The sequence below is a fragment of the Dinoroseobacter sp. S124A genome (genome assembly GCF_049801015.1).
Taxonomy (GTDB): domain Bacteria; phylum Pseudomonadota; class Alphaproteobacteria; order Rhodobacterales; family Rhodobacteraceae; genus Dinoroseobacter.
The window spans coordinates 109545-167215 of sequence record NZ_JBNAGD010000004.1; the positions used below are offsets into that span (position 1 = coordinate 109545).

At 65.7% G+C, this 57671-nt stretch carries 52 protein-coding genes and 1 riboswitch (2 of these 53 cut by a window edge); of the genes, 41 read left to right on the plus strand and 11 right to left on the minus strand.

Translation table 11 applies throughout. The annotated features are described in order from the left end of the window. The 3 genes from ACP15I_RS11045 to murD form a co-directional block, all read left to right on the plus strand. On the plus strand, positions 1-420 hold the 3' end of the coding sequence (locus tag ACP15I_RS11045; RefSeq protein ID WP_424975125.1) for a UDP-N-acetylmuramoyl-tripeptide--D-alanyl-D-alanine ligase. Its footprint begins 1035 nt before the window's first position; only the last 420 of its 1455 coding nucleotides appear in the window; its start codon lies off the left edge, out of view; it ends in the stop codon at positions 418-420. Continuing rightward, entirely contained in the window at positions 421-1506 is a 1086-nt protein-coding gene (mraY, locus tag ACP15I_RS11050; protein ID WP_424965741.1) for a phospho-N-acetylmuramoyl-pentapeptide-transferase, read from the plus strand. A gap of 168 nt (positions 1507-1674) precedes the next feature. Beyond that, positions 1675-3069, plus strand: coding sequence for a UDP-N-acetylmuramoyl-L-alanine--D-glutamate ligase (gene murD / locus ACP15I_RS11055; RefSeq protein ID WP_424975126.1), 1395 nt, complete (start codon positions 1675-1677; stop codon positions 3067-3069). 3 nt (positions 3070-3072) lie between these two features. On the opposite strand, the gene ACP15I_RS11060 is transcribed toward murD, so the two are convergent. Further along, positions 3073-4548 (minus strand): mannitol dehydrogenase family protein, encoded by a 1476-nt coding sequence (locus ACP15I_RS11060; protein ID WP_424975127.1) that lies wholly within the window; start codon positions 4546-4548, stop codon positions 3073-3075. Further along, the gene (gene uxuA / locus ACP15I_RS11065; RefSeq protein WP_424975128.1) at positions 4541-5752 is read right to left on the minus strand and encodes a mannonate dehydratase; all 1212 of its coding nucleotides are present in this window, start codon (positions 5750-5752) and stop codon (positions 4541-4543) included. The genes ACP15I_RS11060 and uxuA overlap by 8 nt, the downstream gene beginning before the upstream one ends. Positions 5753-5865: 113 nt before the next feature. Here uxuA and ACP15I_RS11070 point away from each other — a divergent pair, with 113 nt between their 5' ends. The 21 genes from ACP15I_RS11070 to ACP15I_RS11170 all read left to right on the plus strand — a co-directional run bounded on the left by ACP15I_RS11070 (position 5866) and on the right by ACP15I_RS11170 (position 30927). Further along, entirely contained in the window at positions 5866-6579 is a 714-nt protein-coding gene (locus tag ACP15I_RS11070) for a GntR family transcriptional regulator (RefSeq protein ID WP_424965745.1), read from the plus strand. Between the two features lie 20 nt (positions 6580-6599). Beyond that, positions 6600-7577, plus strand: coding sequence for a TRAP transporter substrate-binding protein (locus ACP15I_RS11075; protein WP_424965746.1), 978 nt, complete (start codon positions 6600-6602; stop codon positions 7575-7577). A gap of 116 nt (positions 7578-7693) precedes the next feature. Further along, positions 7694-8191 (plus strand): TRAP transporter small permease, encoded by a 498-nt coding sequence (locus ACP15I_RS11080; protein WP_424965747.1) that lies wholly within the window; start codon positions 7694-7696, stop codon positions 8189-8191. 2 nt (positions 8192-8193) lie between these two features. Beyond that, on the plus strand, positions 8194-9471 hold the full coding sequence (locus tag ACP15I_RS11085) for a TRAP transporter large permease (protein WP_424975129.1): 1278 nt from the start codon (positions 8194-8196) through the stop codon (positions 9469-9471). Between the two features lie 10 nt (positions 9472-9481). Further along, entirely contained in the window at positions 9482-10534 is a 1053-nt protein-coding gene (locus ACP15I_RS11090; protein ID WP_424975130.1) for an L-idonate 5-dehydrogenase, read from the plus strand. Beyond that, positions 10534-11439: a sugar kinase gene (locus tag ACP15I_RS11095; protein WP_424975131.1), complete on the plus strand. Its 906-nt coding sequence runs from the start codon at positions 10534-10536 to the stop codon at positions 11437-11439. The genes ACP15I_RS11090 and ACP15I_RS11095 overlap by 1 nt, the downstream gene beginning before the upstream one ends. A gap of 92 nt (positions 11440-11531) precedes the next feature. Then, a complete protein-coding gene (gene goxA / locus ACP15I_RS11100) occupies positions 11532-13559 on the plus strand; it encodes a CTQ-dependent glycine oxidase GoxA (protein ID WP_424975132.1) in 2028 nt (675 codons plus the stop codon). After that, positions 13556-14638, plus strand: coding sequence for a glycine oxidase maturase GoxB (gene goxB, locus ACP15I_RS11105; RefSeq protein WP_424975133.1), 1083 nt, complete (start codon positions 13556-13558; stop codon positions 14636-14638). The genes goxA and goxB overlap by 4 nt, the downstream gene beginning before the upstream one ends. A 135-nt stretch (positions 14639-14773) precedes the next feature. Then, a complete protein-coding gene (locus tag ACP15I_RS11110; RefSeq protein ID WP_424975134.1) occupies positions 14774-15940 on the plus strand; it encodes a peptidoglycan glycosyltransferase FtsW in 1167 nt (388 codons plus the stop codon). A 3-nt stretch (positions 15941-15943) separates the two neighbouring features. Continuing rightward, positions 15944-17056 carry a UDP-N-acetylglucosamine--N-acetylmuramyl-(pentapeptide) pyrophosphoryl-undecaprenol N-acetylglucosamine transferase gene (locus ACP15I_RS11115; RefSeq protein WP_424975135.1) on the plus strand — a complete coding sequence of 371 codons (1113 nt, stop codon included), beginning with the start codon at positions 15944-15946 and terminating at the stop codon, positions 17054-17056. A 49-nt stretch (positions 17057-17105) separates the two neighbouring features. Continuing rightward, entirely contained in the window at positions 17106-18500 is a 1395-nt protein-coding gene (gene murC / locus ACP15I_RS11120; protein WP_424975424.1) for a UDP-N-acetylmuramate--L-alanine ligase, read from the plus strand. Between the two features lie 58 nt (positions 18501-18558). Beyond that, positions 18559-18825, plus strand: coding sequence for a DUF2484 family protein (locus ACP15I_RS11125; RefSeq protein ID WP_424975136.1), 267 nt, complete (start codon positions 18559-18561; stop codon positions 18823-18825). Then, complete coding sequence (murB, locus tag ACP15I_RS11130; protein WP_424975137.1) at positions 18822-19748, plus strand: UDP-N-acetylmuramate dehydrogenase; 927 nt, start codon at positions 18822-18824, stop codon at positions 19746-19748. Before ACP15I_RS11125 ends, murB begins: the two co-directional genes overlap by 4 nt. Positions 19749-19806: 58 nt before the next feature. Then, entirely contained in the window at positions 19807-20733 is a 927-nt protein-coding gene (locus ACP15I_RS11135; RefSeq protein ID WP_424975138.1) for a D-alanine--D-alanine ligase, read from the plus strand. Beyond that, positions 20721-21614, plus strand: coding sequence for a cell division protein FtsQ/DivIB (locus ACP15I_RS11140; protein ID WP_424975139.1), 894 nt, complete (start codon positions 20721-20723; stop codon positions 21612-21614). The genes ACP15I_RS11135 and ACP15I_RS11140 overlap by 13 nt, the downstream gene beginning before the upstream one ends. Beyond that, on the plus strand, positions 21611-22945 hold the full coding sequence (gene ftsA / locus ACP15I_RS11145; RefSeq protein ID WP_424965761.1) for a cell division protein FtsA: 1335 nt from the start codon (positions 21611-21613) through the stop codon (positions 22943-22945). Before ACP15I_RS11140 ends, ftsA begins: the two co-directional genes overlap by 4 nt. A 563-nt stretch (positions 22946-23508) precedes the next feature. Continuing rightward, on the plus strand, positions 23509-25119 hold the full coding sequence (gene ftsZ / locus ACP15I_RS11150; RefSeq protein WP_424975140.1) for a cell division protein FtsZ: 1611 nt from the start codon (positions 23509-23511) through the stop codon (positions 25117-25119). A gap of 217 nt (positions 25120-25336) precedes the next feature. Continuing rightward, a complete protein-coding gene (lpxC, locus tag ACP15I_RS11155) occupies positions 25337-26257 on the plus strand; it encodes a UDP-3-O-acyl-N-acetylglucosamine deacetylase (protein WP_424975141.1) in 921 nt (306 codons plus the stop codon). Positions 26258-26422: 165 nt separating this feature from the next. Further along, positions 26423-27262: an outer membrane protein assembly factor BamD gene (locus tag ACP15I_RS11160; protein ID WP_424975142.1), complete on the plus strand. Its 840-nt coding sequence runs from the start codon at positions 26423-26425 to the stop codon at positions 27260-27262. A gap of 100 nt (positions 27263-27362) precedes the next feature. Then, positions 27363-29024 (plus strand): DNA repair protein RecN, encoded by a 1662-nt coding sequence (gene recN / locus ACP15I_RS11165; RefSeq protein ID WP_424975143.1) that lies wholly within the window; start codon positions 27363-27365, stop codon positions 29022-29024. A gap of 214 nt (positions 29025-29238) precedes the next feature. Then, entirely contained in the window at positions 29239-30927 is a 1689-nt protein-coding gene (locus ACP15I_RS11170) for a chloride channel protein (RefSeq protein WP_424975144.1), read from the plus strand. Positions 30928-30981: 54 nt separating this feature from the next. Here ACP15I_RS11170 and folE2 read toward each other — a convergent pair whose 3' ends face one another. Further along, positions 30982-32085, minus strand: coding sequence for a GTP cyclohydrolase FolE2 (gene folE2 / locus ACP15I_RS11175; protein WP_424975145.1), 1104 nt, complete (start codon positions 32083-32085; stop codon positions 30982-30984). A 172-nt stretch (positions 32086-32257) separates the two neighbouring features. Further along, positions 32258-33436 carry an O-succinylhomoserine sulfhydrylase gene (metZ, locus tag ACP15I_RS11180; protein ID WP_424975146.1) on the minus strand — a complete coding sequence of 393 codons (1179 nt, stop codon included), beginning with the start codon at positions 33434-33436 and terminating at the stop codon, positions 32258-32260. Between the two features lie 68 nt (positions 33437-33504). After that, positions 33505-33581, minus strand: a riboswitch (SAM riboswitch). A 127-nt stretch (positions 33582-33708) separates the two neighbouring features. Between metZ and ACP15I_RS11185 the strand changes: the two genes are divergently transcribed. Genes ACP15I_RS11185 through ACP15I_RS11195 form a run of 3 tightly spaced genes read left to right on the plus strand, consistent with a single transcriptional unit; the run spans position 33709 to position 36841 of the window. Then, entirely contained in the window at positions 33709-34608 is a 900-nt protein-coding gene (locus ACP15I_RS11185; RefSeq protein WP_424975147.1) for an alpha/beta hydrolase, read from the plus strand. Between the two features lie 30 nt (positions 34609-34638). Continuing rightward, positions 34639-35346 (plus strand): glutathione S-transferase N-terminal domain-containing protein, encoded by a 708-nt coding sequence (locus ACP15I_RS11190; RefSeq protein ID WP_424975148.1) that lies wholly within the window; start codon positions 34639-34641, stop codon positions 35344-35346. A 46-nt stretch (positions 35347-35392) separates the two neighbouring features. Further along, positions 35393-36841 (plus strand): TrkH family potassium uptake protein, encoded by a 1449-nt coding sequence (locus tag ACP15I_RS11195; protein WP_424975149.1) that lies wholly within the window; start codon positions 35393-35395, stop codon positions 36839-36841. Positions 36842-36847: 6 nt separating this feature from the next. On the opposite strand, the gene ACP15I_RS11200 is transcribed toward ACP15I_RS11195, so the two are convergent. After that, positions 36848-38623 carry a serine protease gene (locus ACP15I_RS11200; RefSeq protein WP_424975150.1) on the minus strand — a complete coding sequence of 592 codons (1776 nt, stop codon included), beginning with the start codon at positions 38621-38623 and terminating at the stop codon, positions 36848-36850. 156 nt (positions 38624-38779) lie between these two features. Between ACP15I_RS11200 and ACP15I_RS11205 the strand changes: the two genes are divergently transcribed. From ACP15I_RS11205 to ACP15I_RS11245, 9 genes are all read left to right on the plus strand, one after another. Beyond that, positions 38780-39712: a glycine--tRNA ligase subunit alpha gene (locus ACP15I_RS11205; RefSeq protein WP_424965773.1), complete on the plus strand. Its 933-nt coding sequence runs from the start codon at positions 38780-38782 to the stop codon at positions 39710-39712. After that, complete coding sequence (locus tag ACP15I_RS11210; RefSeq protein WP_424965774.1) at positions 39709-40230, plus strand: DUF6446 family protein; 522 nt, start codon at positions 39709-39711, stop codon at positions 40228-40230. Before ACP15I_RS11205 ends, ACP15I_RS11210 begins: the two co-directional genes overlap by 4 nt. Before the next feature lie 84 nt (positions 40231-40314). Next, positions 40315-42534 carry a glycine--tRNA ligase subunit beta gene (gene glyS / locus ACP15I_RS11215; protein ID WP_424975151.1) on the plus strand — a complete coding sequence of 740 codons (2220 nt, stop codon included), beginning with the start codon at positions 40315-40317 and terminating at the stop codon, positions 42532-42534. 178 nt (positions 42535-42712) lie between these two features. Then, complete coding sequence (locus ACP15I_RS11220) at positions 42713-45301, plus strand: putative PEP-binding protein (RefSeq protein WP_424975152.1); 2589 nt, start codon at positions 42713-42715, stop codon at positions 45299-45301. Positions 45302-45521: 220 nt separating this feature from the next. Next, positions 45522-46214, plus strand: a complete 693-nt coding sequence (locus ACP15I_RS11225) for a cell wall hydrolase (RefSeq protein WP_424965777.1) — start codon at positions 45522-45524, stop codon at positions 46212-46214. Between the two features lie 89 nt (positions 46215-46303). After that, complete coding sequence (locus ACP15I_RS11230; protein ID WP_424975154.1) at positions 46304-47158, plus strand: dihydroneopterin aldolase; 855 nt, start codon at positions 46304-46306, stop codon at positions 47156-47158. Then, on the plus strand, positions 47155-48168 hold the full coding sequence (gene folP, locus ACP15I_RS11235; protein WP_424975155.1) for a dihydropteroate synthase: 1014 nt from the start codon (positions 47155-47157) through the stop codon (positions 48166-48168). The genes ACP15I_RS11230 and folP overlap by 4 nt, the downstream gene beginning before the upstream one ends. A 16-nt stretch (positions 48169-48184) precedes the next feature. After that, on the plus strand, positions 48185-49528 hold the full coding sequence (gene glmM, locus ACP15I_RS11240) for a phosphoglucosamine mutase (protein WP_424975156.1): 1344 nt from the start codon (positions 48185-48187) through the stop codon (positions 49526-49528). A 165-nt stretch (positions 49529-49693) separates the two neighbouring features. Further along, on the plus strand, positions 49694-49846 hold the full coding sequence (locus tag ACP15I_RS11245) for a hypothetical protein (RefSeq protein WP_424965781.1): 153 nt from the start codon (positions 49694-49696) through the stop codon (positions 49844-49846). Between the two features lie 67 nt (positions 49847-49913). Here ACP15I_RS11245 and ACP15I_RS11250 read toward each other — a convergent pair whose 3' ends face one another. After that, the gene (locus tag ACP15I_RS11250) at positions 49914-50507 is read right to left on the minus strand and encodes a hypothetical protein (protein WP_424975157.1); all 594 of its coding nucleotides are present in this window, start codon (positions 50505-50507) and stop codon (positions 49914-49916) included. Between the two features lie 101 nt (positions 50508-50608). After that, positions 50609-51631 (minus strand): ketol-acid reductoisomerase, encoded by a 1023-nt coding sequence (ilvC, locus tag ACP15I_RS11255; protein WP_424965783.1) that lies wholly within the window; start codon positions 51629-51631, stop codon positions 50609-50611. Positions 51632-51767: 136 nt separating this feature from the next. Between ilvC and ACP15I_RS11260 the strand changes: the two genes are divergently transcribed. The 4 genes from ACP15I_RS11260 (at position 51768) to ACP15I_RS11275 (ending at position 54403) form a co-directional block, all read left to right on the plus strand. Next, positions 51768-52226, plus strand: a complete 459-nt coding sequence (locus tag ACP15I_RS11260) for an Lrp/AsnC family transcriptional regulator (protein WP_424975158.1) — start codon at positions 51768-51770, stop codon at positions 52224-52226. Next, on the plus strand, positions 52223-52681 hold the full coding sequence (locus ACP15I_RS11265) for an Lrp/AsnC family transcriptional regulator (protein ID WP_424965785.1): 459 nt from the start codon (positions 52223-52225) through the stop codon (positions 52679-52681). Before ACP15I_RS11260 ends, ACP15I_RS11265 begins: the two co-directional genes overlap by 4 nt. A gap of 15 nt (positions 52682-52696) precedes the next feature. After that, entirely contained in the window at positions 52697-53071 is a 375-nt protein-coding gene (locus ACP15I_RS11270; protein WP_424975159.1) for a cupin, read from the plus strand. Between the two features lie 186 nt (positions 53072-53257). Continuing rightward, positions 53258-54403: an aminotransferase class V-fold PLP-dependent enzyme gene (locus ACP15I_RS11275; protein ID WP_424975160.1), complete on the plus strand. Its 1146-nt coding sequence runs from the start codon at positions 53258-53260 to the stop codon at positions 54401-54403. On the opposite strand, the gene ACP15I_RS11280 is transcribed toward ACP15I_RS11275, so the two are convergent. The 3 genes from ACP15I_RS11280 to ACP15I_RS11290 all read right to left on the minus strand — a co-directional run bounded on the left by ACP15I_RS11280 (position 54389) and on the right by ACP15I_RS11290 (position 56698). Further along, positions 54389-55588 carry a UbiH/UbiF family hydroxylase gene (locus ACP15I_RS11280; RefSeq protein WP_424975161.1) on the minus strand — a complete coding sequence of 400 codons (1200 nt, stop codon included), beginning with the start codon at positions 55586-55588 and terminating at the stop codon, positions 54389-54391. The genes ACP15I_RS11275 and ACP15I_RS11280 overlap by 15 nt on opposite strands. Positions 55589-55667: 79 nt before the next feature. After that, a complete protein-coding gene (locus ACP15I_RS11285; RefSeq protein ID WP_424965789.1) occupies positions 55668-55913 on the minus strand; it encodes a hypothetical protein in 246 nt (81 codons plus the stop codon). Positions 55914-56050: 137 nt separating this feature from the next. Further along, entirely contained in the window at positions 56051-56698 is a 648-nt protein-coding gene (locus ACP15I_RS11290) for a pyrimidine 5'-nucleotidase (RefSeq protein WP_424965791.1), read from the minus strand. A 93-nt stretch (positions 56699-56791) separates the two neighbouring features. On the opposite strand from ACP15I_RS11290, the gene ACP15I_RS11295 reads away from it, so the two are divergent. Next, a complete protein-coding gene (locus tag ACP15I_RS11295; protein ID WP_424965792.1) occupies positions 56792-57433 on the plus strand; it encodes a GntR family transcriptional regulator in 642 nt (213 codons plus the stop codon). Here ACP15I_RS11295 and ACP15I_RS11300 read toward each other — a convergent pair. Next, positions 57430-57671: the 3' end of a glycosyltransferase family 2 protein gene (locus tag ACP15I_RS11300; protein ID WP_424975162.1), read on the minus strand. It continues 1672 nt past the right edge of the window; 242 of the gene's 1914 nt are visible here — the last part of the coding sequence; its start codon lies beyond the right edge, outside the window; its stop codon occupies positions 57430-57432. The genes ACP15I_RS11295 and ACP15I_RS11300 overlap by 4 nt on opposite strands.

Sequence of the window (57671 nt, forward strand, 5' to 3'; positions counted from 1 at the left end):
GCCAATCCGACCTCCATGGGCGCAGCGCTCACCATGCTGGCCGCCAGCCAGCCCGCCCATGATATCGGACGCATCGCCAAGGGGCGTCGGATCGCGATCCTCGGCGACATGCTTGAGCTGGGCCCCGAGGAGCGCGCCGAACATGCGGCCCTGGCCGATCATGAGGCCATGGAGCGCGTGGACCTCGTCCATTGCGTCGGCCCCCGCATGCGCGCGCTCTATGACGTCCTCCCGGCCAGCCGTCAGGGCAACTGGGTCGAGACCGCTCCCGAGCTTGCCGCGCGCGCCCATACCCTGATCGATGCGGGGGACGTGGTGCTGGTCAAAGGCTCCAAGGGCAGCCGCGTCAGCCTTGTTGTTGACGCCCTGCGCAAACTTGGGCATCCCACATCGCGGCATGAGAACGAAGGATCCCCATAGATGTTGTATTGGCTGACCTCGATTTCCGATGGCGGGGACGCCTTCAACCTCTTTCGCTACATCACCTTTCGGGCGGGGGGCGCGTTTTTCACGGCGCTGATCTTCGGCTTCATCTTCGGGCGCCCGCTGATCAACCTGCTCCGCAAACGGCAGCGATTCGGCCAGCCGATCCGCGAGGACGGGCCGCAAAGCCATCTCGAGACCAAGCAGGGCACCCCGACCATGGGCGGTCTGCTGATCCTTTCGGCGCTGACCCTTGCGACCCTGCTCTGGGCGCGCTGGGACAATGGCTATGTCTGGCTGGTCCTGTTCGTCACCGTAAGCTTTGGGCTGATCGGCTTCATGGACGACTTCCAGAAGGTGACCAAGAACACCCATGCCGGGGTCTCGGGGCGGGTGCGACTGGCCATCGGCTTCGGCATCGCCGGGGTGGCCGGGGTCGCGGCCCTGTTCCTGCATCCGGATGAGCTTTCGGGGCAGCTGGCGCTTCCTGTGTTCAAGGATACGCTGATCAACCTGTCCTTGCTGTTCATTCCGTTCTGCATGCTGGTCATCGCGGGCTCGGCCAACGCGGTGAACCTCACGGACGGGCTCGACGGGCTGGCGATCATGCCGGTGATGATCGCGGCAGGCACGCTGGGGGTTATCGCCTACGCCGTGGGGCGCGTCGACTTCACCTCCTATCTGGATGTGCATTACGTCCCGGGCACGGGCGAGATCTTCGTCTTCACCTCGGCTCTGATCGGCGGCGGGCTCGGCTTTTTGTGGTACAACGCCCCGCCCGCAGCGGTGTTCATGGGCGATACCGGCTCTCTCGCGCTGGGCGGTGCCCTGGGCGCCATCGCAGTGGCCACCAAGCACGAGATCGTGCTCGTAGTGGTCGGTGGCCTCTTCGTGGTCGAGGCGCTCTCGGTCATCATCCAGGTCGCCTATTTCAAGAAAACCGGCAAGCGCGTCTTTCTCATGGCCCCGATTCACCACCATTTTGAAAAGAAGGGCTGGCAGGAAAGCCAGATCGTGATCCGATTCTGGATCATCTCCCTGATCCTCGCCCTGATCGGCCTGGCCACGCTCAAGGTGCGCTGACGCCGGAACCCGGGCGCGCCGCGTCTGACTTAAGTCTCCAAATATCCCCGCCGGAGGCTCCCGCCGCAGCCAGAAACACGCCAGCGGATCTCGGGGGGCGGGCGGGCGCATCTTGCCGCCGCGGCGCACCCGGTGCATCTTGCCGCCGAACCTGCGAAAGGAGCCGCCATGATCCCTGTCCGAGGCTATTCCGGCCAGTCCGTCGCCGTGCTCGGGCTGGGCCGCTCCGGGCTTGCAACGGCCCGTGCGCTCAAGGCCGGGGGGGCGATCCCGCTCTGCTGGGATGACAATGCCGAGGCGCGCGCGCGCGCCGAGGCCGAAGGGTTCGAGACCACGCCCCTCAAACGCCCGGACGCCTGGGACGGGATCACGGCGCTCATCACCTCTCCGGGCATCCCGCATCTCTACCCCGCGCCCAACCCGGTAATTGCCCAGGCCCTCGCCCGCGGCATTCCGGTGGACAATGATATTGGGCTTTTCTTTCGCTCCTTCGCGACGCCGGACTGGGATCATTTCGACCAGCCCCCGCGCGTCATCGCGGTCACCGGATCGAACGGGAAATCCACCACCTCCGCGCTGATCCACCACGTGCTGAGCGAAGCCGGGCGGTCGGTGCAGCTGGCGGGCAATATCGGGCGCGGCGTGCTGGATATCGATCCTGGTGAGGAGGGCAGCGTCGTGGTGCTGGAGCTGTCGAGCTACCAGACCGAGCTTGCCCGCGCGCTGACCCCGGACATCGCCGTCTTCACCAATCTCAGCCCGGATCATCTGGACCGCCATGGAGGGATGGGGGGGTATTTCGCGGCCAAGCGGCGGCTTTTCACCATCGGGGGGCCGGATCGCGCGATTATCGGCGTGGACGAGGCCGAGGGCCAGTTCCTCGCCAATCAGCTCACCGTGGCGCCCAGCGATGACCGGGTGATCCGTATCACCTCGGGCAAACCCTCGGGACCCGGTTGGCTGGTGAGCACGCGCAAGGGCTTTCTCGCCGAGCATCGCAAGGGGCGGCAGGCCGGGTCGATCGACCTGCGCGCGATCCCGGGTCTTCCGGGCGCGCATAACCACCAGAACGCGGCTTGCGCCTATGCGGCCTGCCGCAGTCTGGGCCTCGCGCCGCGGATCATCGAGGATGCGTTTCAGACCTTTGCGGGTCTGCCCCATCGCAGCCAGATCGTCGGCACCCGCAACGGCGTCACCTTCGTCAATGACAGCAAGGCCACCAATGTGGACAGCGCGGCCAAGGCGCTGCAGGCCTTTGGGGCCATCCGTTGGATTGCCGGCGGGCTTGAGAAAGAGGGCGGTCTTGGGGCGCTGACGGATCATCTCGGATCCGTCCGCAAGGCCTATCTGATCGGGCGTTCGGCGCGGGAGTTCGCGCTGGGCATCACCGAAACCCCCCATGCGATCTGCGAGACGATGGCCGTGGCCGTGGCGCAGGCGGTGGAGGAGGCGGAGCCGGGCGATACGGTGCTCCTCGCGCCAGCGGCGGCAAGCTTTGATCAATACGACAATTTCGAACAGCGCGGCGAGGATTTCATGGCCGAGGTGGCCAGATATCTCTGAGCCTCAGGGCCGGGTCAGCCGCTCTGCGGTGCGGATCACACCGTCGCTCAGGATCGACCTCAGCAGGCCAGTCACCGCGTCACGCCAATCCGGCGCGGCAAAGAGCTCGGGCGGGAGCAGACCCGGCAGGTTTGCGAGCGCGCTTAGGATGTCTTCGGCGCGCCGCGTACCGGAGAGCGCGCGCGCAATCTCCGCCTCTTTCGGGTCTCGCAGGGGATAGCCCGTCCCGGACTCGGTCTCGCCTAGCAGATAGCGCAGCCAGCAGGCCGTGGCGAAGGCGTAGGTCTGAATTGGGGTGTCGCGTGCAAGCGCCTCCGCCGCTGGGGCGAAGATCCGCGGGGGCATCTTCTGGCTGCCATCCATGGAGATCTGGTAGGTCGCATGGGCGATGCTGGGGTTTTCGAACCGCGCGATCAGGGCTTGCGCATAGTCGCCATAATCCAGTCCGAGCAGGGGGCTGAGCCCGGCGCTCACCGTCGTCAGGTGCCGCGTCAGGCAAGCGCGCAGGGGCGGGGCGTCGAGGCAAGCGCTCACGGTTTCCAACCCGGCCACATGCCCGGCATAGGCCAGCAGCGAATGCGAGCCGTTCAGCATGCGCAACTTCATGTGTTCATACGGTATGACGCGGCTTGCGAAGATCGCGCCTGCCGCCTCCCAGGGGGGGCGGCCATGGGGGAAGTCGTCTTCAAGGACCCATTGGCTGAAGGGTTCGCATTGCACGGGGGCAGCGTCGCGCAAGCCACAGAGGGCTTGGGCCTCGGCGAGATCGGCTTTGGTCGTTTGGGGCGTGATCCGGTCGACCATGGTGGCCGGAAAGGCCACATGATCATCGATCCATCCCACCAGATCGGGCGCGGCCTCCTGCGCGAAGTCGCGCACCACCCTGCGCAAGACATGGCCATTCTCGGGCAGGTTATCGCAGCTCAACAGGGTCACGCCGCCAGCCCCTGTTTCGCGACGTTGGCGCAGCGTCTGAACCAGCAAGCCGGGCACGGTCGCTGGATTGTCAGGGGTGGCGAGGTCTGCCGCGATCTCGGGCAGATCGGGATCCAGCCCGCCCGATTGCGCCGAGATGCCATACGCTTTCTCGGTCACGGTGAGGCTGATGATCCGGGTCGCAGGGGCGCAGAGTTGGCGCAGGATTGCGGCGCGCTCCGTTCGCAGGGCCCGCGCGGCGGCGAGGCTTGCGATCAACCGGGGGCGGACGCCGTCTGCGCCGCGTTCGAGCAGGGTATACAGCCCATCCTGATCCGCGAGCTGTGTCGCGGTCTCGGTGGACCGCATGCTGATCCCAAGGATCCGCCAGTCCCCGCCCGCCTCGGCGAGCGCCGTGTCCGTGTAAGCCGCCTGATGGGCGCGGTGAAACGCACCGAGCCCCAGATGGACGATGCCGATTCCATGGGCGGATGGGGTGTAGCGTGGACGGGCGATCCCCGGTCTGGCGTGCGCCAGCGTTGCCGCGGTGAGGCGCTTATCCATGACCGGTGGCGTGGGTGATGCCGCTGATCACCCCGCGCAGCTCGGCCAGCCCCTTGAGCCGCCCGATGGCCGGATATCCCGGCTGAGCCTGCCGCGTGTGGTCATCAAGAATGTTTTGCCCATGGTCGGGCCGGAACGGGATCGCATGGTCTGGGCGACCGGCTAGGCGGCGCCGTGCCTCCTCGCGCAGGATTGCGGCGACCAGGGCGGCCATGTCCACGTCGCCGTCCAGATGCTCGGATTCGTGGAACGAGCCAAAGAGCGCGTCATGCTCGCGCCGGACATTGCGCAGGTGGATGAAATGCACCCGGTCGCCCATCCGTTCCATCATCCCGGGCAGGTCATTATCCGCGCGCGCCCCGAGCGAGCCGGAACACAGGGTGATCCCGTTCGCGGGCAGGTCCACTGCCGTTAGCAGCCGCTGATAATCGGCCTCGGTCGACATGATCCGCGGCAATCCCAGCAAGGAGACCGGCGGGTCATCCGGGTGGCAGCAAAGCCGCAGCCCGAGATCCTGCGCGAGGGGCGTCACCAAGTCGAGAAAACCCGCCTGATTCCGGGCCAGTTGCTCGTGGTCGCAATCGGCATAGAGCGCCAGGTGGTCCTGAATATCGGTCAGTGAGAAATGATCGGCAGCCCCGGGCAGGCCGCAAATGATATTGTCCACGAGTTGCTGTTTGAAGGCATCGGAACTGCTGGCGAAGCGCGCCTGAGCGGCGTCCAGAAGTTCAGCGTCGTAGTCATCTGCCGCGCCCGCCCGGGCGAGGACAAAAACGTCGAACATCACGTAATCGGTCAGATCGAACCGCATGCATGTGGCGCCGGTCTCCAGACGGTGGCCGAGATCGGTCCGCGTCCAGTCGAGCAGGGGCATGAAGTTGTAGCACACCACTTCGATCCCGGCAGCGGCGATGTTCTCGAGACTGGTTTTGTAGGCGTCGATATGGCTGCGCCAGTCGCCGGTTTGGCGTTTGATATCCTCCGAGACCGGTAGGCTTTCGACAACGCTCCAGCTCAGCGGCGGGGTCAGGCCGCCGGAGCCGGCGCGGATCGCCTCCTGCCGCGCGCGGATCTCTTCAAGCGGCCAGACAACACCCGGAGGCAAGTGGTGCAGTGCCGTCACGATCCCTCGGGCCCCGGCCTGAACGACGTCGCCAATCGACACCTGATCCTTCGGCCCGAACCATCGCCACGTCTCCTGCATTGCGTCTGTCTCCTGTGCGCTTAGCGTCTGCTTGTCCGTGATCACGGGCATCCTGTCAATATTCTTGTTGACTTGTATGGAAGAATGCAAGAAGAACGCCAAAGGAGGAAATTTTGGTACATCAGCTGTTCATCGATGACAGGTTCGACCGGGATGCGGCGATCACGCCGCAGATCTATCGGATTCTGCGCGAGCGGATTATCAAGAATAACCTGCCGCCCGGGACCAAGCTGTCGGAGCCAGAACTGGCGCGCCAATACGAGGTGAGCCGCCAGCCGATCCGCGAGACCTTCATCAAGCTGGCCGAAGAAGGGCTGATCATTGTGCGGCCCCAGCGCAAGACGCTGGTCACCAAGATCGACTTCAAGACCGTGATGCAGTCGCGTTTCGTGCGCGAGGCGGTGGAGGCCGATATCGTCGCGTTGCTGGCCGAGGCCGGGGACGGGGATGTGGTGCGCGAGCTGCGCGAGCAGTTGCAAAACCAGCGCAAGGTCGCCCAGAGCTCGCGGTTCGATTTCATCAACGAGGACCTGAAGTTCCACCGCACCCTCGCCGAGGCCGCCGGCAAGGAGATCGCCTGGAAGTTCATCGAGAGCCTAAACAGCCAGATGGACCGGGTCCGGTTTCTCAGTCTTGGACAGTTCCCCGTGGATCAGCTCGTCGAGGAGCATACCCGCGTGGTCGATCATATCGAACGGCAGGAGACGCCCGAGGCGGTCGCCGCCATGCGCACCCATCTGCAGCGCCTGATCGGGGATCTGCCGCAGATCGTGCGCGAACACGAGGATTTCTTTGATCGGTACGACCCAGGACTGATCGACACATAATCACCAATAAGGAGGATAAGATGGTGTTCAAGTTCAAGAAACTGGTGGCCGTAGGGCTTCTGACGCAACTGATCGGGGGGGCTGCTTTCGCGCAGGATGTCACCCTGAAACTCGGCCATCTGGCCAATGAACAGAATGCATGGCACCTCGCCTCCGTGAAATTCGCCGAAGAGCTTTCGGCGCTGACCGAGGGCCGCGTCGCGGTCGAGATCTTCCCTAACGAGTCCCTCGGCAAGGAGATCGACCTGATCAACGGGATGCAGCTCGGCACGGTGGATATGACCATCACCGGCGAAAGCCTGCAGAACTGGGCGCCCATGGCCGCTTTGCTGGCGGTGCCCTACGCCTATGCCTCGACCGAGCATATGGATGAGGTCGCCAGCGGCGAGATCGGGGATCAGATCAAGGCCCAGATCGTCGAGAAGGCCCAGATCCGCCCCATCGCCTATTTTGCACGCGGGCCGCGGAACCTGACCTCGAACCGGCCGATTGCCCATCCCGATGACCTGAACGGTCAGAAGATGCGCGTACCGAATGTGCCGCTCTTCGTGGATGTGTGGAACGCCCTGGGGGCCAGCCCGACGCCCATGGCCTTTTCCGAGGTCTTCACCTCGCTGCAGAACGGGACGATCGACTCGCAGGAGAACCCGCTCGCACTGATCCGTTCGGCCAATTTCAACGAGGTGCAGAGCCATGTGAACCTGACCCAGCATGTGCGTTCCTGGATCTATCTGACCATCGCGGAATCGACCTGGCAGAAACTGAGCGCCGAGGATCAGGCCCATGTGATGGAGGCCGCCTCTCGGGCGCAGGCCTTCGAACGCGGGCTGCTCGACAAGAGCCTTGCCGATGACCGCGCCCATCTCGAGGCCAATGGCATGACCTTCGTCGAAGTGGACGGCGCGGCCTATGCGGCGGCGGCCAAGGATGCGGTGCTCGCCAACGTCAATGACGAGATCAAGCCCATCGTCGAAGGCCTCTTCAACAGCCAGAAATAGGCCCCGATGACCCTGCGCCTGCCGCCTCCCTCCCGGGCGGCAGGTGCGCCCTCTGCCCGACGATACTCCAGACCAGGGTCGCGCCCGGATTGCGACCGAGACAAGGACACGGACCAGTGCTGCGGCGCCTCAATTCCTTCATGACTGGCCTGTGCCGTGCAGGCGCTCTGACGGCCTTCGCTGTTCTGATCTTCGCAGTGCTGCTGCAGGTCGTTGGCCGCACCATCGGGAGCTCGCCCGTCTGGACCGAAGAGCTCACACGGTTTGCCCTGATTTACCTGACTGCCTTTGGCGTGGGCGTGGCGCTGCTGACCGGGGATCTGGTCAATGTCGACGTATTCTGCGACGCGCTGCCCGGTGAATGGCCTCGCTATTTGCGGATGTTTGCCTCTGCAGCGACGGCGGTGCTGTGCCTCGCGCTGCTGCCGGGGGCCGGGAAATACGTGCAGATCGGCACGTTGCAGAACTCTCCGGCCATGGCGATGCCGATGGAGTTCGTGCATTTCAGCGTTTGGCTGCTGCTGGCGCTGCTCGCGGCTTTCGGCATCCTGCGCTTTTGCCTCGATTGGGCGAAGATCGAGTACCGCCGCCCGATGACCGGCGAGGAGGACTGATCATGGATGTCGCGGTTCTCTTTGCGGTGTTCATCGCCGGGCTCTTCATCGGCATTCCGGTGACCATCACCCTTGGCCTGTCCTCCATGGCGTATCTGCTTCTGTCGGACATCCCGCTCGTGGTGATGCCGCAGAAGATCTATGCCGGGATCGATGTCTTTGTCCTGCTGAGCATCCCGGGCTTCATTCTGGCCGGGAACCTGATGAACAATGGCGGGATCACCGAGCGGATCATCCGCTTTGCCAATGCGCTGGTCGGCTGGGTCCGGGGCGGGCTGGGTCTGACCAATATCGGGGCCTCGATGCTCTTTGGCGGGATCACGGGCACGGCGGTGGCCGATGCGGCCTCGATCGGTGGCGTGATGATCCCGGGCATGAAGAAGGCGGGCTATCCGGCGGATTTCTCGGCGGCGGTGACGGCGGCATCCTCGACCGTCGGGCCAATCATCCCGCCCAGCGTGCCGATGATCATTGTCGGCGCGCTCTCGGGGATTTCTGTAGGCAAGATGTTTCTCGCAGGCGCCGTGCCGGGGATCCTGATGGGGCTCGGCATGATGGTGACCTGCTATGTGGTCTCGGTGCGCAAGAACTTCCCCAAGCAACCCTGGCAGGGGGTGGGCGAGATCGGCCGGGCGTTTGGCGGCGCGTTCTGGGCGCTGGCGATGACGGGGATCATCCTCTACGGCCTCCTGAGCGGCATCGCCACGCCAACCGAGACCGCCATCGTGGCCAGTGTCTATGCCTTTATCGTCGGCGCGTTCGTCTACCGCGAGCTGCCTCTGCGCCTTGTGCCCAAGATCATCACCGACAGCGCGGTCTCTGCCGCAGCGATCCTCGCGCTGGTGGGCTTTGCCAATGTGTTCGGCTGGATCCTAGTCTCCGAGCGGATCCCTCAGGCCATTGCCGACGGGGTGCTCTCGATCACCGATAACCCGATCCTCGTGATCCTGATGATCAACATCCTGCTTCTCTTCATCGGCATGTTCATGGAGACGATCGCGGCCCTGATCATCCTCTTCGTGCCGCTTTTGTTGCTGGCCACGGCGGTTGGGGTCGATCCGCTCCATTTCGCGACCTTCGCGGTGCTGAACCTGATGATCGGGCTGACCACGCCGCCCGTGGGTGTGTGCCTGTTCGTTTGCGCGGGGATCGCCAAGCTGCCTCTGACCCCCGTGGTGCGTGCGATCTTCCCCTTCCTTCTGAGCAACCTGATCGTTCTGCTGATGGTGTCCTATATTCCGGCGCTGGCGACCTGGCTGCCGAACCAGATCCTGCCCTAGGAGCCCGCCCATGACCGCCCGCATCTGCCGTCTGCATGCCGCCCATGACCTGCGGGTCGAGACCGAACCGATGATCGCGCCCGGCCCCGAGGAGGTGCAGGTCGCCATCGCTGCGGGCGGGATCTGTGGCTCGGATCTGCATTACTACCATGATGGCGGGATCGGGCAGATCCGCGTGCGCGAGCCGATCATTGTCGGCCATGAGGCGGCGGGGGTCGTGCGCAAGCTGGGCGAGGGGGTGCATGGGCTGGCCATCGGGGACCTCGTCGCCCTGAACCCGAGCCTGCCCTGCGGTGCCTGCCGGTTCTGCGACCGGGCGGCGTTCAACCATTGCCTGACCATGCGCTTCATGGGCTCGGCCTACCGGATGCCGCACGAGCAGGGGATGTTCCGCGATATCCTCACGGTGCCCGCGCGACGTGCCCACCGTTTCGCCAACCCGGTCCCGCCCCGGGCGGCGGCCTGCGCCGAGCCGCTTTCGGTCTGTCTGCATGCGGCCTCGCATGGGGTGGCTCTCTCGCATCAGCGGGTGCTGATCACCGGCGCCGGGCCGATCGGGTCGCTCATGGCGGCGGTGGTGGCGTGGCGCGGGGCGGCGGATCTGATCGTGACCGACCTGCATGACTACCCGCTGAGCGTCGCACGTCGCATGGGGGCCGGACGGGTGGTGAATGTCGCCCGCACGCCCGATGCGCTCGCCCCCCTGCGCGCCGAGAAGGGGCAGGTCGATGTGGTCTTTGAATGCAGCGGCGCGCCAGCCGCCATTCGCGACGCGCTCGAGATGTTGCGCCCGGGCGGTGCCATGGTGCTCGTGGGTGTTGCGGGCGAGACGCCGCTTCCCCTCAATGTGCTGGTCAGCAAGGAGATCCGTCTGATTGGCACCCATCGCTTCCACCCGGAATTCGCCGAGGCGGTGCGCCTGATCGACAGTGGCGAGATCGATGTCACACCGATCCTCAGCCATGCCTTCCCCCTTGAGGAGGCGGTCGCGGCCTTCGATCTGGCTGGAGACCGGACACAGGCCGTGAAGGTGCACCTGACCTTTGGCGCCGAGGCCCCCTGATGTCCGGGCTGCATATCGCCTGTATTGGTGAGGCGATGCTGGAACTTCTGGTCTCAGAGGTGCCGGGACCCGCGCGGATCGGCGTCGCCGGAGATGTTCTGAACACCGCGATCTATCTGCGCCGGGCGCTGCCCAGCCCCCACCGGGTGAGCTTTGTCAGCCTTGTGGGGCAGGATCGGCTGTCCGAGGGTATGCTGCGGTTCATCGCCGGGCATGGTGTCGAGACCGATCTGGTCGCGCGCGACCCGGAGCGTTTGCCCGGGCTATACGCCATCACCACGGATGGGGCCGGAGAGCGGAGCTTTTCCTATTGGCGCAAGGACTCCGCGGCACGCCTGCTCTTTCAGGACGGGGCGGGGCTCGCGCGGCTGGAGACGGCGGATGTGATCTACCTGTCCGGTATCACGCTGGCGATCCTGCCGCCCGAGATCCGCGCGCGCCTGTTCGATTGGATCGACACATATCGGGGCACGGGCGGGCGCGTGGCCTTCGATTCCAACTACCGTCCGATCCTGTGGGAAAGCGCTGCGGTCGCGCGGGACATTATGGCAGCCGCCTGGGCGCGCTGCGATCTGGCGCTGCCCTCGGTGGATGACGAGATGGCGCTCTTTGCGGATCTCACACCCCAGGACGTATTGGCACGGCTGGAGGGGTACGGCCCCCTGACCGGGGCTTTGAAACAGGGGGCGCAAGGCCCGATCCCGATCGGGGACCCCATGTCGCGACAGGCTTATGCACCTGCACCTGCGGTCGTGGACACCACTGCGGCCGGGGATGGCTTCAATGGGGGCTACCTTGCGGCCCGGCTGACCGGGGCGACCCAGGCCGCCGCGCTCCAGGCGGGGCATGATCTGGCCTGCCGGATCATCGGGCATCCCGGGGCGATCCTGCCACCTGACGCCTGAAACACAGGCATCAATCCGCACAGCTCCGTATTGCTTTTTCAGCCTGATGCGCCGACGGTTGCTGGATACACTTATTCATTCAGGGGCGCATTGTGTCAGACCAAAAAACAGTTCCCTCTCGCCGACAATTTCTCGGCATGGCGTCCAGCGCGGCATTGATCGCGGGCACCCCGTGGCCCGCCATGGCCCGCCTCGATCCACAGGCCGCCTATGCGCCCGCCCCGGCGGGGGCCAGCGTGGCCAAGGTCCGGATCTATCCGGCCATCGGCATTTGCCGTGTAGGTGGCTCGGAAAACTGGTTCCTCGCGCCTGAAGTGCCCGGTCTGCCCCCGATGCCCGAGGATGGGCTGTTCAAGGATGGCGGCGAGCGGATCAAGAAGCAGGTCCAGCGCTTCCGCGTCTATGCCTTTGATGCCGAGGACCAGGTGATTGGCGAAGTCACCGGCGACGAGATCAACTGGGGCGTCCATCTCGCCAATACCAAGGCCAATTGGTACGGGTTCAACAACCCGCTCGACAATGGCGATCTGGCCCCCGGCCTGCCGTCGAAGAAACGCAATCAGTATTTCGTCTCCAACGCGGACCGCGAAGAGAACCTGTTGATCGATGGCGGCGCGCGGCAGATCACCGGGGCCAGCACCAATGCCGATGGCGGCGATCCGGCCTACCGGTTCGAGGGCACGTTCTGGGGCGGCCAGCCGGACGCGATCCAGGTCGGGCTGGGGCAGTTGCGGACGGATCCCGACGGCCGCCTTCTGGTGGTGCCGCCCGATGGCGTGTCGGATTCGCCGAGCGATGCGGCGATCACCAGCTTTTCCGACAATGACGCCTGGCATGACGATTGGTGCGACGGGCCGGTGACCGCGCAGGTCGAGATCGACGGTCAGACCTTCGAAGCCGAACCGGCCTGGGTTGCCTGCGTCGGCCCGAATTTCGCCCCCGAGATCCCTCCGATCACCACGCTCTACGATGTGATCGCGGATATGAACGTGCAGGAAGGCTGGACCGAGGCGCCCGCGCTGCCACTGTCCTTCATGACCCATATCTATCCCACCTTCCGGCGCGTGGCGCTGATGGAATGGGTGACGCAGGCGGCCAATCTGCGGCAGGGCTGGATGTCCATCGGTGATCTCGGCGATCCGGCGTACGTGGCGCAGCTCGCCAACTCGGAGCCGGCCAATGCCGCCCTGCGCCAGAGTGTCTTCGCCCTGTTCCGCAACCCCGACAATCTCAGCGATACGGCCTATGTCGAAGAGCAGGTGAAGATCCCCTATATGCTCGGCGACGGGGTGAATTTCGACGGCAGCCCCCTGCAATGGTTCCAGTTTCCCAAGCTGCAATACGACATGCTGCGGGCCTGGGCCGCCGGGGACTTTGTCGATGATTACACCGGACAGGTCGCCGAGGATGTGGTCGCCGATTACAGCAGTTTCGACGAGATCCCGGTGGCGCTGCAGCCCGGTGCGCTGACACAGGCCGCGCTCGAGCCCTGTTCGGGGGGCGCGTTCCATCCGGGGGTGGAGCTGACCTATTACCTCCGCCTCAAGGAGATGTATGCCCGCAACTACGACGCGACCGCCGAGCCCTTCCGCTTTGCCCATGGGGACCGGCCGAGCCTGAACCAGGATCTCGGACGTTTGCTGACCCCTGAGATCGCCTTCGAAGGATTCAACGGCGCGCCCCCGGCGATCGGGCCACAGATGCCCGGGGATCTGACCCGTTGGATGGGGCTGCCCTGGCAATGCGATGCGTTCAGTTGTCAGCAGGTGCAGATGCAGCAGAACTTCCCGACAGCGGTCTGGTGGCCTGCGCTTCTGCCCATCGATGTGCTGCCCGAGCCCTATTACACCGCCGGGCTGGACGAGACCCTGACCGACGAGGCCCGCGCCAAGTTCTTTGCCAACCGGGTGAGCTGGTCGCGCGGCGTGGCCGGGATCGGCTATCACGCCAATGCCAGCTATTGGGACGGGATCACCAACATGATCACCCTGTGGGAGCGGATGGGCTTTGTCCTGCGCAAACCGTCGCCCTCGGGGGATGTGTTTGTCGAGGTGGAGCATGGCAATAACCTTGAGGCGCGGTTCAACTGGACGCCGAGCCAGGGGATGCTGCCCAATTGATCCATCCGGTCGCCGTGATTGGCGGGGGGCTTGCCGGGGCGGCGGCGGCCCTGCGTCTTGCGCAGGCGGGGATCTGCCCGATCTGGATCGCACCACGGCGGGGCGAGGGCTTCAAGCCCGGCGAGCATCTGGGCGCGGCGGCGGTCCCGCTGCTCAAGGCGCTGGGCTCGGACGCGCTCCTGCGGGCCGAGGTGCACAGGCTCGCCCACAGCACCTATTCCGCCTGGGGCAGTGAGACACTGATCGCCCGGGATGCGATCCTGCATCTGGACGGCCCGCCCATCGTGCTGGATCGTGGCGCGTTCGAGGACGCACTGACCGCGCAGGCGCTGGCCGCTGGGGCAAAGCGGATCGAACAGGATGTCACGGCAATGCGCGTCGCGGGCCATCACTGGCAGCTTGAGAGTGATGCGGGCGAGATCCGCGCCGGGTTTGTGCTTGATGCGACCGGGCGCAAGGCGCTGGTGGCCGCGCGCTGCGCGCCGCGCTTTGCAGCGGACAGGCTCGGCTGCCAATACGCGGTCTTCTCGCGATCCGGCACCACGCCGCCACGCCCGGTCACCCTGATCGAGGCCGAGGCCCGGGGCTGGTGGTATCTCTCGGCGCTGGCCGATGGCCGGGCGGTGGTCAATTTCTATACCGATACGGACCTGCCCGCCTTCGAGAACGCGGCGCTGGCTTCGCAGGCGCGGCAGACGAGGGCCATCGGGGCCTATCTCGCGGAATACGGGTTCGCGCATTGCGGTCCGGTGCGGCGGATCGCGACGAACAGCACATGGATCGCCCCGGCCATCGGCGAAGGCTGGGTGGCCGTCGGGGATGCCGCGGCGGCCTTCGATCCGCTGTCCTCCCATGGCATGACCACCGCGCTCTGGACCGCCCTTCAGGCTGCAGAAGCCTTCATCGCGCAGGACCGGGCCGCGATGCAGACCTATGCCGAAAGCGTGGCCAATGGCGTGCAGGACTATCTCAGGGCCCGCCGCGAGGTCTATGCCCGCGAAGCCCGCTGGCCTGACAGCCCCTTCTGGGCACGGCGCCATGCCGACATGCCAGCCAGCCCCGAGGCCGAAACCGCCTGAGCCGACACCCTCGGCATGGCCTCGCGACAGTTTGAGACAAATTCGCAATGTCTGGCTTTGCGAGGTCGCATCGTGTAGGCTTTGCCCCAGACCCGGAAAACGGGCGTTTCGACTGAGGCATAGGCGGTAGTTTCGATGACTGAGATGGTGTACGGCACCGTCCGGCCCAGCGCGCGGGAACCCATTCTCCCGCGGTGGTGGCGGACCGTGGACAAAGGCGCATTGCTGGCGATCCTGGGGCTTTTCGCGATCGGGCTCTTGCTCGGATTGGCGGCCTCGCCGCCTCTGGCCACGCGCAACGGCCTGCCACCGTTTCACTATGTTCAACGTCAGATGGTCTTTGGTGGCGCGGCGCTCAGCGTCATGCTGGTTCTGTCGCTTTGCGATCCGAAACAGATCCGGCGCATGGGCACCCTGCTGTTTCTGGGGGCCTTTATCGCGCTGGCCTTCCTGCCGCTTTTCGGAACGGATTTCGGCAAAGGGGCCACGCGTTGGTATTCGCTGGGCTTTGCCAGCGTGCAGCCGTCGGAATTTCTCAAGCCCGGATTCATCATCCTCTCGGCCTGGCTGCTCGCCGCCGCGCAAGAGATCAATGGCCCGCCGGGGCGCAGCCTGTCACTCGGGATCACGCTGGCCGTGGTCGGCCTGCTGGTGATCCAGCCGGATTTTGGGCAGGCCTGCCTGATCCTGTTTGGCTGGGCCTCCATGTATTTCGTGGCCGGGGCTTCCATGGTGCTGGTCGTGTCCCTCGTGGCCGCTGTCGGTCTGGGCGGGATCGCCGCCTACAACCTGTCAGAGCATTTCCAGCGTCGGATCGACGGGTTCCTGTCCTCGGATCTCGACCCCACGACCCAGCTTGGCTACGCGACCAACGCGATCCGCGAAGGCGGATTCTTTGGCGTCGGCGTGGGCGAGGGGCAGGTGAAATGGGTGCTGCCCGATGCCCATACGGATTTCATCATCGCCGTTGCCGCCGAGGAATACGGCGTCCTCCTGGTGATGGTGATCATCGCGCTTTATGCCACCGTGGTGCTGCGCAGCCTCTGGCGGCTGATGCGCGAGCGGGATCCCTTTGCGCGTCTGGCAGGCACCGGCCTGACCCTGCTCTTTGCGGCGCAGGCAATCATCAATATGGGCGTGGCCGTGCGGATGCTGCCGGCCAAGGGCATGACCTTGCCGCTTGTCAGCTATGGCGGATCGTCGCTCATCGCGACAGGGATCGCGCTGGGCTTCCTTTTGGCCTTTACCCGGAGCCGTCCCCAAGGGCAGATCGAGGACATTCTGATCAAGCGAGGACGATAGGCGATGGGACCGGGGGCACCCCTTTTGGTGATAGCGGCAGGCGGCACGGGCGGGCATATGTTCCCGGCCCAGGCGCTGGCCGAGGCGATGCTGCGCAAGGGCTGGCGGGTCAAGCTGGTCACGGATGCGCGTGGCGCCCGCTATACCGGCGGCTTTCCCCATGTGGTCGAGATCATCGAGAAATCCTCTGCCACCTTCGCGCGCGGCGGCGCGCTGGCCAAGGTTCTGGTGCCCCTGCGCATCGCGGGTGGTGTGGTCTCGGCGCTGGCCGATATGCTCCGCGATCGGCCTGCAATGGTGGTCGGCTTCGGCGGCTACCCGGCGATCCCGGCCATGGCGGCGGCGACCCTGCTGCGCCTGCCCCGGATGATCCATGAACAAAACGGTGTGCTGGGCCGGGTGAACGAGCTCTTTGCCAAGCGCGTCGATGCGGTGGCCTGCGGTACCTGGCCCACGGACCTGCCCGAGGGGGTGGAGGGCCAGCCCACGGGCAACCCCGTCCGTGGCGCGATCCTTGAACGCGCGGGGGCCCCCTATATCCCGCCCGGGGACTGGCCGCTGAGCCTTCTGGTGCTGGGTGGCAGTCAGGGGGCACGGATCCTGTCCGATGTGCTGCCCGAGGCGGTCGCACATCTGCCAGCTGCCCTGCGCGACCGGATCCGCGTCGCCCATCAGGCCCGGGCCGAAGACCTCGACCGGGTGGTCAAGGCTTATGCTGCGGCCGGGATCAAGGCCGAGGTGAAGACCTTCTTCAATGATGTGCCGACCCGCATGTCCGAGGCGCAGCTTGTCGTCTCGCGCTCGGGCGCGTCCACGGTGGCGGACCTGACGGTGATCGGCCGCCCGTCGATCCTCGTGCCCTTTGCGGCTGCTGCCGCGGATCACCAGACAGCCAATGCGCGCGGGTTGGTCGAGGCCGGGGCCGCAATCCTGATCCCCGAGAGCAAGCTCGATCCGGCAACACTTGCCGACCAAATTTCCCTGATCCTCGACAATCCCGACGGCGCGGTGCAGATGGCCCATGCCGCGCTGGGTGTGGGGCATCCGGACGCCACTGAACGCCTGGTGGACCTTGTCGACCACCTTGCCACGCCGCCCGCCCAGGTCGCCGCCTGAGCACCCGCAACCGCCAGAGACCCAAGGACCGATGAAAGACAGTTTTGTTATGAACGCCGCCACGAAACTTCCGACCCAGCTTGGGGCCATTCATTTCACCGGGATTGGCGGCATTGGCATGTCCGGCATTGCCGAAGTGCTGCTGACCCATGGCTACACAGTGCAGGGCTCGGACCTGAAACCGTCCAAGATCACCGACCGGCTGGAACGTCTGGGCGCGCGGATCTTCATCGGGCAGGTGGCCGAGAACCTCGAGGATGCGGAGGTCGTCGTGATTTCCTCGGCGATCAAGCCGGGCAATCCCGAACTGGAGACGGCGCGCGCGCGCGGCCTGCCGGTGGTGCGCCGGGCCGAGATGCTGGCCGAACTGATGCGGCTCAAATCGAATATTGCGATCGCCGGGACCCATGGCAAGACGACGACCACCACCATGGTGGCCACGCTCTTGGACAAGGGCGGGATTGATCCCACCGTGATCAATGGCGGGATCATCCATGCCTACGATTCCAACGCGCGGGCGGGCGCAGGCGAATGGATGGTGGTCGAGGCCGACGAATCCGACGGCACGTTCAACCGGTTGCCGGCCACAATTGCCGTTGTGACGAATATCGACCCTGAACATATGGAACATTGGGGCAGCTTTGAGCGTCTAAAAGATGGGTTTCACGAGTTCGTATCGAACATTCCCTTCTATGGGCTCGCCGTCTGCTGCACCGACCATCCGGAGGTGCAGGCGCTGGTGGGTCGGATCACCGATCGCCGGGTCATGACCTTTGGCTTCAACACCCAGGCGGATGTGCGGGCGGTCAACCTGACCTACAAATCCGGCGTGGCGCATTTCGACATCCTGCTGCGCAACGAGGGGCAGGTCATCTCGGGCTGCACCCTGCCCATGCCCGGGGATCACAACGTCTCCAACGCGCTGGCCGCTGTGGCCGTGGCCCGGCATCTGGGCATGAAGGTCGATGAGATCCGCGCCGCGCTGGCCGGGTTTGCTGGCGTCAATCGCCGCTTCACCAAGGTCGCCGAGATCGACGGGGTCACCATCATCGACGATTACGGTCACCACCCGGTGGAGATCGCCGCCGTGCTCAAGGCCGCGCGGCAGGCCAGCGAGGGGCGCGTCATCGCCGTGCATCAGCCGCACCGCTATTCGCGGCTCGCGAGCCTCTTCGAGGAATTCTGCACCTGCTTCAACGAGGCGGATGTGGTCGGCATCTCCGAGGTGTTCTCGGCCGGTGAGGACCCGATCGAGGGCGCGTCGCGCGATGATCTGGTGGCCGGGCTGGTTGCCCATGGCCATCGACACGCGGTGGCGGTGCCCAATGAGGACGCGCTCGAGGCGCTGGTGCGGGCCGAGGCCAAGCCGGGGGACATCGTGGTCTGCCTCGGGGCAGGCACGATCTCGGCCTGGGCGCACAGCCTGCCCAAACGCATGGGCTGAGGGGCTTGCCCCCGCGCCCGGTTTGATGGCCTAACAGGGCCGTTCGCGGAGACCTGCTGTGCCCACCGATTTCCCTTTGTCGCTGACGCTGTTCTGCGTCTGGATCGTGATCGCCACGGTGATCGCCATGATGCCCGGGCGATTTCACTGGCCGGGCGCGTACGGCCTGATGGCGCTGTTGGTCCCGCTTCTGGGCTATATCTGGGTGGATCTGGGGGGCTGGTACGCGCTGGCGGCGCTGGTCGCAGCGGCCTCGGTCCTGCGCTGGCCGGTCCGCTTTGCGATCCGCTGGCTGCGTGCCCGCGTGACAGGAGATCCGAAATGACCGAATTGCGGGGCACTCTGACCGAGAACCGTACCCTGGCCGATCTGACATGGCTGCGCGTGGGCGGGCCAGCGGATGCGCTTTATCAGCCCGCGGATGCCGAGGATCTGGCCGCCTTCCTGCGCGCCGATCCCGCGCGCGAGATTTTCGTCATGGGGGTCGGGTCGAACCTGATCGTGCGTGATGGCGGGATCCGGGCGACGGTGATCCGGCTGGGGCGCGGGTTCAACGGGATTGAGATCGACGGCACCACAGTGCGCGCCGGTGCCGCAGCGCTGGACGCTCATGTGGCGCGCAAGGCCGCCGCGGCTGGGGTCGACCTGACCTTTCTCCGCACGATCCCGGGCAGTATTGGCGGGGCGGTGGCGATGAATGCGGGCTGCTATGGCAGCTACATGGCCGATGTGGTCCGTGAGGTGGAGTTGATCACGCGCGAGGGCGAGACCCTGCGCCTCGCGCCCGAGGATCTGAACTTCCGCTACCGGCAGAGCGATCTGCCAGCGGGGGCCGTCATTACCGCCGTAACGCTGGAGGGCGCGCCGGGCGATCCGGCAACGCTCGAGGCGCGGATGACCGAGCAGCTCGCCAAGCGCGACGCGACCCAGCCCACCAAGGACCGCACCGCCGGATCCACCTTTCGCAATCCGGCGGGCTTCAGCTCCACCGGGCGGGCGGATGACACCCATGAGGCCAAGGCCTGGGCCGTGATCGATGCCGCCGGCCTGCGCGGAGCCATGCGCGGCGCGGCGCAGATGTCGCCCAAACACCCGAACTTTCTGGTGAATACCGGAACGGCGACGGCGGCCGAGCTCGAATCCCTGGGTGAAGAAGTGCGAAAAAAGGTTTTCCAAGCCACCGGCCATTCGCTACACTGGGAAGTGATCCGCATCGGAACCCCCGGACGGAGCCACCCCGAAAAATAGCCCATCCAAAAGGGCAGGGGTCTGAGCAGCTACGAAACCGCAAGAGTTTCGAAAATATATGAGGCGGGACGTGTCGAGCAGGACATCGCCCAAGGTCGTGATGCTGATGGGTGGCCCATCGGCCGAGCGCGAGGTTTCCCTCGTCTCGGGTCGCGAATGCGCGTCTGCCTTGCGGAGCGAAGGTTTTGACGTGACCGAGCTGGATGCCGGGCCCGACCTTGTTGCCGACCTGAAATCTCTGGCACCCGATGTGGTCTTCAATGCGCTCCATGGTCGTTGGGGCGAGGATGGCTGCGTGCAGGGCCTGCTGGAATGGTTGCGGATCCCCTATACCCATTCGGGCGTGCTCGCCTCGGCGCTGGCCATGGACAAGGAACGCTCCAAGGCGGCCTATGCGGTGGCCGGATTGCCCATCGCCACGAGTGGGCTCTATTCCAAGGCCGAGATCGCAGCGGGCCATGTGATGCCGCCGCCTTATGTGATCAAGCCCTTTAACGAGGGCTCTTCGGTCGGCGTCCTGCTGGTCGAGGACGGGGACGAGACGCCCCCGGACTTGCCCGACGCCATGCCCGACACCCTGATGGTCGAGGCGTTCATTCCCGGGCGCGAGCTGACCGTGACCGTGCAGGGCGACCGCGCGCTCTGCGTCACCGATATCGTGACCGATGGCTGGTATGATTACGACGCGAAATACGTCCCCGGCGGCTCGCACCACGTGCTGCCCGCGGATCTGCCGCGCGATGTTTATGACGCCTGCATGTCCCATGCGGAAACCGCCCATCGCGTGCTGGGCTGTCGCGGCGTGTCGCGGACGGATTTCCGCTGGGATCCCCGGCGCAGCCTTGATGGGCTGGCCCTGCTCGAGACCAACACCCAGCCGGGCATGACGCCCACATCTCTTACTCCGGAACAAGCCCAGCATGCGGGCCTCGATTTCGGAGCCTTTTGCCGCTGGATCCTGGAGGATGCCTCATGCGATCGCTGATCCGACGCCGCGCCAGGATTGACCGGCCGGACCCCGCGCCCTCGCGGCTGGCCTACCGGGTGCAGCGCCTGCTGCTGACGCCGCTGTTTCATTCGATCCTGCGCGTGGGGATTCCCGCGTTCCTGCTCGCCTTTGGCGCCGGCTGGCTCATGCGCAACGAGACCTTGCGCGAGGACCTGATGGCCGAAGTGCTCGCCATCCGCACCTCGATCGAGAACCGTCCGGAATTCATGGTCGCGGCCATGGCGATCACCGGTGCCTCGGAGGAGCTGATCGAGGATATCCACGAGGTCGTCCCGATCGACTTTCCGATCACCTCATTCGCGCTCGATCTCGACGCAATGCGCGATGTGGTGCTGGGGCTGGATGCGGTGGCGGATGTGGATCTGTCGATCCAGGCCGCCGGGATCCTTGCCGTGGATATCGTCGAACGCACGCCGGCAGTGGTTTGGCAAACCCGCCAGACCCTCGAAATCCTCGATGCCGAAGGCCACCGCGTGGGCCCGATCGAGTCCCGCGCTGCCCATGCGGCCCTGCCGCTCGTGGCGGGGGAGGGCGGCGACCGCGCCGTCCCCGAGGCGCTGCGCCTTCTGGCCATGGCCGACGAGCTGGAAGGCCGGGTGATCGGGCTGCAACGCATGGGCGCACGCCGCTGGGACGTGGTCCTGACCGAGGACCAGCGGATCCTGCTGCCCGAAACCGGGGCCGAGCTGGCGCTGGCCCGGGTCATGGCGCTCGACGCCGCCCAAGAGCTTTTTGACCGGGACATTTCGGCGGTGGATATGCGCCTGCCGGACCGTCCGACCATCCGCCTCAATCCCGACGCGCTCGATGCCCTCTGGGACATCCGCGGCCTGTCCACCATCAGGAGCGACCAATGAGAGACCTGTATTCAGCGCAACGTGCCATGCGAAACATGCGGCAGGTGGCGATGCAGCGGGGCGTCGTCGCTGTGCTCGATATCGGCACCTGGAAGGTCGCCTGTCTGGTGCTGAAATTCGACGGCCCCGAACCCGACAGCGAGAGCGACGGTGTCGGCACCATGGCGGGCCAGTCGCGGTTCCGGGTGATCGGCGCATCCCACACCCGGTCGCGCGGCATCCGGTTCGGCGAGATCGACGGGATGGTCGAGGCCGAGCGGGCGATCCGCACCGCCCTGCAGGGCGCACAGAAGATGGCGCAGGTTCGGGTGGATCACGTGATCGCCAGCTTCTCGGGCGCCGAGCCGCGGTCCTATGGCGTCTCCGGGCAGGTCGAGATCGCAGGCGAGGCGGTCTCTGAGCAGGACATCGCCCAGGTGCTGGCGCGCTCGAACCTGCCGGAATTCGGTGACACGCGAGAGGTTCTGCACGCCCAGCCGGTGAATTTCGCGCTCGACCATCGCTCAGGCCTGAACGACCCACGCGGGCAGATCGGCAACCGGCTTGTGGCGGATATGCATGTCCTGACCGTCGAACAGGCGGCGATCCAGAACCTGCTCTATGCGGTGAAGCGTTGCGACCTGGAGCTGGCGGGGCTCGCCTCGTCTTCATATGTTTCGGGCGTTTCGGCTCTGGTCGAGGATGAGCGCGAACTGGGCGCGGCCTGTATCGATCTCGGTGCCGGCAGCACGGGCGTGTCGATCTTCCTCAAGAAGCACATGATCTACGCCGATAGCGTGCGGTTAGGCGGCGAGCATATCACCTCGGACATCTCCAAGGGGCTCTCGATCTCTCACAGCTTCGCCGAGCGGCTCAAGACGCTCTATGGTGGGGTTCTGGCCACGGGCATGGATGACCGTGAGCAGATCGAGATCACCGGCGAGACCGGCGATTGGGAGCATGACCGCCGCACCGTCAGCCGCTCGGAACTGATCGGGATCATCCGGCCCCGTGTCGAGGAGATCCTCGAGGATGTCCGCGATCGCCTTGTCGCCGCCGGGTTCGAGCAATTGCCCAGCCAGCAGATCGTGCTGACCGGCGGTGGCAGCCAGCTGCAGGGGCTCGACGGGCTCGCCGCCAAGATCCTCGGCCCGCAAGTGCGGGTTGGGCGGCCGCTGCGGGTGCGCGGCCTGCCGCAGAGCACCTGCGGCCCGGAATTCGCCTCGGTGGTCGGGCTTTGCCTGCACGCCGCCCATCCGCAGGATGAGTGGTGGGACTTCGAGATGACCCATGACCGTTACCCGGCGCGTTCGATCAAGCGCGCGGTGCGCTGGGTGCGCGACAACTGGTAGGCGATCCCGGCGCTATTCGTTTCCGACTGCGCCGGAATTGTGCTGGGCCCGATTGGTTTATTCCAAATTGAATCTTGGTAAATGGGGCGCGCAATGATCTGCGCGCTGACTATGCCTTCGTTGCGCCATCCGTCGGCCTTGGTAATTTCAATAGGGCCGTGCCACCGGCAGCTTCGGCACGCCCCCTCCGACGGGCATATCCGCGCAAGAAACGCGTGACCTGCCGCTTGGGCTGCGATATTGTGGCGTAAGAGGCCCAAAAGGGCCCGAGAGAGGCAGAGCAGTCGCCCTCTATATCGCAAGCCCTGTCGCCCGCGCGACGCCCACGGAACCATTTTGTCCGGCTCCGGGATAGGCATGCTTTTGGCCAAACACCCCAGATTTGGGGGTTCGGGCAAGATGGGTTAAGAATTGGCGAGAATACGCCCATATTTCGCGTCTCAGGCGCAGTTTTCGGGTGACGTGGGCTCCTCCAGAGGGTACAATCTTGGGTTAATAGAGCCGTGAGCAGGGTTAACGCGCCCTTAAATAAGCGGCAAAAACAACGCAGGCGGACCTCTTTAATGACCTTGAACCTCACGATCCCCGAGCATTCCGAGCTGAAACCCCGCATCACCGTCTTCGGTGTCGGCGGTGCAGGCGGCAACGCCGTGGACAACATGATCGACAAGCAGCTCGACGGCGTCGAGTTCGTCGTGGCCAATACCGACAGCCAGGCGCTCCAGGGCTCCACGGCCCCGGCCAAGATCCAGATCGGCGCGAAAGTGACCGAAGGGCTGGGCGCAGGTGCGCGCCCCTCCGTGGGCGCATCGGCCGCCGAAGAGAGCATTGAGGAGATCGTCGATCACCTCGCGGGTGCGCATATGTGCTTCATCACCGCGGGCATGGGGGGCGGCACCGGCACCGGTGCGGCCCCGATCATCGCGCAAGCCGCGCGCGAGCTCGGCGTTCTGACAGTTGGCGTTGTGACCAAACCCTTCCAGTTCGAAGGCGCCAAGCGGATGCGCCAGGCGGAAGAGGGTGTCGAGATCCTGCAAAAGGTCGTCGACACGCTGATCATCATTCCGAACCAGAACCTGTTCCGTCTCGCCAATGAGAAAACGACCTTCACCGAGGCGTTCTCCATGGCTGATGACGTGCTCTATCAGGGCGTGAAGGGCGTGACGGACCTGATGGTTCAGCCGGGCCTGATCAACCTCGACTTCGCGGATGTCCGCGCCGTCATGGACGAGATGGGCAAGGCGATGATGGGCACGGGCGAGGCGACCGGCGAAGACCGCGCCACCCAGGCCGCCGAGAAGGCGATTGCCAACCCGCTTCTGGACGAGATCAGCCTGCGCGGCGCCAAGGGCGTCCTTATCAACATCACCGGCGGCTACGACCTCACGCTGTTCGAGCTGGACGAGGCGGCGAACCGGATCCGTGAGGAAGTCGACCCGGAGGCGAATATCATCGTTGGTTCGACCCTGGATACTTCCATGGAAGGGGCGATGCGCGTCTCCGTCGTGGCAACCGGCATCGACGCGCTTGATGTGCAGCACGATGTTCCGACCCCGCGCCGTCGTATGGCCGAGCCCCTGACCCCGCCTGCTGCCGTGGCAGCGCCCGTGGCCGAGCCCGAGCCCGCCCCGGTCTATCAGCCCGAGGTGGCCGCAGCGCCCGAGCCGGTGGAGCTGGTGATTGACGACGCCGCGGACGAGAGCCCGGCCGCATTCGAGCCTGCCGCCGAAGCCGTGCAGGAGGCGCCGGCCGAAGAGGATCTCTTTGCGGGTCTCGAAACCCGTCAGGTCGAGACCTTCCGTGCGCAGCCCGATGCATATGACCCGAACGGGTTCGAGGCGACGGCCCCTGCCGCCGAGTATGTGGCCCCGCAACCGCGCAAGCCCGGCACGCCGACGCCCGAGACGCTCGCGCGGCTCCGGACGGCTGTGAACTCCACGAAAAACGTGGGCGCTGCCCCGGCGCGGCCCGCGCCAGAGGCCGGTGAACATGGCGAGCGCCGCGGGTTCGGGATCAACTCCCTGATCAATCGCATGACCGGTCAGGCAGGCGAAGGCCCGGCCGCAGCCGCGCCCCAGGCCCGCCCGGTGACGCAGCGTGAAGCGCCGCAACCCGTCGACCCGGAGCAGGAAAAAGTCGAAATTCCCGCCTTTCTGCGCCGCCAAGCCAACTGATTTCAGTCACGTTCGAAACATCGAGAGGCCGCCTTCGGGCGGCCTTTTTTCATTTTGTAACAACGGGTTCCCTCGCGCTGTGTCAAGGTTGGGCGGATTTCTGCCACTGCGAAATTCCAATGTTTCACCCCGTTGCAAAGATTGAGTTGAGATAGTGCTGAACCAGCCCTTAATACACCTAAGCCGACCGCCAGAGGTGGGCATGCGAGGTGTAGAGATGCAGAAAACGCTGAAATACAAAGTGACATTCGACGGGGTCGGCCTGCATGGCGGCAAACCCGTGCGCATGATCGTGCATCCCGCATCCGCAGATTACGGCATCTGGTTCAAGCGGACGGACTGGGTGGGCTCCGACAACATGGTCGCCGCCCGCTGGGATCAGGTCGACCGCACCCCGCTCTGCACCAAGCTGCGCAATGAGGCGGGCATGACCGTCTCGACGATCGAACATGTGATGGCCGCGCTGGCCGGCTGCGGCGTGCATAACGCCCTGATCGAGCTCAACGGCCCCGAGGTTCCGATCCTCGATGGCAGCTCCGCTGAATTCGTCAGCGGCTTTCTCGCCGCCGGTATCCGCGACCTGCACGTCCCGAGCCGCATCCTGCGCGTGATGAAGGCCGTCGAAGTGCGGGACGGTGCCGTCACGGCGCGCCTCGATCCCGCGCCGGGCTTTGAGCTGCGCTTCCACATCGATTTCGAAGACACCGCGATCGGCGATCAGTCCAAGGGGCTTTCCATGGCCAATGGCGCCTTCGTGCGCGAGCTGTGTGACAGCCGTACCTTCTGCCGTCAGGCGGATGTGGATGCGATGCACGCGGCGGGTCTGGCCCTTGGTGGCACGCTGCACAACGCCGTCGTCGTGGATGGGGCCGAAGTGCTCAGCCCCGGTGGCTTCCGCCATCACGACGAAGCCGTGCGGCACAAGATGCTCGACGCTGTGGGCGACCTCGCGCTGGCCGGTGCGCCGATCTTTGGCCGCTACACCGGAGAGCGGGCGGGTCACACCATGACCAACACCCTGCTGCGGGCGCTCTTTGCGGATCCGACCAACTATGTGGTTGAAACCTGCAGCGCCAAGATGGCCGCCCGCCTGCCGGGGTCGGGCCTGCACCGCACCGATCTGCGTCTCGTCGCCTGACACCGGCATGACCACCATCACAGGGGCGCGCCACACCGGCCGCCCCGTTTTCTTGCCGGACAGCATGTCTCTGCAACTTCCGTTTTTAACTTCCGCCAAACGTGCTAAACACCGCTCGAACGCCGCCCTTCGGGCGCGTATGTGTGAAGGTGAGCCGGGGTCGCGATGACACGCTGGGGCAGATTGCGAATTCCACTGCTGGCGGGGGCCTGTGCTCTGGCGCTGGCTGCCTGCGGGCAACAACAGCCGGAGTTTCCAGCGCTCGAAGAATCGCCTCCTGACGCGATCTTCAACCGGGCCGAGTTCGAGCTTGCCGCCGACAATCTCGAGGAAGCCGCCCGCTATTTCGGCGAGGTTGAGCGGCTCTATCCCTATTCCGAGTTCGCCAAGCGCGCGCTCATCATGCAGGCCTTCACCTATCACCGGAACCGCGAATACGAGAGCAGCCGCGCCGCCGCGCAGCGCTATCTCGACTTCTATCCGGCGGATGAGGATGCGGCCTATGCCCAGTATCTGCTGGCGCTGAGCTATTATGACCAGATCGACGAGGTCGGGCGCGATCAGGGACTGACCTTTCAGGCGCTGCAGGCCCTGCGCGCGGTGATCGAGATCTATCCCGACAGCAGCTACGCGAAATCGGCGATCCTGAAATTTGATCTCGCCTTCAACCATCTCGCCGCCAAGGAGATGGAGATCGGGCGCTACTACCTCAAGCGCGGCCATTACGCGGCGGCGATCAACCGGTTCCGCGTGGTGGTCGAGGATTTCCAGACCACGACCCACACGCCCGAGGCCCTGTTCCGGCTGGTCGAGGCCTATCTCTCGCTCGGGCTTCAGGACGAGGCCCAGACGGCGGGTGCGATTCTCGGCTTCAATTACCAGTCCACGGATTGGTACGAGGACAGCTTCGCGCTCCTGACCTCGCGCGGATTGTCGCCGGATGCCGAGGGTACGGGCTGGCTCAGCACGATCTATCGGCAGATGCTGCGCGGCACCTGGCTCTGAGCCCGGATCCGGGGCCTGTAGCGGGCCGCGGAGCCTTGCAGCAGCGGGCAAAACACGGCACATCTTGAGGGACCGCGCTGGGCGGACACAAGGACAGGGTATGCTGGCGCGCCTCGACATTCGCGACATCCTCATCATCGACCATCTGGTGCTGGAGTTCCGCAGCGGGCTGAACGTGCTCACCGGCGAGACGGGCGCGGGCAAATCCATCCTGCTGGATGCGCTGGGGTTCGTGCTGGGATGGCGCGGGCGGGCGGATCTCGTCCGGCAGGGCGCGGCCCAGGGCGAGGTGACGGCCCTCTTCGAGCTGCCCCCGGATCATCCTGCCTTCGCGGTGCTGGCCGAGGCGGGTTTCCCGGATCCGGAGGGCGAGTTGATCCTGCGCCGGGTGAACACGCCGGAGGGTCGTAAATCCGCCTATGTCAATGACAGGGCCTGTTCCGGGGCGGTGCTGCGGGCGCTGTCGGATGTGCTGGTCGAGCTTCACGGGCAGCAGGATGATCGCGGTTTGCTGGACCCGGCGGGCCACAAGGCGTTGCTCGATGATTTTGCAGGGCACGAGACCTTGCTGGCCGATGTCTCCCGGGCGTGGCGCGCCCGTGCCGCCGCCCGCCGCACCCTGCGCGAGGCTGAGGCCGAAGTGGCGGCGATCGCGGCCGACGAGGAGTTTCTGCGGCATGCGGTGGCCGAGCTTGATGCGCTCGATCCTCAGCCCGGCGAGGACGCGGTGCTCGACACGGCGCGCCGCCGGATGCAGGCCGCCGACAAGATCCGCTCGGATGTGGCGCGCGCATTGCAGGCGCTGGCCGCGCCCGATGGCGGCGCCGAGAGCCTGGTGACCGATGCGACCCGCTGGCTTGATGGCGCAGCGGCGGAGGCAGAGGGCGCGCTCGATGATGCGCTGGCCGCACTCTCGCGGGCCATGGTCGAACTGGGGGAGGCTTCGGACGCCACCGAACGGGCACTGGATGGGCTGGGCATCGACCCGCTGGAGCTGGAACGCACCGAGGAACGGCTCTTTGCCCTGCGGGGCCTCGCCCGCAAACACAGCGTCGCCCCGGACGAGCTGGGCGGTTTCGCCGAAACCCTGCGGGACCGTCTCGCTGCGCTCGATGCCGGGGCAGACCGGCTGGGCGATCTGCAGGAAGCGGTGCGCACGGCTGATCACGCCTATGACGCTGCCGCTGTAGCGCTCAGCGCGTCTCGCGCTGCGGCCGCCATGCGCCTCGATGGCGCCATGGCGGACGAGCTCGCCCCCCTCAAGATGGAGCGCGCCGTCTTCACCACCGCCCTGTCCGAGGGCGCCGCCGGGCCGGACGGGACCGATCAGGTGACCTTCCGGGTTGCGACCAATCCCGGCGCGCCTGCGGGCCCGCTGAACAAGATCGCCTCCGGGGGGGAGCTCTCGCGGTTCCTTCTGGCGCTCAAGGTCTGCCTGACCGCCGAGGCGCGGGAGCTCACCTTGATCTTCGACGAGATCGATCGGGGCGTGGGCGGCGCCACCGCCGATGCGGTGGGCCGACGGCTGCAATCCCTCGCCGCAGAGGGTCAGGTCCTCGTGGTGACCCATTCCCCGCAGGTCGCAGCACTCGGGGCCCATCACTGGCGCGTCGAGAAAACTGTCGAGGCGGACACGACCCTGTCCCGGGTGATCCCGCTGGCCCGGACGGACCGGGTGGACGAGATCGCGCGGATGATCTCCGGCGATGTGGTCACCGAAGCGGCCCGCGCCGCTGCCCGCGCCTTGCTCAAGGCCGCCTGAACCAACCCCACCCCTCGCCCAGCACCGATGCGTTGCCATGCACCCCCGCAAACCACCCGGCCGCCCGCCATACCCGACACGGAACGTTGCGGCTCCGAAACATTGATCACCCTTGCCCGGCGCGACAGGGCGCGCCCTTGGTCTCGCGCGCGCGACGGCGTAGCGTGAGGGCGTCGTTTCTCCTGCCCGTCGCAAGGACGGTGGCCCGCGCCTCATGTCGAACCCGCCCCAAGGTTTCCTCGCCCAGCAACGCGCTGCGCTGCGCAGCAGCTGGCACCGCATGGTTGCGACCGTGCGCCGTCAGGGGCCGAGCCAGATCCAGTTCTGGTTCATCGCCCTCGCCGTGGGGATCGCCGCGGGCTTCGTGGCACTGCTCTTTCGCAAGGGGATCATCTGGCTCCAGACCCTGATGTACGGGCATGAAGATGTGCGCGCCTTGCTGGCCCATGCGGATGGGCTGCCCTGGTACTGGCTGGTGATCGTGCCGACCCTCGGCGGCCTCGCGGTGGGCATTCTGCTTCATATTTTCACCAATGACGGGCGCGTGCGCTCGGTGGCGGATGTGATCGAGGGGGCGGCCCTCCATGAGGGCCGGGTCGAAAAACGGGCGGGCCTCGCCTCGGCCCTGGCCTCGTGGATCACGCTGTCGACCGGGGGCTCAACCGGGCGGGAGGGGCCGGTCGTCCACCTAGCCGCCGTGATCTCGAGTTGGGTCAGCAACCGGATCCATGCCGACGGGATCACCGGGCGCGACCTGCTGGGCTGCGCCGTGGCCGCCGCCGTCTCGGCCTCGTTCAACGCGCCGATCGCCGGCGCGCTCTTTGCGCTCGAGGTGGTGCTGCGCCATTTCGCGGTCCACGCCTTTGCCCCCATCGTCATCGCCTCGGTCGCAGGCACGGTGATCAACCGGCTCGAGTTTGGCGATGTCACCGAGTTCTCCCTGCCGGATGCCACCGCGCTGGCGTTTTATATCGAGCTTCCGGCCTTCCTTCTTCTGGGGCTTGTCTCGGGGGTCATCGCGGTGATCCTGATGAAATCCGTTTTCTGGACCGAGGATCTGGGCAATTACCTCCAGGCCCGCACGGGGCTGCCGCGCTACTTGCGCCCGGCCTGCGCGGGGCTCCTGCTGGGCGGTCTCGCCATCTGGTTCCCGCATATCATCGGCGTCGGCTACGAGACGACGACCAACGCCCTGACCGGGCAGCTTCTGCTCCATGAGGCGATCGTCTTTGCCATCCTCAAGGTCATTGCCGTGGCCATCACCATGGCCGGGCGCATGGGGGGCGGGATCTTCTCGCCCTCGCTGATGGTCGGGGCGCTGACCGGACTGGCCTTCGGGATGATCGCCACCAGCGTCTTCCCGGATGTCTCGGGCTCCGAAGTGCTCTATGCGCTGGCGGGAATGGGGGCCGTGGCTGCCGCCGTCCTGGGCGCGCCGATCTCGACGACGCTGATCGTGTTCGAGCTGACCGGGGACTGGCAGACGGGCCTTGCGGTGATGGTGGCGGTGTCGCTTTCCACGGCGCTGGCCAGCCGGATGGTGGACCGGTCCTTCTTTCTCACCCAGCTCGAGCGTCGCGATGTCCATCTGGCCGCCGGGCCGCAGGCCTATCTGCTCAGCACCGTGCGGATCCTCAAGATCATGCGCCCCATGGGCCATCCCCGCGCCGCCGAGGAGGCGACCTGCTGGGATCTGATCGGGGAGGGGGTCTATTTCGACGGCAATGCCAGTCTCGAAACCGCGATGCCGGTCTTTGACCGGGCCAATCACGACTACATCCCCGTGGTCAGCCTCGGGGGCGAGGACACACCGCCCCAGCTTCTGGGGGCACTCTTTCAGGTGGATGCGCTCAAGGCGCTGAACCGGGCCCTGGCCGAGACCGCCGCCGAAGAGCACTCGTAGAAAAGGCGCGCCCCGGGGGACGCGCCTTTGGCCTCTGCGCCGATGGGGCGGCGGTCACCCCACATGGAACAGAGTTTGGAAGAGCCGCGGGTCGAGGCTGTCGCTGGCGAAGGTCGGGCCCTCGGTCAGCACGCTCACGGCGTCATGGCTGTGCAGGCTTTCCTGATGGCTGGCCACCACGCGGAAATCTCCGATCCGGTCATCGCGCTGCAGCGCCTGGCAGAAGCTGCGCGCCGCATCCTCGACAAAGATCGGGTTGGCGGCGTTCAGTTCGGCAAAGGCCTGCTCGTCCTCGCGCTTGACCATCACCTGGGTCTCGGTGGGGATCGCGTCGCGGCAAAGCTCCACCAGATCCTCGAACCACAGGCAGTCGCAGGCCTCGCAGGTCAGCTCGACCGAGATCCGCGCGACCGAGCGCTGGGAATGGGGCGTGGCGAGCTGCCCGCGGAACTGACGGGCATGTTCCGACAGCTCGAGCGAGCAAGGGCAGGTCGACGAGTACACATAGTCGAGATGCATGAATTTGCGCCGCGTGCCGTTCACATCCACCACTTCGAGCGCGATGTCGTAATACTGATACCCCGACAGGCCCGAGCGTAGGCTCTCGATCTGCATCGGGAAGCTGAACCGCATCTGGATCCGCGCATCGAAGCTTTCGAGGTCGGTCTTGTAGGCATCCAGCGTCCGTTCGATCACGTCAAAGCTGAAGGTCTGATCCGCCTGCTTGTAGAAGGTCCGCATGATCCGGGACATGTTGATGCCCTTCTTCTCGGCCTCCAGGCTGACGGATCCGGTCACGCTGGTTTCCAGGGTCAGGTCGCCATTGTCCCGCGTGTGGAACTTAATCGGCAACCGGAAGTTGGAAATCCCGACATGCTGGATCTGGGCCTTGGCCCCGCGGATCAGGCTGGAGGGCCCGTTCTGCAGATCGGGCAGGCTGTCCTTGTAGGCGGCGTCGACCGCGAAATCCTCGGGATAGGCCCGGGCCAGCGCCGGGTAATCCGCAGGATCACCGGGCAACAGACGCGCGACCGAGGGATCGAGGGTCTCGATCTCCGCCGCCGAGGCCCTTTCGGCCCAGGCGCGCAACGTGGCCAGCGCATAGGCGGCCTCGTCACGGTTCGGCAGTCTGTCAAGTTCCGGTGTATGAATATTCATGTGGGCAGCCCCTTCGCATCCCAAGTCACGGCCCGTCATAACATGGGGGCCAGACACCTGTTTTCCAGCATCTCTTTGATAAGGATACGCAGCAGGTCCGGGGGCGGATCACATAAATCTCTGAAATCTTTCAAAGATCGCGAAACGCGCCCGGTGGGGTTTTCTGCCGGTCCTAGACCGCGGCCAGAGCGCCGAGAATATCCCCGGCCAGATCCCCGGCATCCTCGAGACCGACGGACAGGCGGATCAATCCGTCCGAGATGCCAAGTTCCGCGCGCTGCTCGGGGGTCAGACGCTGGTGGGTGGTGGTGGCCGGATGGGTCGCGATGGACTTCGCATCCCCGAGATTGTTCGAGATGGTCACGATCTCCAGCGCATTCAGGAACCGGAACGCCGCCTCCTTGCCCCCGGCGATATCTAGGGCCAGAACCGTCCCGCCCGCCGCCATCTGCGCCTTGGCCAACGCGTGCTGCGGATGGCTCGGCAGATGTGGGAAGAGCACTTGCGACAAGGCGGCGTGCCCCTCAAGCTCTTGGGCCAGCCTCGTGGCGGTCTCGGCCTGGGCCCGGACGCGCAGGTCGAGCGTCTCCATCCCCTTGAGCATGACCCATGCGTTGAACGGGCTGAGCGAGCCGCCCGTATGCTTGAGATAGGGCTCTGCCACCTTGCGCACGAACTGCTTGGTGCCGCAGATCACCCCGCCCAGGCAGCGGCCCTGACCGTCGATATGCTTGGTCGCGGAATAGACCACCACATCCGCCCCCAGATCCACCGCGCGACTGAAGATCGGCGTGGCAAACACGTTGTCCACGATCACCAGCGCACCCACCGCATGGGCCAGTTCGGCCACGGCGGCGATGTCGATCACCTCGAGGGTCGGGTTCGAGATCGTCTCGAAGAACACGGCCTTGGTCTCGGGCCGGATCGCGGCCTCCCAGGCCGCCAGATCGGTGCCATCGACAAAGGTCACCTCGACGCCGTAGCGGCTCAGGATGTCCTCGAGGATATAGAGACAGGAGCCGAACAGCGCGCGCGCCGAGACCACGTGATCGCCCGCCCGCAGCATCGAGGTCAGCGCCCCGTTCACCGCCGCCATGCCGCTGGCCGTGGCAAAGGCGTCTTCGGTGCCCTCGACCGCGGCGATGCGGTCCTCGAACATCCGCACGGTCGGGTTGCCGTAGCGGGCATAGATGAATTCGTCCTCACCGGCCTCGATGAACCGGGCCTCGGCGGCCTCGGCCGTGTCGTATACGAAGCCCTGGGTGAGGTAGATCGCCTCGGCCACCTCGCCATACTGGCTGCGCCGGGTGCCACTATGCACCAGTTTCGTCCGGGTGCTGCGTTCTGTCATTGTCGTCGTCTCCTGTCGCGCCGGGCGGTCCAAATCCGGGCACGAAAAACCCCCGCAGCCGGACGGGCTCGGGGGGATCCGCGTCCTTTTAGCAGCTTGTTTTACGTGGCCTGCAATCCGGCAACAAATCACCACGGTGTCGCGGGTGTAGGGGCGTTGCGTGTGACGGTCAAGCACCGTCACGGAAGTCTAACGAAAGTTTCACGCCGGGTTCGTAGTCTCAGACTATCCGCCGTCCACAACATCTTGTGTATGCAGAGAGAGGGAGCCCCATGCCCGTTCTCAACCTGACCGTGACCCCTGAGGACATCCGCCCGGCCCAGAGCGGGCGAAGCCTGAATGCCGCGCTGGGCAGGGCCGCCGCCCGCGGCGACAGCACCGCGCCGATTGTCCTGCTGCTGCACGGGTATCGCTATTCCCCGCTGCGGGGCCCGAGCAATCCCCATGACAGCCTCTATGCCACCATGCCCTGTGCCCAGAGCCTGCCCAGGCGCAAGGGCTCCTGGCCCATGGCGCTGGGGTTTCGGGATGCGGAAACGGATCCCGGGCTCTGCCTGCCCGTGGGTTGGGACGCGCGCGGACGCTTTGCCGAGGCCTTTGGGGCCGCGGAACAGGTCGGGGCCCGGCTCGCGGCGCTGATCACGCGGCTGAACCGGCAATTCCCGGCCCGCCCGATCCATGTCATGGCCCATTCCCTCGGCGCGCGGGTGGTGCTTGCGGCCATGGCGCGGCTGCCGGGCGCGATGATTCAGCGGGTGATCTTGCTGGCACCGGCGGATCTGGCGGATCATGCCGAGACCGTGCTGGGATGTCCCGGGGCGCAGGGGGTCGAAGTGCTGCAGATCAGCCCGACGGAGAACTGGCTCTTTGACCGGCTGCTGGAGCAGGCCCTGCGCCGCCACCCGCAGGCGGGCCCGGCCCTCGGGCGGCGCCCGCCCGAGGCGGAACGCTGGGTGTCCCTGACCCTCGATTCCGATGCGGAGCTCGCCAATCTCGCCGCCCTCGGCCACGCGGTGGCCCCGCGCCACCACCGAGTCTGTCACTGGAGCGCTTATCTTCGGGACGGGGCGATGGATCTTTATTCCGCGCTGCTGACCGAACGGGGGCCGCGCGCCCTGCGCGAGCTCGCCCCGCCGCGCCCCCTTGCCAGCGGGGCCCCGCCCTCGCCATAGTCAGGCGGAGCATCCAAGGAGCCCCGCGCCATGACCCAGCCCATCGATCTCTATTTCTGGCCCACGCCAAACGGCTGGAAAGTGTCGATCTGTCTCGAGGAAATGGGCCTGCCTTACGAGACCCATCTGGTCAATATCGGGGCAGGGGACCAGTTCAAGCCCGACTTCCTCGCCATCGCGCCGAACAACCGGATGCCCGCGATCGTTGATCCGGATGGCCCCGATGGCGCGCCGATCTCGATTTTTGAATCCGGGGCGATCCTGCAATATCTGGCGCGCAAAACCGGGCAGTTCGGCGGCCCGACCGAACGGGACCGCATCGCCGTGGACCAGTGGCTCATGTGGCAGATGGGCGGGCTCGGCCCCATGGCCGGACAGGCCCATCACTTCCTGAAATACGCCCCGGCAATGGAGCCGCCCAATGACCTGCCCTATGCCAAGGACCGCTACCGGGCCGAGACCGGGCGGCTTTACGGGGTGATGGACCGGCAATTGGCCAAGCACGAATACCTCGCGGGCGACTTCTATTCGATTGCCGACATGGCGGCCTGGGGCTGGGCATCGCTCTGGGAAGGTCAGCAGCAGACGCTGGAGGACAAGCCCAACCTCGCCCGCTGGCTCGAGACCGTGGGCGCGCGCCCCGGCGTGCAGGCGGGCCGGGCGCTTCATGCCGAGAAACGGGCCGATTTCCGCAAGGAAAAGGACAGCCACGCCGCGCTCTTCAAGACCAAGAGCTGAGCGAAGCCGTTGACAGTGCGCCCGCGCCCGGCCAAGCCTGCGCCCCATGTTTGATCTGCGCCCCGTTGGATATGTGATCGGCCTGCTGGTGGCGGTGCTGGGGGCGTCGATGCTCTTGCCCATGGCGGCCGACCTGCTGGCGGGGAACGACCATTGGCCGGCCTTCCTGGAATCCGCGATCATCTCGGCGCTGTGCGGCGGGCTTATCGCCATTGCCTGTTCCAACGGGGTGGGCGAGCGGCTCAATATCCAGCAGACCTTCCTTTTGACCACGGGCGTCTGGCTCGCCCTGCCGATCTTCGCCGCGCTGCCCTTTGTCTTCGGCGCGACCGAGGCGCGCTATGTGGATGCGTTCTTCGAGGCGATGTCAGGCCTGACCACCACGGGCTCCACGGTGTTTTCCGGGCTCGAGAGCCTGCCGCCGGGGCTCCTGCTTTGGCGCGGCCTGATGCAGTGGTTCGGCGGGATCGGGATCATCGTCGTGGCCATGGTGTTCCTGCCCGAGCTGCGGATCGGCGGGATGCAGATCTTCCGCTCCGAAGGCTTTGACACGATTGGCAAGATCCTGCCCCGCGCCACCCAGATCGCGAGCCGGATCTCGGTGATCTATCTCGGGCTGACGGGGGTCTGCGCGCTGACCTATCTGGTGCTGGGCATGACGGGGTTCGATGCGGTGATCCACGCCATGACCACCGTCGCGACCGGGGGCTTTGCCAATTCCGACGCCAGCTTCGGCGCGTTTTCCGGCGCCATGGAATACGCCGCCGTGATCTTCATGCTGCTCGCGGCACTGCCCTTCGTCCGCTATGTCCAGATGCTCAGCGGCACCGCCCGTCCAATCCTGCAAGACGTGCAGGTCCGGGCGTTTTTCATGACGGTGACCACGGTCGTGCTGCTGATCGCGGCGTGGAAGATGACCATGATCGACCAGCCCAGCGAGACGAGCTTTCGCGAGGCGACCTTCAACACGGTCTCGATCCTCACCGGCACGGGCTATGCCAGCACGGATTACATGCTCTGGGGGACCTTCCCGGTCGTGGTGCTGTTCTTTGCCGGGCTGATCGGCGGCTGCGCGGGCTCAACCGCCTGTTCGATCAAGATCTTCCGGTACCAGCTGCTCTTTGCCTCGATCCTCGCCCAGATCCGGCGGATCCACTCGCCCAACGGCATCTTCACCCCGCGCTACGGGGGCAAGCCGGTCTCGGAGGATGTGCTCTCCTCGGTGATGGCGTTTTTCGTTATGTTCACCGTGTCGCTGGGCATCCTGTCGGTGCTGCTGGCGCTGACCGGGCTCGATTTCGTGACCTCGGTCTCCGGCGCGGCCACGGCGCTGGGCAATATCGGCCCCGGTCTCGGGGATGAGATCGGCCCGGCGGGTAATTTCGCCGGGCTGAATGACAGCGCGAAATGGATCCTCTCGGCCGCCATGCTGATCGGACGGCTCGAGCTGATGGTGGTCTTTGCGCTCTTTACCGTGCGGTTCTGGCGCGCCTGATCGGCCCTATTCCCAGCAGGAGACGAGCACCGTCAGGTTGCCCGCCAGCATCGCGAGACGCTCCGGCGGCAGGGACGGGCCCGCATCCCCGAGCGCGATCTCGACGCCCGCCTCTCCGAGCCAGCCGGCAATGGCGGCTGCATCCGTGGCGAAATGGACATCCCCCGGCAGGACCCGGCTGCCCGCCTCGGGACGCGGCAGCAACAGGCCCAGCACATCGCCCCGCGTGTCCAGAACCGGCCCGCCCGCATCGCCCGGTGCGACCTCCACGGCCAGCCGGTTGAGCTCGGCCTCGCCCTGCAACCCGCGCAGATCGGCAACCGTGCCAAAGCTCAGGGTCGGCGCGCCCAGAAGGCCCGCATAGGAATAGCCCGAGACCGCGATCTCGGATTGCAACCGGGCCTCGCCATCGCGGAACCGCGCGACGCTCATCGGGGCAACCCGCTCGCGCGGCGACAGGACCGCAAGGCCCAGACCCGCATCGGCCAGCCGGATATCCGCCTCGATCTCGTCACCGATGGTGACCCGCCCGCAGGCGCGCAGGGCCGTATCCGTGGTCAGGACATCCCCGGCGGCGGTGATGAAAAAGCCCGAAACCGCACGCAAAGGCTGCCGGATCTCAAGCCCTGAGAGCAGGTCGATGCGCTGTTCGGCCTCCGGATCCCCGGCGGCGGGGTCGAGCACGATGCCCTCCCGTGCGGTGAAGCTGCTGCGCATCATCTGGGCGGCGCGCTCCATCAGCCGGGCATCTGCCAGCGGCCAGACCAGGGTGAAGCCCTTGATCGCGCCATCCTCAAGTGCTGCATAGGTATAGGAGGCGATCTCGGCATTCGCCCCGCGGATCTCGAAGGACCGCTCGCCGCGCGACCGCGCGCCCTCGCGCGGGATCACTTCCAGAGTTTGCATGATCTCGTAAAGCCCGGCGAGGCCTGCGGGGCTGCCCTCTTGACTGATCAGCAGGGCCTTGCGCGCGCCGTCGCCCTCGTAATGGGCGAAGGGCGGCTCCAGCCGGTCGAACCGCACCATGCCCAGCGGCATGTCGAGCGCGATCCCGGTCTCGGCACTGACCACCGGGGCCATGCCGAGCGTGCTCAAGTCCGCCTGCCAATCGGCCAGCAGGCGCGCGCGCTGGGCGCTGGTCAGGATGCCCGTGACCTCGTCGCCCTGGGCGGTTTGATAGGCGGACATGGCGCGACGCGTGCCGGGTCCGAACGCACCGTCAATCGCCGCCGTGTAGTGTCCGAACCACTGCATCGCCTCCTGCAGGCGCTCCCGCGCCGGACGGTCGAGCGCCCGCTCGCTGGCCCGGGCCTGGGCAGGGGTTTCATCCGCCGGGGGCGGGGCAGGCGGCGTCACGGTCAGAACCGGGGCAACCGGGGCCTCGCCGGGAATGCCCGCGCCCCGCTGCTCCAGCGCCCGGAGTGGATCGGTCGTCGCCCGCTGACCCAACTGTCCCTGAGGCCAGAACGCGTCGCGATACCGGCTGCCATCGGCGATAAAGCTGTCATTCGGCACATCGCCAAGCGCGCGCAAGCGGCTCAGCGCCGCTGCGGCCTCATCGGGGCCGTAAGGTCCCAGCGCGATCGCGTACCAGCCCGATTGCAACCGGTATCCGGCCACATCGTTCAGACGTCCCGCATAGGCGCGGGCCCTGTCCTCGGCGGCGCTGAGGGTCGGTCGCGCCTCGATCTGGATCCAGACCTGCTCCTGCGCGAGGGCCCGCCCCGGCAGAAGGCTCATCCACATGGCCGCGAGGACCGCTATCACCAGACCTGTTCGCATCGCGCTGTATCTCTTCATTTTGCTTCGATTGCCCACATAGTGGCGATAGACCTACGCATTTCTGGTAAATGATGCACGCGGAACCGGGGCAGGCCGCGTTGACCCTGCCCGGGCTGTTGCCTATTGAGAACGCGGTTGAGATCAAAGGCACATCCCATGGACACCCCCCGCTCGTTTCAGGAGATCATTCTGCGGTTGCAAAACTACTGGGCGGCCAAAGGCTGCGCGGTGCTGCAACCCTATGACATGGAGGTCGGCGCTGGCACCTTTCACCCGGCCACCACCCTGCGCGCACTGGGCGACCGGGCCTGGTCGGCGGCCTATGTGCAGCCCTCGCGCCGTCCCACCGATGGGCGCTATGGCGAGAACCCGAACCGGTTGCAGCATTACTACCAGTATCAGGTGATCATCAAACCGAGCCCGCCCGACCTGCAGGCGCTCTATCTCGGCTCGCTCGAGGCGATCGGGATCGACGCCTCCCTGCATGACATCCGCTTCGTCGAGGATGACTGGGAAAGCCCGACGCTGGGCGCCTGGGGCCTCGGTTGGGAGGTCTGGTGCGACGGGATGGAAGTCAGCCAGTTCACCTATTTCCAGCAGGTCGGCGGCCATGACTGCCGCCCGGTCTCGGGCGAGCTGACCTACGGGCTCGAGCGTCTGGCGATCTACATTCTGGGCGTGGATCACGTGATGGACATGCCCTTCAACGACCCGGATGCGGCGATCCCGCTGACCTATGGCGATGTCTTCCGTCAGACCGAGGCCGAGTATTCCCGCTGGAATTTCGACCAGGCGGATACCTCGGTGCTGCTCAAGCACTTTGAAGAGGCCGAAGCCGAATGCGCCGCAGCCCTGAACGCGGCCTATGACGACCCCAAGACTGGCAAGCGGATCGTGATGGTGCACCCGGCCTATGACCAGTGCATCAAGGCCTCGCACCTGTTCAACCTGCTCGATGCGCGCGGGGTGATCTCGGTCACCGAGCGGCAGGCCTATATCGGCCGGGTGCGCGCGCTGGCCAAGGCCTGTGCCGATGCCTTTGTCGAAACCGAGGCCGGGGGCTGGACGCCCGCCGCCGCCGCGTCATGAACGGCGGCAAGCTGGTCGCAGGAGCGCTCGTGGGCTTTGCACTCATCTTCGGGGCGGTGGTCTATTACACCCAGGTCTACGCCTATTATGAACAGGTCGATGCCGAGCAGGTGACGATCCGGCTCACCCCCCTCGGGGGGCAGGACGCGCCCGAGGCGATGCTGGCTGAAGGGATCGAGGCGATCGACGGATCCTCCAGCCCGCTGCGCTTCCGCGCCTGTTTCCGCACGCCCGAAAGCCTCGCCCTGCTGACCGAGAGCTACGAGATCTACGACGATGCCGAGCCGCTTGTCGCGCCGGGCTGGTTCGACTGTTTCGACGCCGAGGCACTGGGCGAACAGCTCCGCGATGGCACGGCGATTGCCTTCATGGGCGAGAAGAACATCGATTTCGGTGTCGACCGCATCGTGGCCGTGACCGAGGATGGCCGGGCCTATGCCTGGCACCAGATCAACGATTGCGGTGAAAAGACCTATGACGGCACGCCCGTGGGCGATGCCTGCCCGACCCGCGACTAACCGCAGCCCGACCTTCCGGGGTTCGAACTGGACCCTTATCACGCGGGCCGCTAAACCCGCCCCGAACAGCCTTGGACGAGACCTATGCCGGACCTCCTGATCGAGCTTTTTTCCGAAGAAATCCCCGCCCGCATGCAAGCGAAGGCGGCTGAGGACCTGCGCAAGCGGGTGACGGATGGCCTGGTCGAGGCGGGTCTGACCTATGCCGGGGCGCGCGCCTTTGCCACGCCGCGCCGCCTGACACTGGTGGTGTCGGATATGCTGGGCGCCTCCGCGCCCGTCCGCGAGGAACGTAAGGGCCCCCGCGCCGATGCGCCGGAGAAGGCCGTGGCGGGGTTTTTGCGATCCACGGGGCTCGCGCTTGAGGATCTCGAGACCCGCGAGACGCCCAAGGGCGACGTCCTGTTTGCCGTGATCGAAAAGCCGGGCCGTCCCGCGGCCGAGATCATTGCCGAAGTGCTCGAGGCGACGATCCGCAACTTCCCCTGGCCGAAATCCATGCGCTGGGGCGCGGGTTCCCTGCGCTGGGTGCGTCCGCTGCATCGCATCCTCTGCGTGCTGCGCGACGAAGAGGGGAGCGAGATCGTCCCCCTGAGCGTGGACGGGATCGTGGCGGGCGACGTGACCGAGGGGCACCGCTTCCTCGCGCCGGGCGAGATCAAGGTGACCGGGTTTGACGATTACGAGGCCAAGCTGCGCCGGGCCAAGGTGATCCTCGATCCCGCCGAGCGGGCCGACCACATATGGGCTGATGCCACAAATCAGGCCTTTGCCTCGGGCCTCGAGGTGGTCGAGGATAAGGGATTGCTCGCCGAGGTGGCCGGGCTGGTCGAATGGCCCGTGGTTCTGATGGGGGAGATCGGCGAAGACTTCCTCGAGCTGCCGCCAGAGGTGTTGCAGACCTCAATGAAAGAACATCAAAAGTTTTTCTCGGTTCGGGATCCGAAATCCGGGAAAATTGTTCGATTTGTGACGGTGGCCAATAACGAGACTGCCGATGACGGGGCCATGATCCTGGCCGGTAACCGCAAGGTTCTGTCCGCGCGGCTCTCGGATGCGAAGTTCTTCTGGGAGAATGACCTGCGGGTGGCCAAGTCTGGCATGCAGACTTGGCGCGACGCGCTGGGCGCAGTGACGTTCCACAACAAGCTGGGCAGTCAGGAGGCGCGGATCGCCCGGATTGCGGATCTTGCCGCAGAGCTCGCGCCCCAGGTTGGGGCGGAGGCAGAGGCCGCGCGCCTCGCCGCCGGTCTCGCCAAGGCCGATCTCAGCTCCGAGATGGTCTATGAGTTCCCCGAGCTTCAGGGTCTGATGGGCCGCTATTATGCCGAGGCCGGAGGCTACCCGGCAGAAGTCGCCGCCGTCGCCGAAGAGCATTACCAGCCCCTCGGCCCCTCGGACGCGGTCCCCACCGCGCCGCTCAGCGTGGCCGTGGCGCTCGCCGACAAGCTCGACACGCTGACCGGATTCTGGGCCATCGACGAAAAACCCACCGGCTCCAAAGACCCTTTTGCGCTGCGCCGCGCTGCATTGGGTGTGATCCGGATGGTGTTGGAGAATGGGTTGAGATTACCTCTCTTACCTTTCTTTGAAGCGCAGCTGGTCCGCACTATGACCGTTGTGGTCGACCCAATTGCTGCGGAGGAACCCAACGACCTTCTGAGTGCCTTGGATGGAGCGTCTTCCTTTGATGAGACATTCAAAGCTGTTTGTGCTGAGCGAGGAGGTCTGCCCTCTACAGGCTTTCTTCTAATTGGCGAGCTTGCTCCTAAAAACTCCAACGATCTGCTGAGCTTCTTCCACGACCGCCTGAAGGTCTTCCTGCGGGATGAGGGCATTCGCCATGACGTGATCGACGCTTGCCTCGCTATGCCGGGCAATGACGATCTGCTGCTCGTGGTCATGCGGGCACGGGCGCTGTCCGAGGTGCTCAAGACCGAGGATGGCGAGAACCTGCTCCAGGGGTTCAAGCGCGCCAACAACATCCTGACCCAGGCCGAAGAGGCGGATGGGGTGGAGTATTCCTATGGCGCGGATCCGAAATTCGCTGAGAGCGCCGAGGAAAAGGCGCTCTTTGCGGCGCTGGATGCGGCCGAGGCGGCGATCACCCCAGCGCTCGAGGCCGAGGACTTTGCCGCTGCCATGAGTGCCATGGCCGGGCTGCGCGGACCGGTGGATGCGTTTTTCGAGGCCGTGCAGGTCAATGACGAGAATGCCATCCTGCGCCGGAACCGCCTCAACCTGATGAGCCGGATCCGCACGACCTGTGGCGCGGTGGCCGATCTGACCCGGATCGAGGGTTAAGCAGGCCCTACCGGACCGCGCGCCGGTGACCGACACTTGCCCGACAGATGTCCGACACCTGTCCGACGGGGTGCCGACGCCGGGTCTGACCCCACCGGGCCGCGCTGACATGCCCACTTTCGGGTAGTTGCAAATGCAACCACGCTGTCTATCGTAGCGCTAACAGGAGGACGCTGCGGTGCAGAAGAGCGCGCCATTTACCGAGATCACCCGGACTGTTGCGCTGTCGGCTGAAACCCACGGCCAGCGCGCGAAATGTGTCCAGCGGCTGATCCGTCTCGACATGCCGGTGCCCCATACGGTGGCGCTGAGCTTTGAGACCGTGCGCGCGATTGCGGCGGGGCAGATGTTCGACATGTCCGCCCTTCTGTCGAGCTTCGGCGCGGATCCGCTGGTCTCTGTCCGTCCGAGCCCCGAGCTGCAGGAATGGGGCGGTCCGTCCACGGTGCTCGATATCGGGATGAATGACGCCATGCTGCTCAGCCTGTCCGAGACCATCGGGTCCGAGGCGGCGCGGGCGATCTATTTGCGCTTCATCCAGTCCTTTGCGGTCGAGGTGGCGCGGCTCGATCCCGAGTTTTTCGGCCCGACCGAGCCCACGCGCGATGCGCTGACCGAGGCGTTGGCGGCCTATGAAGACGAGATGGAGGAGCCCTTTCCCCAAAGCCCCGCGGATCAGCTCGCCGCCGTACTGAAATCCATGGCGCGGGCCTGGGAAGGGACCTCGGCCCGGCTTCTGCGGCAGGCCAAGGGCGCACCGGTGGAGGCCGGGCTCGGGCTCGTGGTGCAGCGCATGGCGCTTGGGCTCGGCGCGCCCGAGAGCGGCTCGGGCGTGATCCAGTTCGTCAGCTCCGAGACCGGGCATCCGCAGATCACCGGGCGCTATCTCAGCCAGTCCCAGGGCCGCGACGCGCTGGCCCGCCGCAAGGAGGCTATGTATCTGTCGCGCGACCATCGCGGGCATTCGCTGGAGGAGGCCTGCCCAGAGGCATTTGCCGAGCTGCAATCGCTCAGTGACATCCTGCGCAACGGGCTGCGCGAGGAGATGCAGATCGAGTTCACCCTCGATACCGGGCGGCTGAGTGTGCTGGATGCGGTCAAGGTGCCGCGCAGCTCGCGCGCGGCGGTCCGGATCGCCGTGGCGCTCGCCGAGAGCGGGGTGATCAGCAAGGAAGACGCCCTGCTGCGGATCGAACCGCGCGCTCTGCCGGAGCTGCTGCACCGTCAGGTGGCGCTCGATGCGGGGCGGGACGTGATCGCCAAGGGCATGGCGGCAAGCCCCGGCGCGGCAACGGGGCAGCTGGTCTTTTCCGCACCTGCCGCGCAGGCCTGCGAGGCTCAGGAAGTGCCCTGCATTCTGGTGCGCACCGAGACCTCGCCCGAGGATATTCGCGGCATGCATGCCGCCGTGGGCGTGCTGACCGAGCGCGGCGGGATGACGAGCCATGCGGCGGTGATCGCGCGGGGGCTGGGCAAGCCCTGCGTGGTGGGCACGCGCGATATCACCTTGGATGCCAAGGAAAAAAAGCTGACCTCAGCGGATGGCCGGGTTTTTGCCGAGGGCGATACGGTCACCCTTGATGGCACGGCAGGGACCTGTCTGGCCGGGGCGCCGCGCCTGATGGAGCCATCGCTCGACGGGTCCTTCCGCACGCTCATGGCCTGGGCCGATCAGGCCCGGGATATCGGCATCCGGGCCAATGCGGATACGCCCGCCGATGCCGAGGTCGCCCGACGCTTTGACGCCGAGGGGATCGGCCTCTGCCGGACCGAGCACATGTTCTTCGACGAAGATCGCCTGACGGTGATGCACGAGATGATCTTTGCCGACACGGCCGAGGCGCGGGGGGCGGCGCTGGAGCGTCTTCTGCCGATGCAGCGCGAGGATTTCGTCCACCTCTTCGAGATCATGCGCGGCAAGCCCGTGACGATCCGGCTCTTCGATCCGCCTCTGCACGAGTTTTTGCCCACCTCCCGCGACGGGATCTGGAACTTGGCCGAGGCGCTGGATCTGCCGGTCTCGACCGTGACCCAGCGGATCGATGCGCTGAGCGAGTACAACCCGATGCTGGGCATGCGCGGTGTGCGGCTCGGCATCGCAATCCCCGAGATCTATGCCATGCAAGCCCGGGCGATTTTCGAGGCGACGGCGGATGTCAGCCTCAAAGGGGCGATCATCACGCCGGAGATCATGCTGCCACTGGTCTCGGCCCGGCGCGAGGTCGAGCTGATCAAGTCGAATATCGACGCGGTGGCGGCGGCGGTGCGCACCGAGCGGGGCACGCGCTTTGGCTACCGGCTGGGCGTCATGGTCGAGACGCCGCGCGCCGCGCTCAAGGCCGGAGAGATCGCCGAGATCGCGGATTTCCTGTCCTTCGGCACCAACGACCTGACCCAGATGACCTACGGCCTGAGCCGCGACGATGCGGGCCGGTTCATGGGCACTTATGTGCAGCAGGGCGTGTTCTCCGAAGACCCATTTCATACGCTGGATGCCGATGGCGTGGGCGAATTGCTTAACCTTGCCGCCGGGCGGGGCCGCTCCGTCAGATCTGATTTGACCCTGTCGATTTGTGGCGAACACGGGGGCGATCCCGATTCGATAGATTTTTGCCGAAAAGCGGGCTTTAACTATGTTTCCTGCTCACCGTTTCGGGTACCCGTTGCGCGCATGGCGGCTGCCCACCTTGCCCTGACCGAGGTTCCTGCCGAGAAAAAGCCACGGCGATTCAACATTTTGGGCAGAGTCCTGCGCAGCGGCGGGTGATGCAAAAAAGGCAAAGAACCGCCGACGTTGTCCATGCCGCATGACGCTGGGGTGGACGCTGCTGTCCCGATCTCTTAACAAACCGTTCGTCAGTGGGCTTATGCTGCATGCGCGAAGGTTTTCTGCACCTGCAAAGCGCATGAGAGGGGCTCTCTGTTAACGATACCGTGCATTGTGGGTCTGCTCCCGGAGTGTTGCGGCGCTGCGGATGAGGTTGGGTATGAAGCGCTTTTTGGATGTGAAACAGCTCGTTGCGACGGGTCTCGTCGTGATGTGCACTGGCATGGCGTCTGCGGATGTCACCGTCTCGACCTCCAACGCGCAGACCGCGACCCTCGATCTGGAGCTGCGCGGCCTGCTCGGTGCCGAGGAGGGTGGCCTGTCTGCCCTTGCACCGACGCGGCTCGAGGAGCTGGCAGCACCGGTTGAGGTCAGCCCCATGCCGGCAGAGCGGAAATACAGCCGCGAATGGATCAATTCCCAGCCGAAGGCCGAGGGTGGCGAAGCCTGGCAATGCCTGACCGAGGCGCTCTATTTCGAGGCACGGGGCGAGAGCATCAAGGGTCAGTTCGCTGTGGCCGAAGTCATCCTGAACCGGGTGGAATCGGCGCGGTATCCGAACTCGGTCTGTGGCGTGATCAATCAGGGCACGGGCCGCAAGTACCAGTGCCAGTTCACTTATACCTGCGACGGCCATCCGGAGCGGATCTCGGAGCCGCGTGCCTGGGACAGCGTGGGCAAGGTTGCAAAGCTCAGCCTCGAGACCGCCGAGCGGTCCCTGACCGACGGCGCGACGCATTATCATACGACGGCCGTGCGCCCGAGCTGGTCCAAGACCTATATCAAGACCGCCGAAATCGGTGTGCACCGCTTCTATCGTCAGTTCTATCCGAACCGGACTGCGTCGCGCTGACCCTCTGATTGGACGCGTTCCGTCTGTCCCAAGCGGATCTGCCTGTGCTAGCATCCGGCAGACCCCGAGCGCTTGAGGACGCCCTTTCCATGAATGACGAAACACGGCGCGCCTTTGCGCATCCCGAGATCCGCGCGGCGCATCTCGCGGAGGATGGACGTGACCGGATCTCCCTGCGGGATTACACGCTGGAGGTCGAGATCGGCGCGTTTCAGGCCGAGCGGGGCACGCGCCAGAAGGTTCGCTTCAACGTCGTGGTCGAGGTGCGCATGGCCGCCGAGACGCTGGGTGACGATGTGGACCGCGTGCTGTCCTATGACACGATCACCGAAGCGATCCATGCCTCTCTGGCCGAGGAACGCCTGAACCTGCTGGAAACCCTGGCCGAGCGTGTGGCCGACCGCATCCTGTCCGACCCCAAGGCCGCGCGGGCCTTTGTGCGGATCGAGAAGCTGGATCGGGGGCCCTATGCGCTGGGTGTCGAGATCGTCCGCACGCCCGAGGATGCCCAGCGGGTCAGCGACCCGGTGCCCCAGCCGAGGATCGTGCTGTTTTCTGACGAGATGATCGAGGCGACGACGCTGGCGCATCATCTCGACAGGTTGGAGCAAGGCGATGCGCCCGTGGTGCTCTGCGTCGGGCCTGCGCCCGGTGCGCGCCCGCAGGCCAGCCACCCTGCGGCGCAGCGGCGGATCGACCTGCTGGCGATTGAACAGAACGCCTGGATCCTCGCGGCGCGCGACCCGCGTTGCGTGGTGGTGGACAGCCGGACCGAGATCGACTGGGCCCTGCGGCAGGGGCAGATGACGGTCTGGGCCCCGGGCAAGATGCTGCTCGACGCCACGGATGGGCCCGTGCCCGAGGCGACGGATGCGCGTGGCATCGCCGAATGGCTGGCCGCGCGGCTGGATGCCCGCGAACTGGTGACATCCGAAGCCCCATGAGCCGTCCCTACTACCGTCCGATCCCAACGCTGACCCCTGGTGCCGACGCGCTGCAGCTTGCCGGTGGCTGGGTCTGGTTTGACCGGGTCGAGGTGCTGCACCGTGGCGGCCGCGCGATCCAGCTCGCGGCGGCGGAGCTTCCGGAGGCGGTGCGGACGCGCCTTTGCACCCCGCGGACCAACATTTCCGGCTTGTCCATGGACGTGCCGCAGATCATGGGCATCCTCAACACCACCCCGGACAGTTTCTCCGATGGGGGGCTTTTCGATGCCCCGGCGGCGGCGCAGGCGCAAGCCGAGCAGATGCTGGCCGATGGTGCGGATCTCCTTGATATCGGCGGGGAAAGCACCCGGCCCGGCGCGCAGGAAGTGGCCATCGCCGAAGAGATTTCGCGTACCGCGCCGGTCATCGCGGATCTGCGGGCGCGGGGGGTGGTGGCGCCGATTTCGATCGACACGCGCAAGGCGGCGGTGGCCGAGGCCGCAGCCAACGCCGGCGCGACCCTGATCAATGACGTGTCCGCCTTCGGGTTCGACCCGACCATGGCCGAGATGACCCGCCGTCTTGGCCTGCCGGCCTGCCTGATGCATGCCCAGGGCGCGCCTGAGACGATGCAGGACGATCCCCGCTACGAGGATGTGCTCTTTGATGTCTACGACGCGCTGGAGGCTCACGTGGACCGTGCCGAGGCGGCCGGGATCGCGCGTGCGGATCTGCTCGTGGATCCGGGCATCGGGTTCGGCAAAACGCTGGAGCATAACCTCGCCCTGCTGCGTGGGCTCAGCCTGTTTCACGGGCTGGGCTGCGCAATTCTCTTGGGCGCGTCGCGCAAGCGGTTCATCGGGACATTGTCGGCAACCGCCCAAGCGCGGGACCGTGTGGCCGGATCCCTTGCCGTGGCGCTGCACGGGGTCGCGCAAGGGGTTCAGATCCTGCGCGTTCATGATGTAAAGGAAACGCACCAGGCGCTTGCGCTCTGGCATCCGCTGACGCGGGTGGAGACAGGTTGAACGGGCAGGGGCTCTGATGGCACGGAAATTCTTCGGCACCGACGGCGTGCGTGGCACCGCCAATACCGCACCGATGACGGCGGAGTTCGCCCTTCGTCTCGGGGCGGCGGCAGGCCGCTATTTCCGGCGGGATCAGTCGGCGGCGCACCGGGTGGTGATCGGCAAGGACACGCGGCTCTCGGGCTACATGTTCGAGACCGCGCTGACCGCGGGCTTCACCTCGACCGGCATGAATGTGCTGCTGCTCGGGCCGATCCCGACCCCGGCGGTGGCCCTGCTGACGCAATCCATGCGGGCGGATGTGGGCGTGATGATCTCGGCCAGCCACAACCCCGCGGATGATAACGGGATCAAGTTCTTTGGCCCCGACGGCTACAAACTCAGCGATGAGGCCGAGACCCAGATCGAAGAGATCCTGAGCGGCGAGGTCATTCCGGCCCAGGCCAAGAATATCGGCCGGGCCAAGCGCATCGATGACGGGCTCGGGCGCTATATCGAGCGGGCCAAGCGGACCTTTCCCGCTCATCTCCGGCTCGATGGGCTGAAGGTGGTGATCGATTGCGCCAATGGCGCGGCTTACAAGGCGGCTCCGGCGGTTCTGTGGGAGCTGGGCGCGACGGTGATCCCGGTGGGCGTTTCGCCCAATGGCCGGAACATCAACCTCGATTGCGGTTCGACCGCGCCGCGCTCGGCAGCGGAAGCGGTGGTCGCCCATGGGGCGGATGTGGGGATCTGTCTGGACGGCGACGCGGACCGGGTGATGATCCTCGATGAGAATGGCGATCTGGCCGATGGCGACCAGATCATGGCGCTGTTTGCGACCCGCTGGGCCGCCCAGGGGATGCTGCGCGACAACACGCTGGTGGCCACGGTCATGTCCAATCTCGGATTGGAGCAATATCTCGAGGCGCTGGGACTGCGCCTGATGCGGACGCCGGTGGGGGACCGTTATGTGGTCGAGGCCATGCGGCGCGGGGGCTGGAACCTTGGCGGCGAGCAATCGGGCCATATCGTCATGACCGATTACGGCACCACCGGCGACGGGCTGATGGCGGGGCTGCAATTCCTGGCCGAGATGGTCCAGCAGGGGCGCTCGGCCTCAGAGCTCAAGCAGAGCTTCACGCCGGTGCCGCAGCTTCTGAAGAATGTGCGCTACGGGGTCGGGCAGGACCCGCTGGAGGCTGCCGCGGTGAAGGCCGCGATCCGCCAGGCGGAAACCGCGCTGGAGGGGACGGGGCGGCTGCTGATCCGGAAATCCGGCACCGAGCCCTTGGTGCGGATCATGGCCGAATGCCGGGACGAAACCTTGCTGGAACAGGTCGTGGACGACGTCGTGGGCGCGGTCGAAGCCGCCCTGTGATCCGGTATACGCGCTCAAAAAACCGGCAGGCGCGGCGGTTTTGAGCGCGGCTCTCGGCTTCGTGTTTGCACCGACTGCCTGAACCTGCGACATTTTGGAAAGGCGGATCTCGGGACCAATGCGCCCGCTGGCCGTCCTCGCAACTGGGTATAAGGGAGCTAAGGAATGTACTTTATTGGAATTGTGCTGCTGCTGGCCTTGCTGGCACTGTCCGTCTTCATGTTCATGAAGGATGGTATGGTGGCCATGAAAAACGCGGCCGAGCCGGATCCGGAGCCCGCCCCGGTCAAGGCTGAGGAGACCAGCTCGGACAGCTAGGACCTTGTCCTGACTCACAAAACCCGCCGATTTCGGCGGGTTTTTTCGTCGCGAAGGTATGGTGCTGTCAGGCGGCGCGCTTGCGCAATCGCGACGCGCCGGCCAGCCCGGCAAGACCCGCCCCCAAGAGCAGGATCGGTGCCGGCAGCGGAATAGGCGCCGTGTTGTCATCCGGGTCATCGCCGCCAATGATCTGCAACTGCTGCGTGGTCTGCCCGTCCAGGGGCGACGTCATGTGCAGGAAGGTCCAGTCGAACTCGCTGGCCTCGACCAGCGACTGGGAGATGCCCTTGAAGCTGAAGCTTTCGCCCACGGTGGTCGGTGTCCAGCCCGGTGTGATGCAGCTACCGTTGAAGCAAAGCTCCGGCCCGTTCACAAAGCCCGAGGACACCCCGGCGCGCGCGCCATCCGGCGTGTCGTGAAAGAAATCCGCGCCTTCGGCAAAGGCCGATGCCGCGCCCAGCACGCCAACACCGATCACGAACCAGTTGAAGGTCATTCCGGGCAGGAAGTCGCCATCCTCAATCGTGGTTCGAACCTCGAAATCATAGGCAAAAAGGCCGTTATCCAGCGCCTCGACATCATAGTTGAGGCGCAGCGGAACGGCGTGGGATGCGGTCGCAAAACACACAGTGAGCACAAAAGTAAGCAGGCGGACCATGAGAATCTCCAAATATGCTTAATTTGTATCACGATTATCGACAAAAGAGAAAGCCCCGGCAGAACCGGAGCTTTCGCAGTGACAAAGTCGAAACAGGGGACTCAGTTCTTCTCCTGGTCGACCAGTTTGCCGGCCGAGATCCACGGCATCATGCCGCGCAGCTGCTTGCCGACTTCTTCGATCTGGTGCTCGTCGTTCAGGCGGCGCGTGCCCTTGAAGAAGGGCTGACCCACGGTGTTTTCCTGCATGAAATCACGCACGAATTTGCCGGTCTGAATGTCCGTAAGAACCGCTTTCATGCGGGCCTTGGTCTCGTCATAGGGCAGAACGCGCGGACCCGAGACATACTCGCCATACTCGGCGGTGTTCGAGATCGAGTAGTTCATGTTCGCGATGCCGCCTTCGTAGATCAGGTCCACGATCAGCTTCACCTCATGCAGGCACTCGAAATAGGCCATCTCGGGGGCGTAGCCCGCCTCGACCAGGGTCTCGAAGCCCATGCGGATCAGCTCGACCAGACCACCGCAGAGCACGGCCTGCTCGCCAAAGAGGTCGGTTTCGCATTCCTCGCGGAAGTTGGTCTCGATGATGCCCGAACGACCGCCACCGATGGCGGAGCAGTAGGACAGGCCGATTTCCAGCGCGCGACCGGTGGCGTCGGTGTCCACGGCCACGAGGCAGGGCACGCCGCCGCCCTTGGTGTATTCGCCGCGCACGGTGTGACCCGGGCCCTTGGGCGCCATCATGATCACGTCCACGCCGGGCTTCGGCTCGATCAGGCCGAAATGCACGTTCAGACCATGGGCAAAGGCAATCGCGGCGCCTTCGCGGATATTGTCATGGACGTATTTCTTGTAGGTCTCGGCCTGAAGCTCATCGGGCATGGTGAACATGATCACGTCACACCATGCGGCGGCCTCGGCAATCCCCATCACCTGCAGGCCTTCGCCTTCGGCTTTCTTGGCCGAGGCCGAGCCTTCGCGCAGGGCGACGACGAGGTTCTTGGCACCGCTGTCGCGCAGGTTCAGCGCGTGGGCGTGGCCCTGGGAGCCGTAGCCCAGAATGGCGACCTTCTTGTCCTTGATCAGGTTCACATCGCAATCGCGATCATAGTAAACGCGCATGTCTCACGTCCTCGTTGTTATATGTTCTCCGCCGCGCACCATACGGGCTCTGGCCCGAGGTGCGAGCAGGACACGCATAGAAAATCGCGCATTGGCGAAATTGCTATTCGTGCAGATGTCGATTACTGATCCAGTCATGCAAATCGATGATGTGGATCGCCGCCTCTTGCGGTTTTTTCAGTCCCAGCCCGGGGCGAGCGCGGCGGAACTGGCCGCGCTGGTCGGGCTGCCCAAAGCGACCTGTTGGCGGCGGCTGGAGAGGTTGGAGGCGGCGGGCGTCATTGCCGGTGTCGAGGCGATCATCGACTGGCGGGCGCTGGGTTTCGCGGTGGAGGTCGCCCTGCGCATCACGCTGGACAAGACCGAGCGCAACGCCTTCGATACTTTTCTGGCTGCGGCCCGCGAGGTGCCCGAGGTCACCGAGATCCAGACCTTTCTGGGCCGGGTGGATGTCCGGCTCAACGTGCTAGCGCGGGATATGGCCCATTATCAGGAGATCTATCGCAGCCGGATCCTCAACCTGCCGCATATTCTCGACATCGAGCAGCTGATGCTCATCTCGGATGTCAAAACCGACGAGGCGCTGCCCGTATGATCGATCTGGATCCGATTGACCGCAAACTGCTGCGCGCGCTTGGCCAGGACGCGCGTCAGACCGCCGGGGCGCTGGGCCGCAAGCTGGGGCTCAGCCAGCCCGCCACCTGGCGCCGGATCAAGCGGCTGGAGGATGCAGGCATTCTCAAGGGGCGCCGCCTGCGCCTGAATGCCGAGGCATTGGGGTTCGGGGTGACCGTGTTTCTGGGCGTGAAACTGGCCACCAAGGGCCGGGTCAGTGTCGAAGATTTCGAGCGCGCGGTGACCGCCATTCCCGAGGTGCAGGTCGTGCAGCACGTGCTTGGGGCCTATGACTACCGCCTGCGCGTGGTGGCGCGCGACATCTCGGATTTCGAGAGGGTCCTGCGGCGGCGGATCATGACCTTGCCGGGCGCTGGCGAGGTTGAGGCAAATGTGCTTTTGTCCGAGGAACGCCGGGCAGGCCCGCTTGGCTAGGTTTGGGAAATCAGCATGAAATACTTTGACCTCTTCGCGGATGGAGCGGGCGAGAGCCATTGGAACGACCTAGACGTCGCCCTCGCGGAAAAGACCTTTGCCCCGCCCGCCGAAGCGATCGAAATCTCCGAGACCGCGCCCGCCACGGGCATGCTGTTTCTGCGGCTGCGGGCGGGGTGGGACGAACCGATCCATCCGACCCCGGTCATCCAGTCGCTGATCTGCCTGCGCGGCGCCGTGCGCGTGACCGCCAGTGACGGGACGACCCGCGACATTGGACCGGGCGATGTCTGGCGCATGGCCGACACCCATGGCAAGGGCCATCACACGCGGGTCACCAGCGAGGACGACTTCGAATGCGTGATCGTCCAGCACCCGACACCGGAGTGACCCGGCCCGGCGGGCCGCCCCCTGCGCAGCCCGCCAAATGCCCTGAAATCCGTCTCCATGTTTCCGATCTGCGTCGCGCGTGGCGGTTGCGACGGAAAAACCCGTTCTTTGGCGCCAAGTCTGTTCTAAGTTCCCCGTGACATCGGATGCGCCCCGTTGCATGCCGGAGCCCGAGAGGAGACTGCCATGACCGCTTTGCTCGATACTGTCGATCCCGACGGCCTGTTGGAATACTCGGTGGTGTTCACCGACCGTTCGCTCAATTCCATGAGCGCCACGTTTCAGGAGGTGATGCGCGACATCCACGGGATGCTGTGCGATGTGTATAACGCCGACCATGTGGCCGTCGTGCCCGGCGGCGGCACCTATGGGATGGAGGCCGTGGCCCGCCAGTTCGCTACCGATGCCCATGCGCTCGTGGTGCGGAACGGCTGGTTCTCCTATCGCTGGAGCCAGATCTTCGAGGCGGGGGGCTTCACCTCCGAGACCACGGTGATCAAGGCCCGGCAGGTCGGCAATGGGGCCACCGCGCCCTTTGCGCCGGCCCCGATCGAGGATGTGGTGACCCGGATCCGCGAGACCCAGCCCGATGTGGTCTTCGCCCCCCATGTGGAAACCTCGGCGGGGGTGATCCTGCCCGATGCCTATATCACCCAACTCGCCGCAGCGGCCCATGAGGTCGGCGCGCTGATGGTGCTCGACTGTATCGCCTCGGGCTGTGCCTGGGTGGATATGAAGGCGACGGGCGTCGATGTCCTGATCTCGGCCCCGCAAAAGGGCTGGTCCGCCTCGCCCTGCGCCGGGCTCGTGATGATGTCCGAGCGGGCCGTGGCGCGGCTGGCCGAGACGCAATCCAACAGCTTTGCCATCGATCTCAAGAAATGGGTGTCGATCATGGATGCCTATCTCGGCGGCGGGCATGCCTATCACGCGACCATGCCGACCGATGCCCTGCGCGCCTTCCGCGACACGATGCTGGAGACCCGTGACTACGGGTTCTCACGCCTGAAAGAGGCGCAATGGGCGCTGGGCACCCAAGTGCGCAGCCTCCTGTCCGAGCGGGGCTTCCCGTCGGTGGCCGCCGAGGGCTATGGCGCGCCGGGCGTGGTGGTGGTCTACACCGATGACCCGGCCCTGCAGAACGGGTCGAAATTCGCGGCCCAAGGGGCTCAGATCGCTGCAGGCGTTCCGCTGCAATGTGACGAGCCGCCGGAGTTCCGGACATTTCGGATCGGTCTTTTCGGGCTCGACAAGCTCTATGACGTGGACAGCGCGGTCGCGCGGTTCCGCGAGGTGCTCGACAAGGCGACCGCGCCCCTAGCGGACGCCTAGGCCCAGCTGCATCAGCGATTTGCGCACGGGGGCGAGGCCGTAGAGCGCCTTGAGCCCCTGTGCCCGCGCATCCCGCAAGGGTTGCGCCGCGGCCATGGAAGCGCGGTTCAGCATGTCGATCCCGGCGATGCGCGTGCGCACATCCGGATAGCGTTTTCGGTGGTACTGGGCGAGCATCTCGGGGCTGCCGAGGGCGTCGCGATTGGCCTCCGCCAGATCCAGAAGCAGCCGCAGATCTGCCAGCGACATGTTCAGACCCTGCGCGCCAATCGGCGGCACCACATGGGCGGCCTCGGCCATCAGCGCGGTGCGCTCGCCCGAGAACCGCTCGGCGATCTGGCTGATGATCGGCCAGACCGAGCGGCGCGACACAAGGGTCAGATGCCCCAGCAACCCGGTGGAGCGTGCGTTCATCTCGGCCTCGAACTCCGGCACGGGCAGGGCGGCGAGGCGCTGGGCCTCGGGACCGCGTTCCATCCAGACGATGGCCGAGCGCGGCTGGCCGTCGAGATCCGGCAGTGGCACGAGGGTGAAGGGACCGCCCGAGCGGTGGATCTCGGTCGAGACACTGTCATGGGGCAGGGGGTGGGTGACGGCGAAGGCCAGGGCCTTCTGCCCGTAGCGGGTGGTCTGCACATCGATCCCGAGTGCCTCGCGCACCGGGGAGTTGCGGCCATCCGCAGCGATCAGCAGTTGCGCCGAGACCATGCTGCCATCGGTCAGCCGCACGCGCGCCTCGGTCGCCCGGGTCAGCACGTCCGCCGTCCCGATGCCCGCGCGAAAGTCGACATTCGGCAGCTCGGTCACCCGGGCCAGCATCTCGCGGCGCAACAGCCAGTTCTGCAGGTTCCAGCCAAAGGGCTCATCCGAGATATCCTCGGCATCGAAGGCCTTTTGCACCCGGGCCACGGGCTCCGGGCCGCCCGCATCGATGATCTGCATGACCTGCAGCGGTGCGGCGAAGGGGGCGAGACGCTCCCAAAGCCCGGCGCGGGCCAGTACATCGCGAGAGGGTTGCAGGAACGCGGTTGTGCGCAGATCCGCATCCGCCGCGTCGCCCTCGGTCACGGGCGGGGCGGGGTCCACGACCACCACGTCAAAACCGGCCGTGCCAAAGGCGGCGGCGGCGGACAAACCTGCCACGCCGCCGCCGGAAATCAGGATATCAGTGCGTGTGGGCTGCATGCTCGGACCTCCGTGGTTGGGTTACACCTAGGCGTGTCTCCCCCGCGGGCCAAGCGGCATTTCGTCCCCGTGCGCGGGATCAGCCGCGGCTGATCGTGATCAGCACCGCGTACATCACGGCCACCATGGTCAGCGCACCGATGATCAGACCGGCATAGCCGAAGATCGCCGTGGCACCGCCCCAGAGCGCGATGATCGTCAGGGCAAGGCCAATGGCCTGGAATTCGTCGTTGGAAACCGAGATGTCAAAGCGCGAGGCTTTCTTTGCCGTCTTGGTTACAGGCGTGGCAGGCGAAAGCGGCGCATTGGTCGAAATCGTCGTCATGTCAGGTCTCCGAAATGTCAGGTGGGTCGTCTATCGCAAACCTGCCGTGCGCAGGCGAGACGGCGTCTTGCCGCAGTGCAGCAAAAGGCATAAAATAGATATGTGTTTATGCGCGGATTACCAGTGTCGCCCGGTGGTTAATTGCCGAGCGCCTGCAGGAACCTGCCCAGATCATCCGTGTGATGGTGAATGTGATCCGCAGGGGCCGGATCCGGCGCCACATGCACGGTCTGCATGCCCATGGCGTGGGGCACCTGCAGGTTCCGTGTATCATCCTCGAACATCGCGGCGCGGTTCGGCTGCACGCCGGCCTTGGCAAAGACAGTCTCGAAGGCCGCGCGCTCTGGCTTGGGGCGGAACCCTGCATGCTCGACCCCGTAGACCGCGTCGAAGATCCCGCTCAGCCCCCGGTGCTGCAACACCCGCTCGGCATAGGGCGCAGAGCCGTTGGTATAGACGATCTTGCGCCCGCCGAGACTGCGGACCTGCGCCGCCAGATGGGGGTCGGGTTCCAGCACCGAGAAGTCGATATCGTGGACATCCGTCAGGTACGGGGCCGGATCCACGTCATGGACATCCATCAGCCCGGCGAGCGTTGTTCCGAACCGCGCCCAATACTCTGCGCGCAGCCGGTCGGCCTCGGCCTCTGCCACATCCAGCACGCGCATCACATAGGCCGTCATCCGCGTCTCGATCTGGTCAAAGAGGCGCATATGCGGCGGGTAGAGCGTGTTATCGAGGTCAAACACCCATGTCTCAACATGGGCAAAGCGATCTGCAACCATGCGGGATATCTAGGCTTTCCGGTCTTGCGCGGCAATGGTGGTCTTGATCCCACGGCGCCTGCGCGGCTACGGTTGCGCACGGAGGAGACCGTGATGATAGAGCCCAAACCGGCCCAGAAAGACGCCTATGACCTGATCCTCGAGGCGATTGACGTCGGGGTCTACCGGCCCGGCGATCGTCTGGTGGAAAGCGATCTGGCGGATCGCTTCGGCGTGTCGCGCACTCCGATCCGGGAAGCCCTGCAACGGCTCGAGACGCAATCCCTGCTGGCGCGGGACGGGCGGAGCCTGATCGTGGCCTCCCTCGATCACAGCCAGATGGCGGAGCTCTATGTGGTGCGCTGCGAGCTGGAGGGGCTGGCGGCGCGGCTGGCCGCACGCCATGCGGCCCATGAAGAGATCAAGGTGCTCGCCGAGATGGTCGATGCGGATGCGAGCCTGCTGGGCGATGCGGCCGCGATGGCGCGGGCCAATCGGCGGTTTCACAAGCAGATCCACCTGGCCTCCCATAACCGCTTTCTGGTCCAGCAGCTCGACCTCGTCTACCGCTCCATGGCGCTGATGGCGACCACGTCGCTGGCCGCCGAAGGCCGGGGTGAAGAGGCGTTGGAGGAGCATCGCGCGATCATCAACGCCATCGCCGACCGGGACGAGGATGCGGCCTATGCCGCGCTCAAGGCGCATATCTCCATCGCCTTTGAAACCCGCCTCAAGAGCGACGCCGAAAGCCTCTAGTCCAGCTCGAGCGTCTCGCCAGCCACGGCCACGCCGTGGTCGGTCTTGTCCCAGTAGAACGGGTCATGGAGCAGTTCGATCAGGGCCTTGAGCGCGGCAACCGTGGACATCAGGAAATAGATGTGGAGCAGCGGCACCATGGGCATCAGGTGCCGGTGTCGCGGCGCGCGCACGCCCACGGCCCAGATCAGCAGGTTGATCGCCTCGATCACCAGCATGGTGGGACCGAGCACGCCGG

Bases quoted from the DNA above. Each gene is read 5' to 3' on its own strand.
- mraY (WP_424965741.1), top strand. From the start codon at position 421: ATGTTGTATTGGCTGACCTCGATTTCCGATGGCGGGGACGCCTTCAAC.
- murD (WP_424975126.1), top strand. From the start codon at position 1,675: ATGATCCCTGTCCGAGGCTATTCCGGCCAGTCCGTCGCCGTGCTCGGG.
- ACP15I_RS11060 (WP_424975127.1), bottom strand. From the start codon at position 4,548: ATGGATAAGCGCCTCACCGCGGCAACGCTGGCGCACGCCAGACCGGGG.
- uxuA (WP_424975128.1), bottom strand. From the start codon at position 5,752: ATGCAGGAGACGTGGCGATGGTTCGGGCCGAAGGATCAGGTGTCGATT.
- ACP15I_RS11075 (WP_424965746.1), top strand. From the start codon at position 6,600: ATGGTGTTCAAGTTCAAGAAACTGGTGGCCGTAGGGCTTCTGACGCAA.
- ACP15I_RS11085 (WP_424975129.1), top strand. From the start codon at position 8,194: ATGGATGTCGCGGTTCTCTTTGCGGTGTTCATCGCCGGGCTCTTCATC.
- ACP15I_RS11090 (WP_424975130.1), top strand. From the start codon at position 9,482: ATGACCGCCCGCATCTGCCGTCTGCATGCCGCCCATGACCTGCGGGTC.
- ACP15I_RS11095 (WP_424975131.1), top strand. From the start codon at position 10,534: ATGTCCGGGCTGCATATCGCCTGTATTGGTGAGGCGATGCTGGAACTT.
- ACP15I_RS11110 (WP_424975134.1), top strand. From the start codon at position 14,774: ATGACTGAGATGGTGTACGGCACCGTCCGGCCCAGCGCGCGGGAACCC.
- ACP15I_RS11115 (WP_424975135.1), top strand. From the start codon at position 15,944: ATGGGACCGGGGGCACCCCTTTTGGTGATAGCGGCAGGCGGCACGGGC.
- murC (WP_424975424.1), top strand. From the start codon at position 17,106: ATGAACGCCGCCACGAAACTTCCGACCCAGCTTGGGGCCATTCATTTC.
- murB (WP_424975137.1), top strand. From the start codon at position 18,822: ATGACCGAATTGCGGGGCACTCTGACCGAGAACCGTACCCTGGCCGAT.
- ACP15I_RS11135 (WP_424975138.1), top strand. From the start codon at position 19,807: ATGAGGCGGGACGTGTCGAGCAGGACATCGCCCAAGGTCGTGATGCTG.
- ACP15I_RS11140 (WP_424975139.1), top strand. From the start codon at position 20,721: ATGCGATCGCTGATCCGACGCCGCGCCAGGATTGACCGGCCGGACCCC.
- ftsA (WP_424965761.1), top strand. From the start codon at position 21,611: ATGAGAGACCTGTATTCAGCGCAACGTGCCATGCGAAACATGCGGCAG.
- ftsZ (WP_424975140.1), top strand. From the start codon at position 23,509: ATGACCTTGAACCTCACGATCCCCGAGCATTCCGAGCTGAAACCCCGC.
- lpxC (WP_424975141.1), top strand. From the start codon at position 25,337: ATGCAGAAAACGCTGAAATACAAAGTGACATTCGACGGGGTCGGCCTG.
- ACP15I_RS11160 (WP_424975142.1), top strand. From the start codon at position 26,423: ATGACACGCTGGGGCAGATTGCGAATTCCACTGCTGGCGGGGGCCTGT.
- recN (WP_424975143.1), top strand. From the start codon at position 27,363: ATGCTGGCGCGCCTCGACATTCGCGACATCCTCATCATCGACCATCTG.
- ACP15I_RS11170 (WP_424975144.1), top strand. From the start codon at position 29,239: ATGTCGAACCCGCCCCAAGGTTTCCTCGCCCAGCAACGCGCTGCGCTG.
- folE2 (WP_424975145.1), bottom strand. From the start codon at position 32,085: ATGAATATTCATACACCGGAACTTGACAGACTGCCGAACCGTGACGAG.
- metZ (WP_424975146.1), bottom strand. From the start codon at position 33,436: ATGACAGAACGCAGCACCCGGACGAAACTGGTGCATAGTGGCACCCGG.
- ACP15I_RS11185 (WP_424975147.1), top strand. From the start codon at position 33,709: ATGCCCGTTCTCAACCTGACCGTGACCCCTGAGGACATCCGCCCGGCC.
- ACP15I_RS11190 (WP_424975148.1), top strand. From the start codon at position 34,639: ATGACCCAGCCCATCGATCTCTATTTCTGGCCCACGCCAAACGGCTGG.
- ACP15I_RS11195 (WP_424975149.1), top strand. From the start codon at position 35,393: ATGTTTGATCTGCGCCCCGTTGGATATGTGATCGGCCTGCTGGTGGCG.
- ACP15I_RS11200 (WP_424975150.1), bottom strand. From the start codon at position 38,623: ATGCGAACAGGTCTGGTGATAGCGGTCCTCGCGGCCATGTGGATGAGC.
- ACP15I_RS11205 (WP_424965773.1), top strand. From the start codon at position 38,780: ATGGACACCCCCCGCTCGTTTCAGGAGATCATTCTGCGGTTGCAAAAC.
- ACP15I_RS11210 (WP_424965774.1), top strand. From the start codon at position 39,709: ATGAACGGCGGCAAGCTGGTCGCAGGAGCGCTCGTGGGCTTTGCACTC.
- glyS (WP_424975151.1), top strand. From the start codon at position 40,315: ATGCCGGACCTCCTGATCGAGCTTTTTTCCGAAGAAATCCCCGCCCGC.
- ACP15I_RS11225 (WP_424965777.1), top strand. From the start codon at position 45,522: ATGAAGCGCTTTTTGGATGTGAAACAGCTCGTTGCGACGGGTCTCGTC.
- ACP15I_RS11230 (WP_424975154.1), top strand. From the start codon at position 46,304: ATGAATGACGAAACACGGCGCGCCTTTGCGCATCCCGAGATCCGCGCG.
- folP (WP_424975155.1), top strand. From the start codon at position 47,155: ATGAGCCGTCCCTACTACCGTCCGATCCCAACGCTGACCCCTGGTGCC.
- glmM (WP_424975156.1), top strand. From the start codon at position 48,185: ATGGCACGGAAATTCTTCGGCACCGACGGCGTGCGTGGCACCGCCAAT.
- ACP15I_RS11245 (WP_424965781.1), top strand. From the start codon at position 49,694: ATGTACTTTATTGGAATTGTGCTGCTGCTGGCCTTGCTGGCACTGTCC.
- ACP15I_RS11250 (WP_424975157.1), bottom strand. From the start codon at position 50,507: ATGGTCCGCCTGCTTACTTTTGTGCTCACTGTGTGTTTTGCGACCGCA.
- ilvC (WP_424965783.1), bottom strand. From the start codon at position 51,631: ATGCGCGTTTACTATGATCGCGATTGCGATGTGAACCTGATCAAGGAC.
- ACP15I_RS11260 (WP_424975158.1), top strand. From the start codon at position 51,768: ATGCAAATCGATGATGTGGATCGCCGCCTCTTGCGGTTTTTTCAGTCC.
- ACP15I_RS11265 (WP_424965785.1), top strand. From the start codon at position 52,223: ATGATCGATCTGGATCCGATTGACCGCAAACTGCTGCGCGCGCTTGGC.
- ACP15I_RS11270 (WP_424975159.1), top strand. From the start codon at position 52,697: ATGAAATACTTTGACCTCTTCGCGGATGGAGCGGGCGAGAGCCATTGG.
- ACP15I_RS11275 (WP_424975160.1), top strand. From the start codon at position 53,258: ATGACCGCTTTGCTCGATACTGTCGATCCCGACGGCCTGTTGGAATAC.
- ACP15I_RS11280 (WP_424975161.1), bottom strand. From the start codon at position 55,588: ATGCAGCCCACACGCACTGATATCCTGATTTCCGGCGGCGGCGTGGCA.
- ACP15I_RS11285 (WP_424965789.1), bottom strand. From the start codon at position 55,913: ATGACGACGATTTCGACCAATGCGCCGCTTTCGCCTGCCACGCCTGTA.
- ACP15I_RS11290 (WP_424965791.1), bottom strand. From the start codon at position 56,698: ATGGTTGCAGATCGCTTTGCCCATGTTGAGACATGGGTGTTTGACCTC.
- ACP15I_RS11295 (WP_424965792.1), top strand. From the start codon at position 56,792: ATGATAGAGCCCAAACCGGCCCAGAAAGACGCCTATGACCTGATCCTC.